Source organism: Sinorhizobium fredii USDA 205 (genome assembly GCF_001461695.1).
Taxonomy (GTDB): domain Bacteria; phylum Pseudomonadota; class Alphaproteobacteria; order Rhizobiales; family Rhizobiaceae; genus Sinorhizobium; species Sinorhizobium fredii.
Genome location: NZ_AUTC01000055.1, coordinates 110,547 through 168,217 on the forward strand (window position 1 = coordinate 110,547; position 57,671 = coordinate 168,217).

At 62.4% G+C, this 57,671-nt stretch carries 47 protein-coding genes, 4 tRNA genes and 1 pseudogene; 43 read left to right on the forward strand and 9 right to left on the reverse strand.

The features are described from left to right. Positions 1 to 317 precede the first annotated feature (317 nt). Positions 318 to 1,154, reverse strand: a complete 837-nt coding sequence (locus N181_RS07575) for a DMT family transporter (protein ID WP_037390999.1) — start codon at positions 1,152 to 1,154, stop codon at positions 318 to 320. Positions 1,155 to 1,367: 213 nt separating this feature from the next. On the opposite strand from N181_RS07575, the gene N181_RS07580 reads away from it, so the two are divergent. From N181_RS07580 to N181_RS07590, 4 genes are all read left to right on the forward strand, one after another. Then, a complete protein-coding gene (locus N181_RS07580; protein ID WP_037436860.1) occupies positions 1,368 to 1,796 on the forward strand; it encodes a CoA-binding protein in 429 nt (142 codons plus the stop codon). A 23-nt stretch (positions 1,797 to 1,819) separates the two neighbouring features. Continuing rightward, the gene (locus N181_RS07585; RefSeq protein WP_014327969.1) at positions 1,820 to 3,103 is read left to right on the forward strand and encodes an O-acetylhomoserine aminocarboxypropyltransferase; all 1,284 of its coding nucleotides are present in this window, start codon (positions 1,820 to 1,822) and stop codon (positions 3,101 to 3,103) included. A gap of 132 nt (positions 3,104 to 3,235) precedes the next feature. After that, positions 3,236 to 3,400 (forward strand): hypothetical protein, encoded by a 165-nt coding sequence (locus tag N181_RS33985; RefSeq protein ID WP_080577192.1) that lies wholly within the window; start codon positions 3,236 to 3,238, stop codon positions 3,398 to 3,400. 111 nt (positions 3,401 to 3,511) lie between these two features. Further along, positions 3,512 to 3,856 (forward strand): cupin domain-containing protein, encoded by a 345-nt coding sequence (locus N181_RS07590; protein ID WP_014327970.1) that lies wholly within the window; start codon positions 3,512 to 3,514, stop codon positions 3,854 to 3,856. A 27-nt stretch (positions 3,857 to 3,883) separates the two neighbouring features. On the opposite strand, the gene N181_RS07595 is transcribed toward N181_RS07590, so the two are convergent. Further along, positions 3,884 to 5,080 carry a right-handed parallel beta-helix repeat-containing protein gene (locus N181_RS07595; protein ID WP_037390995.1) on the reverse strand — a complete coding sequence of 399 codons (1,197 nt, stop codon included), beginning with the start codon at positions 5,078 to 5,080 and terminating at the stop codon, positions 3,884 to 3,886. An 82-nt stretch (positions 5,081 to 5,162) separates the two neighbouring features. After that, complete coding sequence (locus N181_RS07600; RefSeq protein WP_037390994.1) at positions 5,163 to 6,410, reverse strand: cytochrome P450; 1,248 nt, start codon at positions 6,408 to 6,410, stop codon at positions 5,163 to 5,165. A gap of 180 nt (positions 6,411 to 6,590) precedes the next feature. Here N181_RS07600 and N181_RS07605 point away from each other — a divergent pair, with 180 nt between their 5' ends. The 7 genes from N181_RS07605 (at position 6,591) to N181_RS07635 (ending at position 17,474) form a co-directional block, all read left to right on the forward strand. Further along, positions 6,591 to 7,448, forward strand: a complete 858-nt coding sequence (locus N181_RS07605; RefSeq protein ID WP_014327973.1) for an endonuclease/exonuclease/phosphatase family protein — start codon at positions 6,591 to 6,593, stop codon at positions 7,446 to 7,448. A gap of 120 nt (positions 7,449 to 7,568) precedes the next feature. Next, positions 7,569 to 9,128: a phospholipase D family protein gene (locus N181_RS07610; RefSeq protein WP_060563312.1), complete on the forward strand. Its 1,560-nt coding sequence runs from the start codon at positions 7,569 to 7,571 to the stop codon at positions 9,126 to 9,128. Positions 9,129 to 9,410: 282 nt separating this feature from the next. Further along, positions 9,411 to 10,043, forward strand: a complete 633-nt coding sequence (clpP, locus tag N181_RS07615) for an ATP-dependent Clp endopeptidase proteolytic subunit ClpP (RefSeq protein ID WP_014327975.1) — start codon at positions 9,411 to 9,413, stop codon at positions 10,041 to 10,043. A gap of 286 nt (positions 10,044 to 10,329) precedes the next feature. After that, the gene (clpX, locus tag N181_RS07620) at positions 10,330 to 11,607 is read left to right on the forward strand and encodes an ATP-dependent Clp protease ATP-binding subunit ClpX (protein ID WP_014327976.1); all 1,278 of its coding nucleotides are present in this window, start codon (positions 10,330 to 10,332) and stop codon (positions 11,605 to 11,607) included. Positions 11,608 to 12,063: 456 nt separating this feature from the next. After that, positions 12,064 to 14,481 (forward strand): endopeptidase La, encoded by a 2,418-nt coding sequence (gene lon / locus N181_RS07625; protein WP_014327977.1) that lies wholly within the window; start codon positions 12,064 to 12,066, stop codon positions 14,479 to 14,481. 220 nt (positions 14,482 to 14,701) lie between these two features. After that, positions 14,702 to 14,974, forward strand: coding sequence for a DNA-binding protein HupB (gene hupB / locus N181_RS07630; RefSeq protein ID WP_012707611.1), 273 nt, complete (start codon positions 14,702 to 14,704; stop codon positions 14,972 to 14,974). Positions 14,975 to 15,278: 304 nt separating this feature from the next. Beyond that, on the forward strand, positions 15,279 to 17,474 hold the full coding sequence (locus tag N181_RS07635; RefSeq protein ID WP_037390989.1) for an esterase-like activity of phytase family protein: 2,196 nt from the start codon (positions 15,279 to 15,281) through the stop codon (positions 17,472 to 17,474). An 85-nt stretch (positions 17,475 to 17,559) separates the two neighbouring features. On the opposite strand, the gene N181_RS07640 is transcribed toward N181_RS07635, so the two are convergent. Further along, entirely contained in the window at positions 17,560 to 18,033 is a 474-nt protein-coding gene (locus N181_RS07640) for a MarR family winged helix-turn-helix transcriptional regulator (protein ID WP_037390987.1), read from the reverse strand. A 187-nt stretch (positions 18,034 to 18,220) separates the two neighbouring features. Further along, on the reverse strand, positions 18,221 to 20,050 hold the full coding sequence (locus tag N181_RS07645) for a HAMP domain-containing methyl-accepting chemotaxis protein (protein WP_037390984.1): 1,830 nt from the start codon (positions 20,048 to 20,050) through the stop codon (positions 18,221 to 18,223). A 271-nt stretch (positions 20,051 to 20,321) separates the two neighbouring features. Between N181_RS07645 and N181_RS07650 the strand changes: the two are divergent. The 4 genes and pseudogenes from N181_RS07650 to N181_RS07665 all read left to right on the forward strand — a co-directional run bounded on the left by N181_RS07650 (position 20,322) and on the right by N181_RS07665 (position 26,822). After that, positions 20,322 to 21,601: pseudogene (locus N181_RS07650) on the forward strand (metallophosphoesterase family protein). Next, positions 21,601 to 25,062: an ATP-binding protein gene (locus N181_RS07655; protein WP_037390981.1), complete on the forward strand. Its 3,462-nt coding sequence runs from the start codon at positions 21,601 to 21,603 to the stop codon at positions 25,060 to 25,062. The pseudogene N181_RS07650 and the gene N181_RS07655 overlap by 1 nt, the downstream one beginning before the upstream one ends. Positions 25,063 to 25,149: 87 nt before the next feature. Next, positions 25,150 to 25,545, forward strand: a complete 396-nt coding sequence (locus N181_RS07660) for a (R)-mandelonitrile lyase (protein WP_037390979.1) — start codon at positions 25,150 to 25,152, stop codon at positions 25,543 to 25,545. 257 nt (positions 25,546 to 25,802) lie between these two features. Beyond that, positions 25,803 to 26,822, forward strand: coding sequence for a hypothetical protein (locus N181_RS07665; protein WP_037436869.1), 1,020 nt, complete (start codon positions 25,803 to 25,805; stop codon positions 26,820 to 26,822). Between the two features lie 35 nt (positions 26,823 to 26,857). On the opposite strand, the gene N181_RS07670 is transcribed toward N181_RS07665, so the two are convergent. Continuing rightward, positions 26,858 to 26,933 (reverse strand) — tRNA-Val (locus N181_RS07670). A gap of 405 nt (positions 26,934 to 27,338) precedes the next feature. Between N181_RS07670 and N181_RS07675 the strand changes: the two genes are divergently transcribed. The 26 genes from N181_RS07675 (at position 27,339) to N181_RS07805 (ending at position 51,204) form a co-directional block, all read left to right on the forward strand. Beyond that, positions 27,339 to 27,415, forward strand: a tRNA-Asp gene (locus tag N181_RS07675). 69 nt (positions 27,416 to 27,484) lie between these two features. Continuing rightward, positions 27,485 to 27,561: transfer RNA gene (locus N181_RS07680), tRNA-Asp, on the forward strand. Positions 27,562 to 27,630: 69 nt separating this feature from the next. Further along, positions 27,631 to 27,707, forward strand: a tRNA-Asp gene (locus tag N181_RS07685). Positions 27,708 to 28,005: 298 nt separating this feature from the next. Beyond that, a complete protein-coding gene (locus N181_RS07690; RefSeq protein WP_014327985.1) occupies positions 28,006 to 28,371 on the forward strand; it encodes an NADH-quinone oxidoreductase subunit A in 366 nt (121 codons plus the stop codon). Then, positions 28,362 to 28,940: a NuoB/complex I 20 kDa subunit family protein gene (locus N181_RS07695; protein WP_012707619.1), complete on the forward strand. Its 579-nt coding sequence runs from the start codon at positions 28,362 to 28,364 to the stop codon at positions 28,938 to 28,940. Before N181_RS07690 ends, N181_RS07695 begins: the two co-directional genes overlap by 10 nt. A gap of 18 nt (positions 28,941 to 28,958) precedes the next feature. Next, complete coding sequence (locus N181_RS07700; RefSeq protein ID WP_014327986.1) at positions 28,959 to 29,561, forward strand: NADH-quinone oxidoreductase subunit C; 603 nt, start codon at positions 28,959 to 28,961, stop codon at positions 29,559 to 29,561. Positions 29,562 to 29,612: 51 nt separating this feature from the next. Beyond that, positions 29,613 to 30,803, forward strand: a complete 1,191-nt coding sequence (locus tag N181_RS07705; RefSeq protein WP_014327987.1) for an NADH-quinone oxidoreductase subunit D — start codon at positions 29,613 to 29,615, stop codon at positions 30,801 to 30,803. Continuing rightward, on the forward strand, positions 30,803 to 31,057 hold the full coding sequence (locus N181_RS07710; RefSeq protein WP_014327988.1) for a hypothetical protein: 255 nt from the start codon (positions 30,803 to 30,805) through the stop codon (positions 31,055 to 31,057). Before N181_RS07705 ends, N181_RS07710 begins: the two co-directional genes overlap by 1 nt. Before the next feature lie 16 nt (positions 31,058 to 31,073). After that, complete coding sequence (nuoE, locus tag N181_RS07715; RefSeq protein ID WP_014327989.1) at positions 31,074 to 31,904, forward strand: NADH-quinone oxidoreductase subunit NuoE; 831 nt, start codon at positions 31,074 to 31,076, stop codon at positions 31,902 to 31,904. Positions 31,905 to 31,916: 12 nt separating this feature from the next. Next, the gene (gene nuoF / locus N181_RS07720) at positions 31,917 to 33,221 is read left to right on the forward strand and encodes an NADH-quinone oxidoreductase subunit NuoF (RefSeq protein ID WP_014327990.1); all 1,305 of its coding nucleotides are present in this window, start codon (positions 31,917 to 31,919) and stop codon (positions 33,219 to 33,221) included. Positions 33,222 to 33,227: 6 nt separating this feature from the next. Further along, positions 33,228 to 33,896 carry an NADH:ubiquinone oxidoreductase gene (locus N181_RS07725; protein WP_060563314.1) on the forward strand — a complete coding sequence of 223 codons (669 nt, stop codon included), beginning with the start codon at positions 33,228 to 33,230 and terminating at the stop codon, positions 33,894 to 33,896. 99 nt (positions 33,897 to 33,995) lie between these two features. Further along, entirely contained in the window at positions 33,996 to 36,074 is a 2,079-nt protein-coding gene (gene nuoG / locus N181_RS07730) for an NADH-quinone oxidoreductase subunit NuoG (protein WP_014327992.1), read from the forward strand. Between the two features lie 20 nt (positions 36,075 to 36,094). Next, complete coding sequence (gene nuoH, locus N181_RS07735) at positions 36,095 to 37,138, forward strand: NADH-quinone oxidoreductase subunit NuoH (RefSeq protein ID WP_014327993.1); 1,044 nt, start codon at positions 36,095 to 36,097, stop codon at positions 37,136 to 37,138. A gap of 64 nt (positions 37,139 to 37,202) precedes the next feature. Beyond that, positions 37,203 to 37,694, forward strand: a complete 492-nt coding sequence (gene nuoI / locus N181_RS07740) for an NADH-quinone oxidoreductase subunit NuoI (protein WP_012707628.1) — start codon at positions 37,203 to 37,205, stop codon at positions 37,692 to 37,694. A gap of 147 nt (positions 37,695 to 37,841) precedes the next feature. Then, positions 37,842 to 38,456 (forward strand): NADH-quinone oxidoreductase subunit J, encoded by a 615-nt coding sequence (locus N181_RS07745; RefSeq protein ID WP_012707629.1) that lies wholly within the window; start codon positions 37,842 to 37,844, stop codon positions 38,454 to 38,456. 29 nt (positions 38,457 to 38,485) lie between these two features. Continuing rightward, positions 38,486 to 38,794, forward strand: coding sequence for an NADH-quinone oxidoreductase subunit NuoK (gene nuoK, locus N181_RS07750; RefSeq protein WP_003531854.1), 309 nt, complete (start codon positions 38,486 to 38,488; stop codon positions 38,792 to 38,794). 7 nt (positions 38,795 to 38,801) lie between these two features. Next, positions 38,802 to 40,796, forward strand: coding sequence for an NADH-quinone oxidoreductase subunit L (gene nuoL / locus N181_RS07755; protein WP_014327995.1), 1,995 nt, complete (start codon positions 38,802 to 38,804; stop codon positions 40,794 to 40,796). Next, positions 40,796 to 42,307, forward strand: coding sequence for an NADH-quinone oxidoreductase subunit M (locus N181_RS07760; RefSeq protein ID WP_014327996.1), 1,512 nt, complete (start codon positions 40,796 to 40,798; stop codon positions 42,305 to 42,307). The genes nuoL and N181_RS07760 overlap by 1 nt, the downstream gene beginning before the upstream one ends. Positions 42,308 to 42,326: 19 nt before the next feature. After that, positions 42,327 to 43,769, forward strand: coding sequence for an NADH-quinone oxidoreductase subunit NuoN (gene nuoN, locus N181_RS07765; RefSeq protein WP_014327997.1), 1,443 nt, complete (start codon positions 42,327 to 42,329; stop codon positions 43,767 to 43,769). Continuing rightward, positions 43,766 to 44,533 carry a biotin--[acetyl-CoA-carboxylase] ligase gene (locus N181_RS07770; protein WP_037399464.1) on the forward strand — a complete coding sequence of 256 codons (768 nt, stop codon included), beginning with the start codon at positions 43,766 to 43,768 and terminating at the stop codon, positions 44,531 to 44,533. Before nuoN ends, N181_RS07770 begins: the two co-directional genes overlap by 4 nt. A gap of 23 nt (positions 44,534 to 44,556) precedes the next feature. Continuing rightward, complete coding sequence (locus N181_RS07775; RefSeq protein ID WP_060563316.1) at positions 44,557 to 46,224, forward strand: ribonuclease J; 1,668 nt, start codon at positions 44,557 to 44,559, stop codon at positions 46,222 to 46,224. A 64-nt stretch (positions 46,225 to 46,288) separates the two neighbouring features. Further along, positions 46,289 to 46,693 (forward strand): methylmalonyl-CoA epimerase, encoded by a 405-nt coding sequence (gene mce / locus N181_RS07780; protein WP_014328000.1) that lies wholly within the window; start codon positions 46,289 to 46,291, stop codon positions 46,691 to 46,693. Between the two features lie 190 nt (positions 46,694 to 46,883). Next, positions 46,884 to 47,153, forward strand: a complete 270-nt coding sequence (locus N181_RS07785) for a DUF1467 family protein (RefSeq protein WP_014328001.1) — start codon at positions 46,884 to 46,886, stop codon at positions 47,151 to 47,153. 691 nt (positions 47,154 to 47,844) lie between these two features. Beyond that, positions 47,845 to 49,173, forward strand: coding sequence for a proline--tRNA ligase (gene proS, locus N181_RS07795; RefSeq protein ID WP_014328002.1), 1,329 nt, complete (start codon positions 47,845 to 47,847; stop codon positions 49,171 to 49,173). A 16-nt stretch (positions 49,174 to 49,189) separates the two neighbouring features. Next, positions 49,190 to 50,500 carry a lipoprotein-releasing ABC transporter permease subunit gene (locus N181_RS07800; protein WP_014328003.1) on the forward strand — a complete coding sequence of 437 codons (1,311 nt, stop codon included), beginning with the start codon at positions 49,190 to 49,192 and terminating at the stop codon, positions 50,498 to 50,500. 17 nt (positions 50,501 to 50,517) lie between these two features. Further along, positions 50,518 to 51,204, forward strand: coding sequence for an ABC transporter ATP-binding protein (locus N181_RS07805; RefSeq protein ID WP_014328004.1), 687 nt, complete (start codon positions 50,518 to 50,520; stop codon positions 51,202 to 51,204). A gap of 12 nt (positions 51,205 to 51,216) precedes the next feature. Here the strand turns inward: N181_RS07805 and N181_RS07810 are convergent, their stop codons facing one another. Then, positions 51,217 to 51,684: a DUF5680 domain-containing protein gene (locus tag N181_RS07810; protein WP_014328005.1), complete on the reverse strand. Its 468-nt coding sequence runs from the start codon at positions 51,682 to 51,684 to the stop codon at positions 51,217 to 51,219. A gap of 85 nt (positions 51,685 to 51,769) precedes the next feature. After that, positions 51,770 to 52,342, reverse strand: coding sequence for a hypothetical protein (locus N181_RS07815; RefSeq protein WP_014328006.1), 573 nt, complete (start codon positions 52,340 to 52,342; stop codon positions 51,770 to 51,772). Between the two features lie 437 nt (positions 52,343 to 52,779). On the opposite strand from N181_RS07815, the gene N181_RS35495 reads away from it, so the two are divergent. Together N181_RS35495 and dnaE are read left to right on the forward strand one after the other, a co-directional pair. Further along, positions 52,780 to 53,280, forward strand: a complete 501-nt coding sequence (locus N181_RS35495) for a PHP domain-containing protein (RefSeq protein ID WP_425353303.1) — start codon at positions 52,780 to 52,782, stop codon at positions 53,278 to 53,280. A gap of 17 nt (positions 53,281 to 53,297) precedes the next feature. Then, on the forward strand, positions 53,298 to 56,273 hold the full coding sequence (gene dnaE / locus N181_RS07820) for a DNA polymerase III subunit alpha (RefSeq protein WP_425353304.1): 2,976 nt from the start codon (positions 53,298 to 53,300) through the stop codon (positions 56,271 to 56,273). Positions 56,274 to 56,295: 22 nt separating this feature from the next. On the opposite strand, the gene N181_RS07825 is transcribed toward dnaE, so the two are convergent. Continuing rightward, positions 56,296 to 57,525: a L,D-transpeptidase family protein gene (locus tag N181_RS07825; protein ID WP_014328008.1), complete on the reverse strand. Its 1,230-nt coding sequence runs from the start codon at positions 57,523 to 57,525 to the stop codon at positions 56,296 to 56,298. Between the last annotated feature and the right edge of the window lie 146 nt (positions 57,526 to 57,671).

A 57,671-nucleotide genomic window follows, 5' to 3' on the forward strand; every position in this document is an offset into this window, starting at 1 on the left:
GGGAGTATCACGTGCATGCGGGATACACTCCAGATGGGCGTGAAAGACCCCCTCTGGCCTGCCGGCCATCTCCCCCACAAGGAGGGAGATCGGACACCCTCGACGCTTTTCGCCGGTTCGCAACGTCGCAGAACGGATGAGGTATGTGAGCGCCATCCTGAGCGACCGATCTCCAGCAGTGAGATTAATATTGTCGGCAAGATGAAGCGCAGAGCTGCGTCTTGCCGATCTCCCTCCTTGTGGGGGAGATGCCCGGCAGGGCAGAGGGGGTGCTGCTTCGCGCTCGTCAGTTCTCTACGGCATACTGCTCAATCGACCTAAGCCAGCCGCAGCAGCAGGGCTCCGAGCGCGATGACGCAGGCGGCGGCAATGCGCCAGACGCTGACGCGCTCCCTCAGGAAGACGACGGAGATGACGACGGCAAAGAGAATGGCGGTCTCTCGCAAGGCCGCGACGGTCGCCACAGGCGCCTTGGTCATCGCCCAGAGCGCCAGCCCATAGGCGGCGATCGAACCGGCGCCGCCGATCAGCCCGCGCCACCAATGGTGATGGACATGCCGCAATACCGGCTTGACGCCGCGGCTCGCGAAAGCCCAGGTAAAGAGAAGGACGGGCGGCAGCAGCGCCATCCACAGTGTGTAGGAGATCGCATCGCCGGAGACCCGTGCGCCGATGCCGTCAACGAACGTATAGCTCGCAATGACGCAGGCATTTGAGAGCGCCAGCATGATGGCCTGTTTGCCGCCCCTGCGCGACTCGAAGGCGAGCGTCAGCACGCCGGCCGAGATTGTCAGGATACCGGCGAGCGCTCCGCCGCTCAGTTGTTCGCCGACGACGACGCTGCTGGTGGCGGCGACGATGAGCGGTGCGACGCCGCGCATCAGCGGATAGACGAGGCCGATGTCGCCGGCGCGGTAGGAGGCCGCCACGAGCTGGAAATAGGCGAACTGGAGGACTGCCGAAACGAGGATGTAGGGCCAGGCTTCGGCGTTTGGCAGCGGCCGGAAGGGCAGGAAAGGCAGCGCCACGACCGCGGCGCCAAGCGCGATCATGGCGGCATCCAGCGACTTTTCCGATCCCGCTTTGACAAGTGCGTTCCAGATCGCGTGGAGCAGTGCCCCGAAGAGCACGAGCGCAATGACGTCAAGCGGCAAGATGAACCTCAGCGGGCGATTTGGAAGGCGTTCTCCGCGTTTGTCGCTTTGCTCCGCTCAAAATGCAATCGGGTTCGATGGATCTGGGTTGAGATAGTGGCCGCCCGCAACGAAACGGTGCAAATGCCCGGACGCGATCACACGCTCGGTTGACTCGTTGCCATCGGGCGCCAACTATCCGCGCCAACGATAACAATGCCCGGACGTGCAAGCATGAACCACGATGTCTACCCGGATCACTACCTCGCCGACATCCTGCGCGAGACAAAGACCATTGCTCTCGTCGGCGCGTCACCGAAGGCGGAGCGGCCGAGCCACCGCGTCATGGCTTTCCTGCTGCGCAAGGGATACCGCGTCATCCCGGTCAATCCCGGTCATGCGGGCCGGACGATCCTCGACCAGACCGTTGTGGCAAGGCTCGCGGATATCGTCGAGCCGATCGACATGGTCGACGTCTTTCGGGCCGCCCACGCCTTGCCTGCACTGGTCGACGAAATCCTCGCGCTGCCGAACCTGCCGAAGGTGATCTGGGGCCAATTGTCGGTCCGCGACGACAAGGCGGCCTCCAGGGCCGAGGCCGCCGGCATCAATGTGGTCATGGACCGTTGCCCGGCGATCGAATACCCCCGCCTGATCGGTTGATCGACAAAGCCATGGAGGAAAGAATGACGAAGGCCGGCCCCGGTTTCAGCACGCTCGCCGTCCATGCGGGGGCCCAGCCCGATCCGACAACGGGCGCGCGGGCGACGCCGATCTATCAGACGACGAGCTTCGTCTTCAACGATGCGGATCACGCGGCCGCGCTCTTCGGCCTGCAGCAGTTCGGCAACATCTACACCCGCATCATGAATCCGACGCAAGCCGTTCTGGAAGAGCGCATCGCTGCGCTCGAAGGCGGTACCGCGGCGCTGGCGGTCGCTTCCGGGCATGCCGCCCAGCTTCTCGTCTTCCACACCATCATGAGTCCGGGCGACAATTTCGTCGCCGCCAGGCAGCTTTACGGTGGCTCCGTCAACCAGTTCGGCCAGGCCTTCAAATCCTTCGACTGGCAGGTTCGCTGGGCGGATTGCGCCGACCCCGAAAGCTTCGGGACGCAGATTGACGAGCGTACGAAGGCGATCTTCATCGAAAGCCTTGCCAATCCCGGCGGCATCTTCGTCGATATCGCGGCGATCGCCGAAGTCGCTCGGCGGCACGGACTGCCGCTCATCGTCGACAACACGATGGCGACGCCCTACCTCGTGCGGCCGCTGGAACACGGCGCCGATATCGTCGTCCACTCGCTCACCAAGTTCATCGGCGGTCACGGCAACTCGATGGGCGGGATCATTGTCGACGGCGGCACCTTCGATTGGTCGAAATCCGGGAAATATCCGCTCCTCTCCGAACCGCGTGCTGAATATGGCGGCGTCGTGCTGCAACAGGCCTTCGGCAATTTCGCCTTTGCGATCGCCGCGCGCGTGCTCGGTCTTCGCGATTTCGGTCCGTCGATCTCGCCTTTCAACGCCTTCCTGATCCAGACCGGTGTGGAGACACTGCCACTCAGGATGCAGCGCCATTGCGACAATGCGCTCGCCGTCGCGGTGTGGCTGAAGGGACAGGACAAGGTTTCCTGGGTCCGCTACGCCGGGCTCGAGGACGACCCGAACCATGCGCTTCAGAGGCGCTATTCGCCGAAAGGCGCAGGTGCGGTCTTCACCTTCGGTCTTTCGGGCGGATACGAGGCGGGAAAGCGCTTCGTCGAGGGCCTCGAGATGTTTTCGCACCTCGCCAATATCGGTGACACGCGTTCGCTGGTCATTCATCCCGCCTCGACGACACATCGGCAGCTTACGCCCGAGCAGCAGGTCGCGGCGGGGGCTGGGCCTGACGTCGTCCGCCTGTCGATCGGTATCGAGGATGTCGATGACATCATCGCCGACCTGGAGCAGTCGCTCGCAAGAATTTGATGAGGCCCACCGCCGACTACTGCATGTCTCCTTAAATCGACCTCGATTTAAGGACGAAGACATGCAGCAATTCAAAGTGCTACAGCGACCTTTGCGCGCCTGATAAGGCGCGCGGCGCTGTAGGGGGACGACATGAGCGACGACAATATCGTTAAGTTCGAACGACGGAAACCAAAGCAGGAGCAGAGGACTGCCAGCCCACTGCAGCGGAAAGCTCTTAACTGGATCGCGGTCATAGCCGCGTTGGTCCTGGTGTGGGCGTATTACCAGTTCATCTCGCCGCCGAGCCTGCCATGAGAGCAGGTAACAAAGCGTTTTCCTGCTTGTTGAATTAGGATCCGGCCGGCGGTATGCGACGAACTGCAATTTGAACCGGCGACGGACGCGCCGCTCCGACGGAGGTGCCTCATGAGTCACGTGTTGAAATTCGACCTTGCTTCGGTTGAGCTGGAGATCGGTGCGCCGGCCGCCGACCGGCTGATTTCCGGAAGCCCAGAGTTCCGCACCTGGAATTTCGAAGAGGCGTCCGGCGGTCTCTATGCGGGCGTCTGGGAGTCAACACCCGGGAAGTGGCGGATCGCCTATGACGAATGGGAATATTTCCACATCCTCTCCGGGCATTCGATCGTAACCGAAGATGGCGGCGAGGCTGTCCACCTGAAGGCGGGCGACAGCATGGTGCTGCGGCCTGGTTTTGCCGGGACCTGGGAGGTCGTCGAGACGACCCGCAAGGACTACGTCATCCGGCTCTGAGCGCGAGGACTGTACTGGCGGCGCCGATCACCCGCCCGTCGCCATGTTCGCCCCGACTTCGTTGGTCGGATCGTCGTTGCGGATAAGGCTGTCTGATCCGCCATCGAGCTTGTTGTTGCGCACCACATTGTGCTGCGCGAAATCGAGATTGCTGGCGCTGCTGCCGAACGGGTAGGCCGGATCGGTGAAGCAATAGCTGCTGCTGCCGTTGCGCGAATTCAGCCACACGGCCGGGCTCACGAGAAACGAGGACCGGTAGCGGAATGTGTTGCCGACGATCTGATTGTATTGCGGCTTCTGATGGCGGATGACGCCGCCTTCGCCGCAGTTGCGATAGGCGAATATGCCGCCGTTGTCGGAATGCTCGAAGACGTTGTTGGTGATCCTGTTGTTCGCGGATCCGTCGATCGCGATCAGTTCCCGCTTCTCCGTGGAGATCCCGAAGACATTGTTGCTGATCGTGTTGTTGGCGGATTCGGCATCAAGATAGACGGCGACGGCTGTGGATCGGCCGTTGATTTTCGAGTTGACGAGAGCCGCGTTGGTGACGCCAGGCCCGACATAGAAGGGGATGCCGTCCGGTGCGTCGAAGGCAACATTCTCGAGACGCACGTTCTTCGGCGCCGATGCCTGGGCGAATGCCGTGTGGTCGGGATTTCGCGACGACGCCTTCATGACCGCGCCATTGGCGTTCTCGCCGAGGCCATAGATGCGGACGAAGCCCTGGATCCTGCAATTGCGGATCGTCACGCTCGACGGCGCATCCCAGGGGCCCGAGCCGGCTTTTCTGGAGCGGACGGCGACGGCGGTCTTCTCTTTGCGCGATGCGCCTGCGCTGACATCGAGCGTTCCACCGCCGCAGTCGAGCACCGATCCCGAAGCCGCACTTCCCTCGAACACCAGCGGATGGGTGATGACATCGGCCGAGGAGAGGCGAAGGCTGCAGGCGAGCGTGATGGGATTGGTTCCCGGCGCCTTTACCTTGGACTGAACGTCCGCGTCGCAGCCCGGTCTCGCTTCGACATTCTCCACTGGCGGTGTGGTCGGCGGGGGCGACGGATCGGTTGGCGTTGTGGGAGGCGCCGGCCGCCCCTTATCAGGTTGCATGACCGGAAACCCTGGCGGATTCCTGAGAGCCGCGTCGGCGACCGTCGCCAGATCGCTCTGGCAGCCGCTCAAGGCAAGGCTGACGAAAACCAGGCTTGTGAACTTAGTCGGCGGCATCGGCAGGCTCCTGTCGCGGTTCCGTTCTCTCCCGAATAGGGCTCTATGCTTAACCGATTCTGAACGCCGGCCCGGAAGCCGGCTACCAGACGAGATCCAGCCGCTCCAGCCCGTGAAAGTGGAAGCTGTCCTTGACCGGCGGCTCGTGCTTGAGCCGCAGGCCGGGCAGGCGCCGGAACAGGATCGGCAGGGAAAGGTTGAGTTCAAGCCGCGCAAGCGGCGCGCCGATGCAGAAGTGCAGGCCGGCGCCGAACGACATATTGGCGCCCTCGTTGCGGTCCGGCATGAACGTGTCCGGCGCGGTGAATTTGCGCGGATCGACGTTCGCCGCCCCGAGCATAAGACCGATCCTGTCGCCCTTTCTAAGCGCGATGCCGTCCTCGAGTACGATGTCCGACAGGGCATAGCGCTGGAAGATATGGAGCGGCGCGGCGAAGCGCAGGCACTCTTCCACCGTGCGCGCCGTCGCTTCTTCGCCCGCAAAAAGCGTGGCGGGTAAGAGGCCGGATTGCAGGATGGCGCCCACGGCATTGCCGATCTGGTGCACGGTCGCCTCGTGACCGGCGTTCAGAAGCAGGACGGTGGTCGAGATCAATTCGGCCTCCGACAGGCGCTCGCCGTCCTTCTCGGAACCGATCATGTGGGTCAGCAGGTCGTCTGCGGGCTTGGCGCGCTTTTCGGCAATGATGTCTTTCAGATATGCGGCAAATTCCGCGGAAGCCTGGTTGGCGTCGAGTTCCGTCGCGAAGGACGGGTTGAAGACATACATCTTCACCATGCGGTGCGACCAGTCGAGAAGGCGAGGGGCCGCTTCGACCGGAATGCCGAGCATGCGGGCAATGATGGTGACGGGGATCGTCTCGGCATAGGTCTTCAGCAGTTCGACCGCGCCGTCCGCCTCGAAGCTGTCGATGATCGCATGCGAGAGCGCTTCGATGTCCGGCCGGAGCTGTTCGATCTGCCGCGAAACGAAGGCGCGGTTGACGAGCGTGCGCAGCCGCGTATGGGCCGGAGGCTCCAGTTCGAGCAGCGAATGCGCCTCCAGCGCGTCGAAATCCTTGAGATGCGGCTTCGGCTCCGGCAGGCCGAGTTCCTCGCGGGTCGCCACATGCAGGATCTGCCGGCCGAAGCGGCGGTCGCGCAGCAGCGCGTTCACCTGCTCGTAACCCGCGAAAAACCATTGCTGCGGCTCTTCCCAGAAGAAGGCCGGACATTGCGCATGGAGCGCGGCATAGGCCGGCAGCGGATTGCGGAAGAAGTCCGGGTTGCGGACGTCGAGACAAACGCGCCGGGCGGGGCCGTCTATGGTGATGCCGGGGACTGCGGACATGATATCGGCCCTTTGAAGCGGACGGATTGATACTCTCACGCATCTCTATTGCGCCGGGCGCCGCTGCGGCAAGCGCAATCGATAACGGATCGAGCTCAGGGAACAATGTCCGCAATATCGACTTTTTCGGTGGCAATGATCGGCCGCTTTGAGCATGATGCGGCAGCAGCAGGGAGCGGCATGGCAAGAACGCAGGGCAGTTTTTCCGCGGGCATCATGGCCGCGATCCGGAAACGGCGGCCGACCGTGGTCAATCGCGACGCGGCCGTGAGCCGTGGCGATATCGTCATCGCCTCCTACAACATTCACAAATGCGTGGGCACCGACGGCCGGTTCGATCCGGGGCGTATCGCCCAGGTCATCGGCGAGATCGGCGCGGATATCGTCGCCCTGCAGGAGGCCGATCAGCGGTTTGGCGAGCGCGCCGGGCTCCTGGATCTCGAGCATCTGCGACGCGAGGCCCATCTTGTTTCGGTGCCGATTTCTGCTTTCTCGGAAAAGGGGCACGGATGGCACGGCAATGTCCTCTTGCTCAGGGAAGGCGCCGTATCGGACGTTCGGCAGCTCAATCTGCCGGGCGTCGAGCCGCGCGGCGCGCTGGTCGTCGATCTCGACCTGAAGGCCGGGCCGCTCAGGGTGATCGCCGCCCATCTGGGCCTGCTGCGTCACTCCCGGGCGCGTCAGGCCGAGACCATTCTGCGGGTTGCGGCCGATGGCGTCGGCCGGCCGACACTGCTTATCGGCGACCTCAACGAATGGCGCATGGGCAGGCGCTCATCGCTGAGCTTCCTCAGCCCCATTTTCGACCCGACCCATGCGACGGTTGCGAGCTTTCCGTCGCGTTTCCCGCTGTTGCCGCTCGATCGCGTGCTCGGCAATCCGCATCATCTCGTGACGTCGGTGTCGGTGCACGACACGCCGCTGGCGCGGGTCGCCTCGGATCATCTTCCGGTCAAGGCGTCGATCGATCTGAAGGCCGCTCTCAAGGAAGGGGGCGCCGATGACCGCGCCGGCCTGATTGATCTGGAGCGGGCGTGAAGGCCCACCTGACAGCCCCTTAAACCGGAACCGATTTTCAGGTAGAATCGCTCGTCGATTCAACATGTTATAGAATCATCGGCGCGTCCGAGGACGCAGCCGTTGCTATGGACGGCGGGCATGTTCATCTGGATTGCGCTCTTTTTTGCCGTTCTGCTCGCTCTTGCCGCCGCCGCGACCTTATACGTCTACGGCGTCTTCGGGCGCCGTCCGCAGGCGCCGCCCTCCTTTGCCCTGCCCTTCGGCGGGGAACCGACCCGGATCGACGAAAGCGTTGCGTCGCGTCTTGCCACCAACTCCGGCGAGTGCGCGGTCGCCCTGATCTCGGACAATATCGAGGCCTTCGTCGCGCGAGCCCATTCAGCGCGCTCGGCGGGCCGCAGTCTCGACCTGCAATATTACTACTGGAAGGACGAACTGACGGGTTTTCTTCTGACCCGCGAACTCATCCAGGCGGCCGAGCGCGGCGTGCGTGTGCGGCTGCTGCTCGACGACATCAATGCCGGCATCCACGATCGGCTATGCATCGCGCTCGACGCGCATCCCAATATCGACGTGCGCCTCTTCAATCCCAGCCGGGCGCGGACCGACCGTTTCCGTCGCGGCTTTGAAATGGCCGTGCGCGCCTTGAGCGCCACGCGTCGCATGCACAACAAGCTGTGGATTGCCGACGGCCGGATGGCCATTGCCGGCGGGCGCAATATCGGCGACGCCTATTTCGATGCCGCCGAACTGTCGAACTTCCGCGACCTGGATGTCTGGATGACGGGACCAGTGGTCGATCAGGCCACGGCCATGTTCGACCAGTACTGGAACAGCGCATCCGTGTTGCCCATCGCCGCGCTCCGGACACCGCGCAAACACTATCTGCCGGCGCTGCGCGAGACGCTCGAAGCGCTGGCACGAACCGCGGCGGCGCGCTTCTATCTGGAAAGAGTGAGCGACGCGGAGGCCGGGGCGGATCTCTATTGGGGAAGCCGCAGGCTTCACCGCAGCGCCGGTGTCCGCCTGGCCTTCGATCCGCCTGAAAAAGCGCTGTTGCAGAAGCGGCAGAACTGGTTGCTGCGCGAACTTTTTCCGTTGATCAACGGTGCCGAGTGCGATCTGCGCATCATGTCCCCCTATTTCATTCCCGGCGCCGAGGGAACGCGCCAACTGACGGCGCTCGCGAAGAGGGGCGTGCGAGTGGCGGTGCTGACGAACTCGCTTGCGGCAACGGATGTCGCCGCCGTGCACGGCGGCTATATGAAATACCGCAAGGGCCTGCTTCAGGGTGGCGTCGATCTCTATGAATTGAAGGAATACGGCGAATTGATCGACCGCCATCGCATGTCGCTGTTCGGCGCCCGCAACGCCAGCCTGCACACCAAGGCTTTCGTCATCGATGGCCGATACGGCTATGTGGGATCGATGAATTTCGACCCCCGGTCAGCCTCCCTCAACACGGAGATGGGGGTGATTTTTTCCGACGAAGCACTGGCTGCCGAGATCCAGTCCATCTTCGACGAAGAGACGTTGCCGGAGAGGAGTTATCGGTTGACCCTCGAAGGCGGGCGGCTGGTCTGGCGCGACCGGGCGAACGGAGCCACACGGCTGCTCGGACGTGAGCCGGACGCGGGCGCCCACCGCCGGCTGATTGCTGGAGCGATCCGTTTCCTGCCGCTGGAATCCCAGCTCTGACAGCAAGCGCTGCCGGATTCAGGGATCGTTTACCGCGACTTCGCGAATGCCTGTGAGCAACGCTGAAAAGGAGACGCCATCCGGCGGCAGACTTGGAAAAATGTTCTATCGGCAGGTCGCCGCGGTCAATGAAAAACGTTGGTCCGAAACGCCGCGACCATTAAGCTTATCGAATGTTCGCGACTTGAAGTGAAGGGCATTGACACTCTATGTAAGGACTGAGGCTTATCCGATGATTCCCGGTCCGCGAAGGGATTGCGGGCCCGACTATGAAGGTTCGATATGAGAAATCCAGTTGATACGGCCATGGCGCTGGTGCCGATGGTTGTTGAGCAGACCAACCGCGGTGAACGGTCCTACGACATCTATTCGCGGCTGCTCAAGGAGCGCATCATCTTCCTTACGGGCCCCGTCGAAGACCACATGGCGACACTCGTCTGCGCGCAGTTGCTCTTCCTGGAAGCGGAGAACCCGAAGAAGGAAATCGCCCTCTACATCAACTCGCCGGGCGGCGTCGTGACGGCTGGCATGGCGATCTACGACACGATGCAGTTCATCAAGCCGGCGGTCTCGACGCTCTGCATCGGCCAGGCTGCCTCGATGGGCTCGTTGCTGCTGGCCGCCGGCCACAAGGACATGCGCTTCGCGACGCCCAATGCGCGCATCATGGTGCACCAGCCCTCCGGCGGCTTCCAGGGCCAGGCCTCCGACATCGAGCGGCATGCAAGAGACATCCTCAAGATGAAGCGCCGCCTCAACGAGGTCTATGTCAGGCATTGCGGCCGCACCTATGAGGAAGTCGAGCAGACGCTCGACCGCGACCATTTCATGAGTTCCGACGAGGCGCTCGATTGGGGCCTGATCGATAAAGTCATCACCTCGCGGGAAGCAATCGAGGGCGCCGAACAGGGTTGATATCACACGCGTGTGTCTCTGCAGACGCGATTGTGACACATTTGTAACGGCTGAGGGCTTTATCGGAAGGGCAAAGCCGTTAATATGAACCGTTAATGCTATGCTGGTGTTTGGGGTATAGCATTCGGATTTGACGGGAGAGTCGTTGCAACCGAAGTCAGGCATTCGCCCTGACGCGGTGAGTACTCCCAGGAACCCTGCGCGGCGGTATCGAGCGCGCGCAAGGCGAATTGACTAGTCCGCGATATCTTTCCGAAGGTGTCCGGCGTGCTGGAAGGAAGTGAAAATGAGCAAGGTCAGCGGCAGCAACGGCGGTGACTCGAAGAATACCCTCTATTGTTCGTTTTGCGGCAAGAGCCAGCACGAAGTGCGCAAGCTGATTGCCGGCCCCACGGTGTTCATCTGCGATGAATGCGTGGAACTCTGCATGGACATCATCCGCGAAGAGAACAAGACCTCGATGGTCAAGTCCCGCGATGGCGTTCCCACCCCGCAGGAAATCATCAAGGTTCTCGACGAATACGTCATCGGGCAGCAGCAGGCCAAGCGCATCCTGTCCGTCGCCGTGCACAACCACTACAAGCGCCTTGCCCACGCGGCCAAGAGCAGCGACGTGGAACTGGCCAAGTCGAACATCATGCTCGTCGGTCCTACCGGTTGCGGCAAGACCTATCTGGCACAGACGCTCGCCCGTATCATCGACGTGCCGTTCACCATGGCCGACGCGACGACGCTGACGGAAGCGGGCTATGTCGGCGAGGACGTCGAAAACATCATTCTGAAGCTGCTCCAGGCCGCCGACTACAATGTCGAGCGCGCCCAGCGCGGCATCGTCTACATCGACGAGGTCGACAAGATTTCGCGCAAGTCCGACAATCCGTCGATCACGCGCGACGTCTCGGGCGAGGGCGTGCAGCAGGCGCTGCTGAAGATCATGGAGGGCACTGTGGCCTCCGTACCGCCACAGGGCGGCCGCAAGCATCCGCAGCAGGAGTTCCTGCAGGTGGATACGACGAACATCCTCTTCATTTGCGGCGGCGCGTTTGCCGGCCTCGACAAGATCATCTCTGCCCGTGGCGAGAAGACGTCGATCGGCTTCGGCGCGACGGTACGCTCGCCGGAAGATCGCCGGGTCGGCGAGGTTCTGCGCGAGCTTGAGCCGGAAGATCTGGTCAAGTTCGGTCTTATCCCGGAATTCATCGGCCGTCTGCCGGTTCTGGCGACGCTTGAGGACCTCGATGAGGATGCCCTGATCCAGATCCTGTCCGAACCGAAGAACGCGCTGATCAAGCAGTACCAGCGCCTGTTCGAGATGGAAGACGTCGAGTTGACCTTCCACGAAGACGCGTTGCGCGAAATTGCCAAGCGCGCCATCATCCGCAAGACCGGCGCGCGCGGCCTGCGCTCGATCATGGAAAAAATCCTGCTCGACACCATGTTCGAGCTGCCGACGCTCGAGGGCGTTCGCGAGGTGGTGATTTCGGATGAGGTGGTCAAGGGAACCGCCCGGCCGCTCTACATCTACTCGGATCGTTCCGACGAGAAGACCAACGTCTCGGCCTGACGGCGTGCCACAAGGAATTGCAGAAAAGCCCGCCTGCGTGCGGGCTTTTTCGTGCGCAGCCGGCGCATCTTTGATGCTCGCGAAGATGTGAAAGTGGTGAAGGGCGCGAGGCTCGTCCGCCAAGCGCCTCGTCGATCGTGAGAACGGAGCAAGCTTGCGAACATTTTCGCCCCAAAATGATTGGGGTCAATCGAATCGAATATTGCGAAAGCTCTACAACAACGCGATGATACGACGATTCAATGAACGCGCTTGGGCGCCGGCGTCCGGGAAGCCACGTAAGGCCGGCATCAGCCTCTCAGCGTAGGAAACGGGAATTGTCCATGGAGGCGGAGAATGCGCCTGGCCTTGAAAAGGCCCCTGTTGCACTCCACTTTCGTGAAGGAAATTTGACAGCCGGGAGTGCCGCTGAGGCTCCCGGGAACGGGCCCGAAATCGGGACGGAAAGGAAATGACATGACGAACAAAACGTCTCCGGCCGAAAGCGCGACCTATCCGGTTCTGCCGTTGCGCGACATTGTGGTCTTCCCGCACATGATCGTGCCGCTTTTCGTCGGCCGCGAGAAGTCCATCCGCGCCCTTGAAGAGGTCATGGGCACCGACAAGCAGATCATGCTGGCGACCCAGATCAACGCGACGGATGACGATCCGGAAGCTTCCGCGATCTACCGCGTCGGTACAATCGCCAATGTGCTGCAGCTCCTGAAGCTGCCGGATGGCACCGTCAAGGTTCTCGTCGAGGGGCGCGCACGGGCCGAGATCGACCGCTACACCTCCCGCGACGACTTCTACGAAGCGGTCGCCCATGTGCTGCGCGAGCCGGAAGAGGATCCGGTCGAGATCGAGGCACTGAGCCGCTCGGTCGTTTCTGAATTCGAAAGCTACGTGAAGCTCAACAAGAAGATTTCGCCGGAAGTCGTCGGCGTCGCGAGCCAGATCGACGACTATTCCAAGCTCGCCGATACGGTTGCTTCGCACCTGTCGATCAAGATCGTCGAGAAGCAGGAAATGCTCGAGACGACGAGCGTGAAGATGCGCCTGGAAAAGGCGCTCGGCTTCATGGAAGGCGAGATTTCGGTTCTGCAGGTCGAAAAGCGCATCCGTTCGCGCGTCAAGCGCCAGATGGAGAAGACCCAGCGCGAGTACTACCTCAACGAACAGATGAAGGCGATCCAGAAGGAACTCGGCGACAGCGAGGACGGCCGCGACGAGATGGCCGAAATCGAGGAGCGCATCGCCAAGACGAAGCTCTCCAAGGAAGCGCGCGAGAAGGCCGATGCGGAGCTGAAGAAGCTGCGCCAGATGAGCCCGATGTCGGCGGAAGCGACCGTCGTTCGCAACTATCTGGACTGGCTGCTGGGTCTGCCCTGGGGCAAGAAGTCGAAGATCAAGACCGACCTCAACCACGCCGAGAAAGTGCTGGAGGCGGATCACTTCGGCCTGGACAAGGTCAAGGAGCGTATCGTCGAGTATCTGGCCGTACAGGCCCGTTCGGCGAAGATCAAGGGTCCGATCCTGTGCCTCGTCGGCCCTCCGGGCGTCGGCAAGACCTCGCTCGCCAAGTCGATCGCCAAGGCGACAGGCCGCGAATATATCCGCATGGCTCTCGGCGGCGTTCGCGACGAGGCCGAGATCCGTGGCCACCGCCGGACCTATATCGGCTCCATGCCGGGCAAGATCGTGCAGTCGATGAAGAAGGCAAAGAGGGCCAATCCGCTCTTCCTGCTCGATGAAGTCGACAAGATGGGCCAGGACTTCCGCGGCGATCCGTCTTCGGCGCTTCTGGAAGTACTCGATCCGGAACAGAACTCGACCTTCATGGATCACTATCTCGAGGTTGAATACGACCTCTCGAGCGTGATGTTCATCACCACGGCGAACACGCTGAACATTCCGCCCCCGCTGATGGACCGCATGGAAGTCATCCGCATTGCCGGCTACACCGAAGAGGAAAAGCTGGAAATCGCCAAGCGGCACCTGCTGCCGAAGGCGATCCGCGACCATGCGCTGCAGCCGAACGAATTTTCCGTGACGGACGGCGCGCTGATGGCGGTCATCCAGACCTACACGCGCGAGGCGGGCGTTCGCAATTTCGAGCGCGAGCTGATGAAGCTTGCCCGCAAGGCGGTGACCGAGATCCTCAAGGGCAAGACCAAGAAGGTCGACGTGACGGCTGACAACGTCAACGACTATCTCGGCGTGCCGCGCTTCCGCCATGGCGAAGCCGAGCGCGACGACCAGGTGGGCGTGGTCACGGGTCTCGCCTGGACCGAGGTCGGCGGCGAACTGCTGACGATCGAAGGCGTGATGATGCCGGGCAAGGGCCGCATGACGGTCACCGGCAACCTGCGCGACGTCATGAAGGAATCGATTTCGGCCGCGGCATCCTATGTCCGCTCGCGTGCGATCGATTTCGGCATCGAGCCGCCGCTTTTCGACAAGCGCGACATCCACGTGCACGTGCCGGAAGGTGCGACGCCCAAGGATGGTCCGTCCGCCGGTGTTGCGATGGCGACGGCGATCGTTTCGGTGATGACCGGCATTCCGATCCACAAGGATGTGGCGATGACCGGCGAGATCACCCTGCGTGGTCGCGTCCTGCCGATCGGCGGTCTGAAGGAGAAGCTGCTGGCGGCTCTGCGGGGCGGCATCAAGAAGGTGCTGATCCCCGAAGAGAACGCCAAGGATCTTGCCGAGATCCCGGACAATGTGAAGAACAGCCTCGAAATCATCCCGGTTTCGCGGATGGGCGAGGTGCTCGAGCACGCATTGACGCGGCGTCCGGAACCGATCGAATGGGACCCGGCAAGCCACGCCGGCACCATTTCGCCGGTCGATTCGCAGGACGAGGCGGGAGCCTCGATCGCCCACTGATAAGGCCCAAAAAGGGCGGGGACTGTGTCCCGCTTGCGCCCTTTGCCGAGAAAAACGGAGAAGACCGGCCATTTGCCGGTCTTTTCTGTTGTAAAAGCACCCTCCAAGCCTTGCATTTCAAGGGATTCGGCGCAATTGGGAATGGCAAGACGTGGGCGTGCGCAAGCGGCCCCGGCTTAAGACGACAGTCGTTTCGAACCAATATGAAAGGGGTGGAAACATGAACAAAAATGAGCTCGTGTCTGCCGTTGCCGAGAAGGCCGGTCTTTCCAAGGCCGATGCGTCTTCCGCTGTTGATGCAGTGTTTGAGACCATTCAGGGCGAACTGAAGAGCGGTGGCGACATCCGCCTCGTAGGCTTTGGCAACTTCTCCGTGACCCGCCGCGAAGCGAGCAAGGGCCGCAACCCGTCGACGGGTGCGGAAGTTGACATCCCGGCACGCAACGTGCCGAAGTTCACGGCCGGCAAGGGCCTGAAGGACGCCGTCAACTAATCGGACGCGTTTAAGGTCCGCAAGGACTTCGACGATGCCCGTACGGCCTGGTGGCAATGCCATCGAGGCCGCAAACAGGTTCATGTTCCATCTGCCGTGTTGTCTCCGCTTCGGAGAAACGTCGGCAGGTTGATTGGGGCCCGGTCGATCCGGGCCTCTTTTCATTTCAACCGCCGCTGTCATTGGGCTGTTACAGGGCGGTTGCACAAGCCTCCCATCCGGACTGCGCGAACCGCCGATTCCGGATGCCACCGCGGTGTCGGAATGCCTGATCCCCGGGCGCGCGCCGCGACAGGAGGGACAAATGAGGGCTTTTTCCATCACCGCTGCATTGGCGACAGCGCTGGCCGCATCGACGGCGCCCGCCGCTCAGGCCGAACAGGTCTTTAATCGCATCGCTTCCTTTGCCGTCGCCGGCAACCTGCCCGAAGGCGCCGACCGGAACGCGCCGACATCGGCGGAAATCATCACCGCCACCGAAGACGGCAACACGCTCATCTATACCGACAGCCCCGGCAAGCGCATCGGCTTCATCGACGTCAGCGATCCACGAGCGCCGAAGGCCGGCGGCGTCGTCGCGTTCGATGGCGAACCGACGTCGGTCGCCGTCGCCGGAGCGAAGGCGCTCGTCGCCGTCAACACGCGCGAAAGCTTCACCAAGCCCTCCGGCCTGCTTGCCGTTGTCGATGCTGCGACCAAGAAGGTCGACGCCACCTGCGATCTCGGCGGCCAGCCGGATTCCGTCTCGGTCAACAAGGATCGGACGCTCGCGGCGATCGCCATCGAGAACGAGCGCGACGAGAAGGTCAACGACGGGCAAATCCCGCAGATGCCGGCCGGTGATCTGGTGATCCTGTCGCTGAAGGACGGCGCCGCAGATTGCGCGACGATCAAGCATGTGACGCTGACCGGTCTTGCCGAAGTCGCCGGCGAAGACCCGGAGCCGGAATTCGTCGCCTTCAACGGCAAGGACGAAATTGCGCTCACGCTGCAGGAAAACAATCACATCGTCATCATCGACGGCAAAACCGCGACCGTGAAGGCGCATTTCTCCGCCGGTACGGTCGATCTCAAGAGCGTCGACGCGAAACGTGACGGTGCCATCGCCTTCAACGGCGAACAGGCCGGCCGCAAGCGTGAGCCCGATGCGGTGAAGTGGCTCGACGACAACCGCCTGGTGGTCGCCAACGAGGGTGACTACGAGGGCGGCGCCCGAGGCTTCACGATCTTCGACGCGACCGGCAAGGTCCTGTTCGAGTCCGGCCCAAGCTTGGAACATGCCATCGCTGCGATCGGCCACTATCCGGAAAAACGCTCCTCGGCGAAGGGCATCGAGCCGGAAGGCCTGGAAACGGCGCAGTACGGTGACGACAAGCTGTTCTTCGTCCTCTCCGAGCGCGCCTCGATCGTCGGCGTCTACAGGGACACCGGCGCTGACCCGGAATTGCTCCAGCTTCTGCCGTCCGGCATCTCCCCCGAAGGCGCCGTCGCCATTCCCGGTCGGAATCTGTTCGCGACCGCCAATGAGGTCGATCTCGTGGAAGACGGCGGTGCGCGGGCACATGTGATGATTTATGCGCGCGGCGAAGGGGAGGCCGCCTACCCTCAGCTTCGCTCCGCGGAGAAGGACGGGCTGCCGATCGGCTTCGGTGCGCTTTCCGGCCTCGCGGCGGTGAAGGACAAGCCGGGCTTCCTCAGGGCGGTAAATGATTCCGTCCTTTCGTCGCAGCCGACGATCTTCACGATCGACGCGACTGAGAAGCCGGCGCTGATCACCGAGGCGCTGCCGATCACCCGTGATGGCGCGCCTGCGCAAAAGCTCGACATCGAAGGCATCGCGAATGACGGCGAAGGCGGGTTCTGGCTGGCATCCGAGGGCAATTCGGACAAGCTCTACAGCCACGCGCTCTTCCACGTGAACAAGAAGGGCGAAATCAAGCAGGAGATTGCTCTCCCGAAGGAACTCAGCGCCAACGAGATCCGCTACGGCTTCGAAGGCATAACGACCGTGGGCGAGGGGGATGACCAGGTCCTCTGGATGGCGGTCCAGCGCGAATGGAAGGACGATGCGAAGGGCTTCGTCAAGCTCGTCTCCTACAAGCCGGCGACGGAAGAGTGGGGCGCGGTGCGCTATCCGCTCGACAAGTCCAAAGCCGGCTGGGTCGGTCTTTCGGAGATCTCCGTCCATGGCGACTACGTCTATCTCATCGAGCGCGACAATCTGATCGGCGAGGCGGCGAAGCTCAAGAAGCTCTACCGTGTCGCGCTCGCCGATCTGAAGCCCGCCAAGCTCGGGGCCGAACTGCCGGTCGTCAAGAAGGAAGAGGTGCGCGACCTCATTCCCGAGCTGAAATCGCTGAACGGCTATGTGGTCGACAAGGTGGAAGGCTTCACGGTCGACGCGGCTGGAAACGGCTACGTCGTCACGGACAATGACGGCGTCGACGACTCGTCCGGCGAGACCCTGTTCTTCTCCATTGGCGCAATCGACGCGATGTAAGCGCCGGCCAGGAGAAAACGGAGAGGCCGGGACATGACGTCCCGGCCTCTCTTGTTTCTTGTCTATGCTCGGCCAGCCTGCACAATTAGCGCGCGGCAGCGATGTCGGCGTCGTCCTCCGCTTCCTTGCGTTTGCGGATTTCATCGGTCTTGTCGACGAGCTTGCCGACGATGCCGTAGAGCTGATCGAGTTGCTCGTCGTCGAGTGCCGAGAAGATTTCCTCGAGAAGTTGCTTGCGCGGATGTTCCGCCGCCATCAGGACGGCCCGGCCGGTCTCGGTAATGGAGACGATCTTGGCGCGACGGTCGTCTGGATCGGGCTTGCGCATCACCAGGCGGTCACGCTCCAGCCCGTCGATCGCCTCCGTTACGGTTCTCGGGGCGAAGTTCAGCGCGCAGGCGATGTCGGTGGAGCGGCAGGGGCCGAGCTTGCTCAGGAAGAACAGGAACTTGCTTCGGGCAAGCGACACACCTTCCTCGGTCATCGACTCGTTTACCAGGCGATGGACGCGATGATAGAGTTCGAACAGTTTGTCGGAGACTTCGAATGTCGTCTTCATGAACACCGTTGAGTAATGGTGAGGTGCCATGTCAAATGGCAGTCGACCTATATTTAGTTATGATCACGGTGTTTGTCGACAAGAACCTCCTAATTCATACTGAAAAGGCCTTCCTAGAAAAGAAACGGCCCCCGGATTCGAGGGCCGTTGAACTTGCGAGGCGAAGAATTGGTCCTGGCCAGTACGACTAGGCGGCGCAGCGCCGTCCCGTGGCCCAGCCATGCCCGGTAGTTTCAGCCAGCGTGAACCGGCCGATCAATTCACGCAGGCGGCCGGCCTCCTGTGCCAGGGTCGCGCTGGCGGCATTGGCTTCCTCGACCATCGCGGCGTTCTGCTGCGTCACCTGATCCATCTGGTTGACCGCCATGTTGACTTCGGAAAGGCCGGCGGACTGCTCCTGGGCCGAAACGGCAATCGCGTCCATATGTTCGTTGATGGTGACGATGAGGCTCTCGATCGTGCGCAACGCCTCGCCCGTTTCGCGCACGAGCCGAACGCCGCTTTCGACCTCGTTCGCCGAGTTGCGGATAAGCTCCTTGATCTCCTTGGCCGCGTTGGCCGAGCGCTGGGCGAGCTCGCGCACCTCCTGGGCAACGACGGCAAAGCCCTTGCCGGCATCGCCGGCGCGTGCCGCTTCGACCCCTGCATTGAGCGCCAGGAGGTTCGTCTGGAAGGCGATCTCGTCGATGACACCGATGATGTTCGAAATCTGGCTGGAGGAATGCTCGATCCGTCCCATCGCGTCGATCGCGCCGGAGACGATTGCGCCGGACTTGCGGGCACTGTCGTTTGCCTGGCCCGCCACGACGCGCGCTTCATTGGTGCGCTTCGAGGAGTTGGAGACGTTGACGGTGATCTGATCGAGCGCGGCGGCGGTTTCTTCGAGCGAGGCCGCCTGCTGTTCGGTCCGCCGCGACAGATCGTCGGCACTGTGGCTCACTTCGCGGGCGCCGCCGTCGATGCTGTTCGAACTCGCCGCGACGGCAGAGAGCGTGCCGGCGAGCTCGGCGACCGCCTGGTTCAAGTCGTGCCGCAGCGGCTCGAAGTCCGGCGCGAAAGCGTCGTCGAGTTGGAAGGCAAGGTCGCCGCTCGCCAGCCGCCGAAGCCCGCTTGCAAGCCCGGCCGTCGCATCCTCGAGGCGCCGCTGCGCCGCCGCTTCGGCTTCCTCGGTCACCCTCTGCCGTTCGGTTTCGGATGCGGCCCGCTGGAGGCGGGTTTCCTCCTCGAGCTTGTGATTGGTGATCGCTGCCTGACGGAAGACTTCGACGGCACGCGCCATCTCGCCGATCTCATCCTTGCGGCTGCCATAGGGAATGCTGCTTTCCGTATCGCCTCCGGCAAGCTTCGCCATCGAGGCGGTGATGATCCGGATCGGGCGGGCGACGCCGCGCACGGCATAGGCGATTGCGCCTAGAACGACGAAGGCGGCAAAACCGATGACCACGATTTCGATCGTGATAGCCTGCTCGTGCGTCGCGGCGCTTGCGGCAACGGCGGCGTCCGCACCGGCAAGGTTCGAGGCAAGCACCGTGTCGATCGCTGCATCGACGGTCTTTTCGGCTGCCGCCATCTCGACCTTGAAGACACTCTGGGCCTTCATGTTCTCGAGATTGTTGGAATATTTCAGCATGCTGTCCGCTTGCGACAGATAGGCCTGATAGGCCGTATGCACCTTGTCGAGCGCTGCCTTGTCGGTATCCGATGTCGCGAGGGCCGCGTAGTCTTGCGAAAGCTTGTGGAAACCGGCGACCGTCTCGGCGATGACCTTTTCCGCCCGTTTCTTCTCGAACGGCGTCAGCGAGATCAGGTGGCGCGCGAAAGCCATCCGCGTGTCCGAGAGCTGGGTTTCGAGGGCGCGCGCCAGCGAGACGCGCGGCAACCAGCTGGCGGCGAGCTCGTTGTTCCGATCGTTCAACATGCGAATGCCGTTCATCGAGGAAAGGGCAAGTGCTGCGACGATGGCGACGACCAGAACGAAAAGGCCGATCAGCGTGTGCGAGATTTTCAGGCGGGACATGGCAACTCCGGAATAGCGTCCGCGATTCTTGGTGAACTGTTCCGGCTCTTGATCATCATGACCGAGCGGATGCCGAAGCAGGAATCATTCCGGTGCTGAAATGCCCAAGGGCGTTTCCACCGGGAAAACTACCGAGCGAGGTATTACAAATCCGCTAATCGGCGGGCAGATATGTCGCGCCTGGACAAGCATGTGGCTTTACCCACAGCTGAGATTTGGCCGTAGCCGCGAGCGCCATTGACGAGCCTGGTAGGTCCGACCATGGTCGGTCATGCCCTTCCGATTTGTTCATACCGCAGATCTCCATCTCGATTCGCCCTTGCGCAGCCTGGCACTGCGAAACGAGGAGCTTGCCGGGATCGTCCGGGGCGCCACCCGCAATGCGCTGGTGCGCATCGTCGATCTCTGCATTGCCGAAGGGGTCGATGCGCTGCTGATCGCGGCGATCTCTATGACGGCAATCAGACCTCGATGAACACGGCGCTGTTCCTCGCGGGCGAGCTTCGCCGTCTCGACGAGGCGGGCATCCGGACTTTCATCATCCGCGGCAACCATGACGCCCAGTCGCAGGTGACGCGCGAATTGACGCTGCCGCCATCGGTCCATGTTTTTCCGGGGCGCGGCAAGCCGGTTCTCGCCAAGACGCTGGAGAACGGTAGAACCGTTCATGTCCACGGCATGAGCTTTGCCGACCCGCACGCGCCGGAAAGCCTGCTGCCGCATTTCCATCCCCCCGTCGCCGATGCCATCAACATCGGCATGCTGCACACGAGCCTCGCCGGCTCCGCGGGCCATGATCCCTACGCGCCCTGTAGCGTTGCCGATCTAGAGCGCCATGGCTACGACTACTGGGCCCTCGGCCACGTTCACCAGCGGCAGGTCCACAGCGTCAAACCATCTATCGTCATGCCAGGCATGCCGCAGGGCCGCGATATCAACGAATCGGGGGTGAAAGGCATCACGCTCGTCACGATCGATGACGACGGCGCGGTGGCACTGGAAGAGCGGCCGGTCGGCGCGGCGGTGTTCGAGCGGGTCTCGATCGACCTGACGGCGACCGCGGACTGGCGAGACATGCTCGATGTCGTTGGCCGGCATCTCGCCCTGCTTCGAAGGGGCCTGCCGGAAGCCGATCTCATCCTGCGGATCACGCTGACGGGGACGACGCCGCTTTCCTGGCGCCTGCGGCGGGATTTCGATCTTCTGCAGGGGGAACTGGCGAATATCGCAGCCGGGTTCGGCCGATGCTGGGTGGAGAAGGTCGAGACCCTGTTTGCAGGCTGCAGCCAGCATGCAAACCGCATCGCTGTCGATCCGATCGGCGAACTGACGGCGCTCGTCGAGAACGAGGTGTTGTCGGCCTTTGCCTTCCGCGCCGACATGCGCGCCGTTGCCGAGGAACTGCTGCCGCATCTGCCGGCCGAGCTGCGGCGCCTGCTCGCCGCCGACGAGGGGATGCTCGATGATCTCGTGGAAAACGCAGCGCTCTCGGGAAGCGCCGATGTCCTGTCGCATCTTCATGGCCGCGGCGCCGTCGAGGGCATCGACTGATGCGGCTGCAACAGCTGGATCTCGTCCGCTTCGGCAAGTTCACCGGAAGGAGCCTCGATTTCGGCGCCGCAAAGCCGGAAGAGCCTGATTTTCACCTGATCTACGGCCCGAACGAGGCGGGCAAATCGACACTGTTCGCGGGGTTCCTCGACCTGCTCTTCGGCATCGAGCGTCTCAGCCCCTATGGCTTCCTGCATCCCTATCAGACGATGCGGATCGGCGGCATCGTCGAAGCCGGCGGCAAGAGACATCACGCCTATCGGATCAAACGCAACGCGAACAGCCTGGTCGGTCCCGACGAGCAGCCGTTGCCGGACAACCTCTTCTCCTCGGCCCTCGGAGCGATCGATCGGGATACGTACCGAATGATGTTCTCGCTCGACGACGAGAGCATCGAGGAAGGCGGCGAGGCTATCCTGAAAAGCGAGGGGGAACTTGGTTCGCTTTTGTTTTCGGCAAGCTCCGGCCTGCCGGACAGCAGCGCGGTGCTCGCCAACCTGCGTGCCGAAGCGGATGCTTTCTTTCGCCCGCAGGCGCGCAAGCATCGGCTTGCGGAACTGAAGGCGGAACTGGACGCCCTCAAGTCGGAGCGCAAGACGGTCGACATCAATGCGCGTGAATATGCCGATCTTCGCAAGACGCTGACGAAAGCCCGCGAACGCCATGATGCGGCATCACAGCAGCGCGCCGAACTGCGTGTCCGGCGGGATCGGCTGCGCGCCGAGCTCGAGGCCCTGCCGCTCCTGGCGAGGCTGCGCAATGCGCGGGAACAGCTTGCCGGATCGCAGGAGTTGCCTATTCCGCCGCAGGAGTGGTGGAACGATCTTCCGGCGCTGCGACGGCAGGAGGTCGAAATCGCCACCCGGCTTCGGCAATTGGACGAGGAACTGGCCCGGCGCCGGATGGAGCTCGAAGGACTGCCGCGGGACGAGCAGGCGCTTGTGCTCACGGGGCGGTTCGAGGCGCTGCGGGAGTCGGCCCTCGATGCCCGCTACCAGACGGCCGCCCGCGATATGCCGTCGCGGCTTGACGAACTGGCAAGGATCACGGCGGAGATGCGTGCCTGCCTCATTCGTCTCGGCGAGGCGGACAACCCCGATCCCGTTTTGCTGGTGCTGCCGACCGCGCGTGCCGCCCGGCTCCAGGAATTGGTCCGCCAGCATGCCGGCCTCTCGGAAAAGCTGGCATCGGCGCGCGAGGAGCTCGAGAGTGCAAGACGCGATCGCGCCCAGTGGGAGCGCGAGCTGGATCGGCTGAAAGGCGGCGTCGCCGATACAGGCCGCCTGGTCGAGCGGCTGCATGTGCTGCGCCAGAGCGACTGCCTGTTGCGCCAGCAGGCCGCGTCCAGGGAGGTCGACCGGCTGGAGGCGGCGATTGCCGATGCAATGGACAGCCTGCGGCCTTTCGCCGGCGATGTGGATGAACTGGCGAGGCTTCCTGTTCCCGCCGCCGGCGTCGTCGCCACGTGGAGAGCGGAGGAGGCGGCTCTTTCCGAGCGCCGCATGCGGCTCGACGATCGGATCGGCGACGAGCGCGAGCGCCAGGCGGGAGATGAGGCGCGACTCGCCGCATTCGCTGCCGACGGCGCGGCTGTGGACGACGCGACGGCGGGCGTGCTGCGCCGCCGGCGGGACCAAGCCTGGCAACTGCATCGCGCCAGTCTCGACGAGGGGACGGCAAGTGCTTTCGAGGCGGCATCGCGGGAGGACGATGCCGCCGTGGCACTTCGTCTGGCCTATGCCGAGCGGGTCGCCGAGATGCGCGGCCTCGCTCTCGCCATTTCCGAAAGGCGCGCACGTCTTCAGGCGCTGGAGACACAGCGCACGGCGCTGTCCGAAGAGAGCCAACGGCTGGAGGCGACGGTTGCCGCTGCCGCAAGCGCAGGTGGCTTACCCCACGTGAAGCTGGTGCCGCAACTGGAAGCTTGGCTTGCCATCCGAGCCGCAGCGCTGGTGTTGCGCGCCGATTTGCGTGCAGCGCGCCAGACGCGCGACGGAGCGTTTGCGGAGGAACAGGCGGCGGCATTCGCGCTGCGGGACGAATTGGTGCGGCTCGGCGTGACGGATGATTTGCCTGATCGTCTCGATGAACTCCTCGCGATCGCAGAACGGATCGCCTCCCATGCGCAAAGCGCCTCGGCGGCCCATAGCGCGGCTGCCGCGCAGCTTCGCCGCGCCTCCGAAGCCCTGGAAAGCCGGGAGACGGTTCTCACCGCCGCCGAGGCCGCCATCGCCCGCTGGGAAGAGGAATGGGCCAAGGCACTCGCCGCGACCTGGCTTACCGGCCGCGCGGAGCGGCCGCAGCCGCACGAAATCGGCCCGGTGCTCGCCGTGCTGCAGGATTTCGACAAGCTGATGCAGAAGAAGAGCGAGCTCGACCATCGCATCGCCGGCATGCGCAAGGATCAGAAAGGTTTTGCCGAGGCGATCGCAGATCTCGCCCGCGAACTGGCGGAGCAGAGAGACGGCGATCCGCTTGCGCACTACGCCTCGCTGCGCGACCGCATTGCCGCCGCGCATCACCAGGAAGAGCGCCGCCTTGAGGGCTCGGCCAGCATCGCGCGCCTGGAGGACGACCTTCGGTCGCTGCTGAACGAAGAGCGGCAGCACCTGGCGATGAAGCAGGTGATTTTCGACTTCTTCGGATGTGGGACGGTTGACGAGGCCGGGCACTGCCTGGAGGCGGTGCGCGAGCAGGAGAGGCAACGGCAGAGATCCGCTGAACTCGAGCATGACCTATTGACCAGGCTCGGCGCCGCCACCAGCGGAGAAGCCGAATCCCTGCTCGCCGGCGTGGACGAGCCGGAGCTCAGGCTCGAACTCGCCCGGCTGGAGGAAGCGATCGATGCCACCGATCGTGACGTCAGCGAGTTGCATTCGGAAGTCAGAAACAAGGAAGGGGCGCTCGCGGAGATCGAGGGCGGCGATCGGGTCGCTGAACTCGAGCAGAGGCAGCGAACCATCCTGCTCGACATCGAGCACAAGGCGGTCGGCTATCTGAGGCTCAAGGCTGGCGTCGTTGCCGCCGAACATGCGCTGCGGCTGTTTCGCGAGCGGCATCGCAGCGCCATGATGCAGCGCGCCTCGCGGACATTCTCGCATATCAGCGGCGGCGAGTATGCCGGCCTCTCGACGCAGGCGGACAAGGGGCAGGAATTCCTGATCGCCAACATTGCCGCGGGCGGCTCGAAGCTCGCCGGCGACCTCTCGAAAGGCACGCGCTTCCAGCTCTATCTCGCCTTGCGGATGGCCGGCTACCACGAGGTCGCGGCGGCCCGCGAGACGCTGCCCTTCATCGCCGACGACATCATGGAAACATTCGACGACAACCGAGCCGGTAGGGCCTTCGCTCTGATGGCCGAGATGGCGCGCGTCGGCCAGGTGATCTATCTCACCCACCACGAGCACCTTTGCGACATCGCCCGCAGCGCCTGTCCCGGGGTTAAGCTTCACAAGCTATAGCGACCTCGCGGAAAAGCGATAAGGTGCCCATGCTGTTGCCCGCATCGCAGGCTACGCTTCGACGCGATTTGCCAAGAGGAGGTTCAGATGGAAATCTTTGAGTGTGGATCGAGACCCTCGTCCCGCGGGCCGGCCGAATATTTTGAGGGCGCCGTGCGTCTCGACCCTGCCTTCGAGGCGCCCGCGCCGGCGCGGGTGCGCGGAGCGACGGTCACCTTCGAACCCGGCGCACGTACCGCCTGGCACACCCACCCGCTCGGCCAGACCCTCATCGTCACCTCCGGCCGCGGCCTCGCGCAAAGCTGGGGCGGCGAACTCCGCGAGATCCGCGCCGGCGATGTCGTCTGGTTCCCGCCGGGTGAAAAGCATTGGCACGGCGCTGCCGCGGATACCGGAATGACGCATATCGCCATTCAGGAGGCGTTCGACGGCAAGGTCGTCGATTGGTTGGAGCATGTGACGGACGAGCAGTATCGCGGGTGAAGAGGACGCAGGGCGCGTCGCAACGATCGTTGCCGCTTGCGATCAATTTCGAGCTTTCGGAGTAAATGGTGGGTGATGAGAGAGTCGAAACTCAAAAGTGATCCGTGAATAGCGATAACGCAGTATATATAAATGAAAAATGTATAGTGGTAACGTTCTTTTTGGCGGGTGGGAAAATATTACGTTGCTCGCGAGTTTCCAGCTAAGCTAGCGTAAACTGCAGCGTTGTTTCATGAGAAAGGGGTCGTCTAAAGAACATGCAAGACCAGAATGGTGGCAAAAGCAAGATTGACCGTATTCGTGAGTCTGCCGGCATCATGACGGTTGGAGATGACAGCGACGGCGCTATGGTGTCCATGGTGACGATTGATGGCAGGCTTTTTGCGATCAAAGAGGGCGCGGTTTATGCCATCTCATTGGCAGATGATATCGATCCTCAACGGACGCGGGAGGATATTCCGAACACAGTGCAGAAGATTTTCAATGTGGGTTCAAAGTCGGAACTGGTTCAGCGATTGCTGCTGACTGCCGCCGAACTGTTCAGGAAAGACCGTCTGCAGGAACACGTCAACTACGAGGCTGCTCTTAGTGTCGTGCTTGAAATTATGCGCGATGTAGTGGCAGCAACTGAAATTTTCGAAGAGTTCGAAGCGGCATTGAAGCAGGTTCGTGCAAAGACCCTCACCGCGAAACAGAGGGGACTATCTCTCCCGTCTGTTCCTGGCTTGCCCTCCCAAGTCAAAAGCTTCGTTCAAAAAATGGATCACGCAATCCAAAGCGTGTTTAATCTCGCTTGTGTCTTTTATGGTGAAGCCACCCTGAGAAAATCGGGAAAATGGCTGGATGGCCTTACAAACCACTTAGAGGCATCACAGGACGCGAAAGGCGAATTCTTGCCCTTCTCAAAAGAGCTGGCAGATTTGGGGAAGCTTATCAGGAATGTGCGACACTGCATCGAACATCCCAAGCCGAAGCAACAGCTTCGGATCACAGACTTCAGCTTGAACGTGAACGCTCAATTAGTTGAGCCTACCATAGCGGTTATTCATGATACGACGCCATTGGACACAGCGCCGATTCAAGAGTTCATGCGCTTTTTTCTTGAACAGGTTGTCGTCGGAGCGGAGATGCTGATGGTGTTTCTGGCTAGCCATCACATTGCTCCCGTCGGAGGGTTCCCGGTTGGTGTTGGGGAAATTCCCTTAACGCAGCGCCGGCTTGGTGTCCGATATGGCTATCTCATCAACATGGGAGGTCAGATTGCGCGTCTCGGATAAGCGTTCCGGCTTCGCGCAATTTCAAATGGAAAAAATGGTGGGCGATGAGAGACTCGAACTCCCGACATCCTCGGTGTAAACGAGGCGCTCTACCAACTGAGCTAATCGCCCTTTCGCGTGTCGAACCGGTGTCCGCCGCGTCGGTGGGCGTGATCTATGCGCTACCGGCGAAAACCGCAAGAGGATTTGCGCGATTTTTTTGATTTTTTTGCGGGCGCTCGCCAAGCGCCGGGGACGGCGCACCGCTGGCACTGTGGACAAATCTCCGGAGGGGAGGGGCGCGCCGGAGGTGGCGGCCTTGACGGCGTCGGGCGACGGAGAGGGGTCCCGCGATCGTCCCGCCTTGTGCAGATTTTTCTCTTAAGAATGGCCTGTGGATCAAAATTCCGTCCGTCACGGTTTTGTCTTCAAACACGCTTGACACCCCAAGGCGAACCGCTTAGTTAGCCGCTCATCGAAACGGCAGGGCCGCTTTGATGAACGGGGGGCGCGAGTGCCCCGGCCAGTTCGAGAGATGCGGGTGTAGCTCAGTCGGTTAGAGTGCCGGCCTGTCACGCCGGAGGTCGCGGGTTCGAGCCCCGTCACTCGCGCCACTCTTCTGGTGCATTGGCATTCTCAAAGAGTGTCGATGGTGAGATAATGGCCAGCCATGGCCACGATGCGCGGGTGTAGCTCAGTCGGTTAGAGTGCCGGCCTGTCACGCCGGAGGTCGCGGGTTCGAGCCCCGTCACTCGCGCCATTCTTCTGGTGCATTGGCATTCTCAAAGAGTGTCGATGGTGAGATAATGGCCAGCCATGGCCACGATGCGCGGGTGTAGCTCAGTCGGTTAGAGTGCCGGCCTGTCACGCCGGAGGTCGCGGGTTCGAGCCCCGTCACTCGCGCCATTTCTCTTACCTTCCATCCATCGAAGCATGCGGTCATTTTTTGCGTTGCGGCAATGTGTCTCGGGCCAGTTGTCGTGAGCGGGATGAGTCCGTTCCCACGATTCCCTACTTCGGTGTGTCAACGGTGCGAAAGTGCCGTTCAAACCTGCGCCTCGAACCGGTTTAAATGCCGCGTCGAGGCTTGCACATGGGCGCGGGCTGCGCTAACCACTCTGGCGTTGCAACATGATTTTCGGCCTGCGGCATTCGTTGTTCAAGCGCCTCTCCCGGTGCGCTTCGCAGGCAGGGACGGATAACAATGACAGAACTTCTCGGTTCCTACGTTCCGATCGCGATTTTCATTGGAATCGCTCTTGTGATCGGCCTAGCACTCCTGATCGCTCCCTTCGCAGTTGCCTTCAAGGCGCCCGATTCGGAAAAGCTGTCGGCCTACGAGTGCGGCTTCAATGCGTTCGACGACGCCCGCATGAAGTTCGACATCCGCTTCTACCTCGTGTCGATCCTCTTCATCATCTTCGACCTGGAAGTCGCCTTCCTCTTCCCCTGGGCGGTTTCGTTCAAGGAGCTGGGCTGGTTCGGCTTCTGGTCGATGATGGTCTTCCTCCTGGTGCTGACGGTCGGCTTTATCTATGAATGGAAAAAGGGAGCGCTGGAATGGAACTAGCATCCGGCACCACGCTCGTTGCGCCGCAGCCGAAGGGCATCATCGATCCCGCCACCGGCAAGCCGATCGGCAGCAATGACGCATTCTTCGGCGAGATCAACAACGAGCTCGCCGACAAGGGCTTCCTCGTCACCTCGACCGATGAGCTGATCAACTGGGCGCGCACCGGCTCGCTGATGTGGATGACCTTCGGTCTCGCCTGCTGCGCCGTCGAGATGATGCAGATGTCCATGCCGCGTTACGACGCCGAGCGTTTCGGTTTTGCGCCGCGCGCCTCGCCGCGCCAGTCCGACGTCATGATCGTTGCCGGGACGCTGACCAACAAGATGGCGCCGGCGCTGCGCAAGGTCTACGACCAGATGCCCGAGCCGCGCTACGTCATCTCGATGGGCTCCTGCGCCAATGGCGGCGGCTACTATCACTATTCCTATTCGGTGGTGCGCGGCTGCGACCGCGTCGTACCCGTCGATATCTATGTGCCAGGCTGTCCTCCCACGGCAGAAGCGCTGCTCTATGGCGTGCTTCTGCTGCAGAAGAAGATTCGCCGGACCGGCACGATCGAGCGCTAAGGCAGGGGGTTCTTTTCAATGAGTGAAGCCCTGAACGAGCTTGCGACCTACCTTCGCGAAGCGCGCGGATCGCTGATCGCCGATGCTGCGATCAAGTATGGCGAGCTGACGCTGACGGCGACGGCCGAGAAGGTCATCGAGTTGCTGACATTCCTGCGCGACGACGCGCGGTGTGGGTTCATCAGCTTTATCGATGTCTGCGGCGTCGACTATCCGCAGCGGCCGGATCGCTTCGACGTCGTCTACCACCTGCTGTCGCCGCGCCAGAACCTGCGCGTCCGCGTCAAGGTGGCGACCGCTGACGGCGAGCCCGTGCCGTCGGCAACCTCCGTCTACCCGGGCGCCGATTGGTTCGAGCGTGAAGCCTACGACATGTACGGCATTCTCTTCACCGGCCATCCGGACCTGCGCCGCATCCTCACCGACTACGGTTTCGAGGGCTATCCGCTGCGCAAGGACTTCCCGATGACCGGCTTCGTCGAGGTTCGCTACGACGATGAAGTCAAGCGCGTGGTCTATGAGCCCGTCGAGTTGAGGCAGGAATTTCGCAATTTCGATTTTCTCTCGCCCTGGGAAGGCACGGACTACGTCCTGCCCGGCGACGAAAAGGCGAAGAGATAAGTCGGTCCGTGGCGATCCGTTGAGGACGCCATCCGGCCTGGAGCAATCGGTATGACCGAACACAACGTCCGCAACTTCAACATCAACTTCGGCCCGCAGCACCCGGCGGCGCACGGCGTTCTCCGGCTCGTGCTGGAGCTCGACGGCGAGATCGTCGAGCGCGTCGATCCGCATATCGGCCTGCTGCACCGCGGCACCGAGAAGCTGATCGAGGCGAAGACCTACCTGCAGGCGATACCTTATTTCGACCGGCTCGACTACGTCGCGCCGATGAACCAGGAGCACGCCTTCGCGCTTGCCGTTGAAAGATTGACCGGTACGGAAGTGCCGATCCGCGGCCAGCTCATCCGCGTCCTCTATTCGGAAATCGGCCGTATCCTGTCGCACCTCTTGAACGTCACCACCCAGGCGATGGACGTCGGCGCGCTGACGCCGCCGCTCTGGGGCTTCGAGGAGCGCGAGAAGCTCATGGTGTTCTATGAGCGGGCCTGTGGCGCGCGCATGCATTCGGCCTATATTCGTCCGGGCGGCGTGCATCAGGATCTGCCGCATGAGCTGGTCGAGGATATCGGCAAGTGGATCGATCCGTTCCTGAAGACCGTCGACGACATCGACGAGCTCCTGACCGGCAACCGGATATTCAAGCAGCGCAACGTCGATATCGGCGTCGTCAAGCTGGAGGACGCCTGGGCCTGGGGCTTCTCGGGCGTCATGGTGCGCGGCTCGGGCGCTGCCTGGGATCTGCGCCGTGCGCAGCCTTATGAATGCTATTCCGACCTGCAGTTCGACATTCCGATCGGCAAGAACGGCGACTGCTACGACCGCTATCTGATCCGCATGATCGAGATGCGGCAGTCTGCCTTGATCATGCGCCAATGCGTCGACCGCCTGCTGGGCGATGCGAAAGTCGGGCCGGTTTCCTCGCTCGACGGCAAGATCGTGCCGCCGAAGCGCGGTGAGATGAAGCGGTCGATGGAAGCGCTGATCCATCACTTCAAGCTCTATACCGAGGGCTATCACGTGCCGGCCGGCGAGGTCTATGCCGCGGTCGAGGCGCCGAAGGGCGAATTCGGCGTGTTTCTGGTCTCCGACGGCACCAACAAGCCTTACCGCTGCAAGATCCGCGCGCCGGGCTATGCGCATCTGCAGGCCATGGATTTCCTCTGTCGCGGACACCAGCTTGCCGACGTCTCGGCCGTGCTGGGCTCCCTCGATATCGTGTTCGGCGAGGTGGATCGCTGATGCGTCTGGCGCCGCTTGCCGTTCTCGGTTTTCTCGCGCTCAGCCCGGCTGCCGTCGCCCAGGAGGATGTCGGCAGCACATCCTCGTCGGGACTGCATGGCGGTTCGATGGCCACGCTCCTGTCGAAGGGATACGAGATCAAGGCAGCCGTCGCCAACGGCACGCGTTACATCGTGTTTATGCAGAAAGACCAGTCAGCCTATGCCTGCGAATTCGTCACGCTGACGAAATCGCGGTGCGGTTCGATTAATTGATAAGGTGTCCACTAGAATGTCCGTTCGTCGACTAGCCGAAGACACTGTCCAGCCAGCGGCCTTTGCTTTCAGCAAGGAGAACGCCGCCTGGGCTGAGGCAACGATCAACAAGTATCCGAAAGGCCGCGAGCAATCGGCGGTCATTCCGCTGCTGATGCGCGCCCAGGAACAGGACGGCTGGGTGACGAGGGCCGCCATCGAGTCGATCGCCGACATGCTCGGCATGGCCTATATCCGCGCCCTCGAAGTGGCGACCTTCTACACGCAGTTCCAGCTGAAGCCGGTCGGATCGCGCGCCCATGTGCAGGTCTGCGGCACGACGCCCTGCATGCTGCGCGGCGCCGAAGACCTGATCAAGGTCTGCAAGAAGAAGATTGCCGCCGATCCCTTCACGCTGAACGAGAGCGGGACGCTCTCCTGGGAAGAGGTCGAATGTCAGGGCGCCTGCGTCAACGCGCCGATGGTGATGATCTTCAAGGACTCTTATGAGGACCTGACGCCCGAGCGGCTCGAAGAGATCATCGACGGCTTCGACGCAGGCAAGGGCGCTGAAGTCGAGCCGGGCCCCCAGATCGACCGCATCTATTCCGCGCCGGCCGGTGGGCTGACGACGCTGCAGCTCGTGGAAGCGCCGCAAAAGACGAAGGCGCCGGCCCGCGCCAGCAAGGCCAAGGATGAACAGGCTGTGAGCGTGCCGCCGTCGAACGCCGCCAAGCCGAAGACCGACGCAGACGTCACCAACCCGGCGCTGAAGACTCCGGCGACGGCCAGGAAGGCGGCGGCGAAGAACGCCAAGATCGAAGGCGAGACGGCCGACAAGTCCAAGCCGGCGAAGAAGCCGCGGTAAAGAGGTGATACCATGCTGAGAGATGAAGATCGCATCTTTACCAATATCTACGGCCTCAAGGACAAGTCGCTCAAGGGCGCGATGGCGCGCGGCCACTGGGACGGCACCAAGGAGCTGCTCGAGAAGGGCCGCGACTGGATCATCAACGAGGTGAAGGCTTCGGGCCTTCGCGGTCGCGGCGGTGCCGGCTTCCCGACCGGCCTCAAGTGGTCCTTCATGCCGAAGGAAAGCGACGGCCGCCCGCACTACCTCGTCGTCAATGCCGACGAGTCGGAGCCCGGCACCTGCAAGGACCGCGACATCATGCGCCACGATCCGCATACGCTGATCGAGGGCTGCGTAATTGCAAGCTTCGCCATGGCCGCGCACACCGCCTATATCTATGTGCGCGGCGAGTTCATCCGCGAGCGCGAAGCGCTGCAGGCGGCGATCGACGAGTGCTACGAATACGGCCTGCTCGGCAAGAACAACAAGCTCGGCTACGACATCGACGTCTTCGTCCATCACGGCGCCGGCGCCTACATCTGCGGCGAGGAAACCGCTCTGCTCGAAAGCCTCGAGGGCAAGAAGGGCCAGCCGCGCCTGAAGCCGCCGTTCCCGGCGAACATGGGCCTCTACGGCTGCCCGACGACGGTCAACAACGTCGAATCGATCGCCGTCACGCCGACCATTCTGCGGCGCGGCGCCGGCTGGTACAGCAGCTTCGGCCGCCCCAACAATCACGGCACCAAGCTTTATTCGGTTTCCGGCCATGTCAATCGGCCGTGCACGGTCGAGGACGCGATGTCGATCCCGTTCCATGAACTGATCGACAAGCATTGCGGCGGCATCCGCGGCGGCTGGGACAACCTGCTCGCGGTCATTCCCGGCGGTTCGTCGGTTCCCTGCGTGCCCGGCGCGCAGATGAAGGACGCCATCATGGACTATGACGGCCTGCGCGAGCTCGGCTCGGGCCTCGGAACGGCCGCCGTCATCGTCATGGACAAGTCGACCGACATCATCAAGGCGATCTGGCGGCTTTCCGCCTTCTACAAGCACGAAAGCTGCGGCCAGTGCACGCCGTGCCGCGAAGGCACCGGCTGGATGATGCGCGTCATGGAGCGCATGGTGCAGGGCCGCGCCCAGAAGCGTGAGATCGACATGCTCTTCGACGTGACGAAGCAGGTCGAAGGCCACACGATCTGTGCGCTCGGCGATGCGGCCGCCTGGCCGATCCAGGGTCTCATCAAGCATTTCCGTCCGGAGATGGAACAGCGGATCGACGAATACACCCGCAATGCCACGCCGCACGGCGCGGTGTTGGAAGCAGCGGAGTAACGAGCAATGGCCGGGACGCGCAACGAAGAACAGGGCATGAACGCGGGCGCAGTCATTCCTTTCGCGCGGCCCCTGGGTGCCGGCTCTGCCGATCCATTCGGCATGGCCGAATGGATGAAGGGCATGCCGGCTGTTCCGCTGATGGCCAATCCCATGGCTGCCGTAGCGGCGGCGACGGCGATCGGCTTCGGCCTGTCGAGCCACTTCGCAGGCGTCATGTTCGGCGCCATGCAGGGGGCTGCGAGTGCCCTGCAGAAAGGCGTCGCCGGGCTCGAACCGGAGGCGCTTGTCGAGCCGGCCCCGGTCGTCGAAAAGCCCGAGCCTGTAAGCCCGGAGGCTTCGCCAACGCCGGCAGCCCGCGAAGCGAGGCCCGAACCGACGGCCCAAGAGGCTCGGCCCGCGCCGGCCGCCGTCGCGAAGCCGAAGGCGCGCGTCGCCGGGAAGCCCGTCGCAGCGAAGTCGAAAGGCCGCGCCAGTGACGATCTGAAGCGGATTTCCGGCATCGGCCCGAAGCTCGTGCAGGTGCTGAATGACCGTGGCCTTCGCCGCTTCGCCGACATCGCCGGCCTGAGCGAGGCGGATGTTGCGCGGATCGACGCCGAGTTGGCTCTCAGTGGTCGCATCCTGCGGGACGATTGGATCGGACAGGCAAAGGCGCTGATGCGCGACAAATGACGTGACGGCTGCCCGGTCGTCACGAGAGCGGAAGAGCCGTGAAGGAATTGGCCGGCGCCACGGAAGGCAGCCGGACGGAAGACAGGATTGAGTACGAAGATGGCAAAGCTGAAAGTCGACGGAAAAGAGATCGAGGTCCCGGATCATTTCACGCTGCTTCAGGCCTGCGAAGAGGCTGGCGCCGAGGTTCCGCGCTTCTGTTTCCACGAGCGGCTTTCGGTTGCCGGCAATTGCCGTATGTGTCTGATCGAGGTGAAGGGTGGCCCACCCAAGCCGGCCGCCTCCTGCGCCATGGGCGTGCGCGACCTGCGTCCCGGCCCGAATGGCGAAGCGCCGGAAGTCTTCACGACGACGCCGATGGTCAAGAAGGCCCGCGAAGGCGTCATGGAATTCCTGCTGATCAACCATCCGCTCGATTGCCCGATCTGCGACCAGGGCGGCGAATGCGACCTGCAGGACCAGGCGATGGCCTTCGGCATCGACAGCTCGCGCTACCAGGAGAACAAGCGCGCCGTCGAGGACAAGTATATCGGCCCGCTCGTCAAGACGGTGATGAACCGCTGCATCCACTGCACGCGCTGCGTCCGCTTCACGACGGAAGTGGCGGGCATTGCCGAGCTCGGCTTGATCGGCCGCGGCGAAGATGCGGAAATCACCACCTATCTCGAACAGGCGATGACCTCGGAGCTGCAAGGCAACGTCGTGGACCTTTGCCCGGTCGGCGCGCTGACCTCGAAGCCCTTCGCCTTCACCGCCCGTCCGTGGGAGCTCAACAAGACCGAATCGATCGACGTCATGGATGCGGTCGGCTCGGCGATCCGCGTCGACACGCGTGGTCGCGAGGTGATGCGCGTCATGCCGCGCGTCAACGAGGAGATCAACGAAGAGTGGATCTCCGACAAGAGCCGCTTCATCTGGGACGGGCTGAAGACGCAGCGTCTCGACCGGCCCTATGTCAGGAAGGATGGACGCCTGCGGTCGGCCACCTGGAGCGAGGCCTTCCAGGCGATCAAGGCTGCTGTCGCCAAGACCTCGGCCGACAAGATCGGTGCGATCGCCGGCGACCTCGCATCCGTCGAGGAAATGTACGCCCTGAAGGAACTGATCGCCTCGCTCGGCTCCGAGAACGTCGACTGCCGCCAGGATGGCGCAGCGCTCGATCCGTCGCTCGGCCGCGCCAGCTACCTCTTCAATCCGACGATCCAGGGGATCGAGAGCGCCGACGCGCTGCTCATCATCGGTTCCAACCCGCGCTTCGAGGCTTCGGTCCTCAATGCACGCATCCGCAAGCGCTATCGCATGGGCATATTCCCGATTGCCGTTATCGGCGAGCGCGGCGAACTGCGCTACGAGTATGAATATCTCGGTGCCGGTACGGAGACGCTTGCAGAGCTCGTTGCCGGCAAAGGCAAGTTCTTCGAGACGCTCAAGAAGGCCGAGCGGCCGCTGATCATCGTCGGCCAGGGCGCCATCGCAGGGGAGGGCGGTTCCGCCGTTCTCGCCAATGCCGCCAAGCTCGCCGTCGCCGTTGGCGCGGCCGGCGCGGAGTGGAACGGCTTCGCCGTTCTTCATACCGCGGCGTCACGCGTGGGCGGCCTTGATCTCGGCTTCGTGCCCGGCACGGGCGGCAAATCCGCCGCCGGCATGATCGACGGCACGGACGTGCTCTTCCTGCTCGGCGCCGACGAGATCGACCTTTCTGCAAGGAAGGGCTTCACCGTCTATATCGGCTCGCACGGTGACAACGGCGCGCATGCGGCGGACGTCATCCTCCCCGGCGCGGCCTATACGGAAAAGTCCGGCACCTGGGTCAATACCGAAGGCCGCGTCCAGTTCGGCAACCGCGCCGGCTTCGCGCCGGGCGACGCGCGCGAGGATTGGGCGATCATCCGGGCGCTTTCCGATGTGCTCGGCCGCAAGCTGCCATTTGATTCGCTTGGCGAATTGCGCGCGAAGCTCTGTGCCGCCCATCCGCATTTCGCAGAGGTCGACGGCATTGCCGCTGGAAGCAGCGACGAAATTGCCGCACTGGCCCAAAAAGCCGGTGAGATGGCCAAATCCGTGTTTGCGTCTCCGGTCAAAGACTTCTATTTGACGAACCCGATAGCGCGCGCATCCGCCGTCATGGCCGAATGCTCGGCCTTGGCGCGCAACAATTTCAAAGCTGCCGCGGAATGAGCGCGAGGGAATAGAGCATCATGGACGCTTTCATTTCGAGCTACGTCTGGCCCACAGCCATCATGATCGGCCAGTCGCTGCTGCTTCTGGTCGCGCTGCTGGTCTTCATCGCCTACATCCTGCTCGCCGACCGCAAGATCTGGGCCGCCGTGCAGCTTCGCCGCGGCCCGAACGTCGTCGGCCCGTGGGGGCTGTTCCAGTCCTTTGCCGACCTCCTGAAATTCGTCTTCAAGGAGCCGGTCATTCCGGCCGGCGCCAACAAGACGATCTTCCTCCTCGCGCCGCTCGTCTCGGTGACGCTGGCGCTTGCCGCCTGGGCGGTCATTCCGCTCAACGCGAACTGGGTGATCGCGAACATCAACGTCGGCATCCTCTTCGTCTTCGCCATATCTTCTCTCGAGGTTTATGGCATCATCATGGGCGGCTGGGCCTCGAACTCGAAATATCCCTTCCTCGGCGCGCTGCGCTCCGCCGCGCAGATGGTCTCCTATGAAGTCTCGATCGGCTTCGTCATCGTCACCGTGCTGCTCTGCGTCGGTTCGCTCAACCTGACGGACATCGTCAATGCGCAGTCGGATGGCCTCGGAACGATGATCGGCCTGCCGGCCTCCTTCCTCGACTGGCATTGGCTGTCGCTGTTCCCGATGTTCATCGTGTTCTTCATCTCGGCGCTCGCCGAGACGAACCGCCCGCCCTTCGACCTGCCCGAAGCCGAATCCGAACTCGTCGCCGGCTTCATGGTCGAATACGGCTCGACCCCGTACATGATGTTCATGCTCGGCGAGTATGCGGCCATCTGCCTGATGTGCGCGCTGACGACGATCCTGTTCCTCGGTGGCTGGCTGCCGCCCGTCGATATCTGGATCCTCAACTGGGTGCCGGGCATCATCTGGTTCGTGCTGAAGGCCTCGTTCGTGTTCTTCATGTTCGCGATGGTGAAGGCCTTCGTGCCGCGCTATCGCTACGACCAGCTGATGCGTCTCGGCTGGAAGGTCTTCCTGCCGCTTTCGCTGGCGATGGTCGTCATCGTCGCATTCGTTCTGAAGCTGATGGGGTGGGCATGATGGCCGCCCAAGCTTCGCTGCATACCGCCGGCTTCTCCCAGGCCGGCAAGTTTGGAGGTTAATGATGGCCGGTCTTTCGCAAGCCGTCAGCTCGCTGTTCCTCAAGGAGTTCGTCGGCGCATTCTTTCTGTCGATGCGCTATTTCTTCCGGCCGAAGGCGACCTTGAACTATCCCTTCGAAAAAGGCCCGGTCAGCCCGCGTTTCCGCGGCGAGCATGCGCTGCGCCGTTATCCGAACGGTGAAGAGCGCTGCATCGCCTGCAAGCTCTGCGAGGCGATCTGTCCTGCCCAGGCCATTACCATCGAGGCCGGCCCGCGCCGCAACGACGGCACCCGCCGCACGGTGCGCTACGACATCGACATGGTGAAGTGCATCTATTGCGGTTTCTGTCAGGAAGCCTGTCCGGTCGATGCCATCGTCGAGGGGCCGAACTTCGAATTCGCCACCGAGACGCGCGAGGAGCTCTACTACGACAAGGAAAAGCTGCTCGCCAACGGCGACCGGTGGGAGCGGGAGATCGCGCGCAACATTGCAATGGACTCGCCCTATCGCTGAGGCCATCTGCGTAAACGCAGCATCGCGCCGCTCGTAGGAGGGCGCATGCGGCACGGGTTTGGGCACTGGCCGGACGGACTGTCCGGCTTTGCCTCATGGAGTGAGGGCCGCGCCTTCACGCCGAGCAAGACGAAAAAGGCACCGATCATGGGTCTGCAGGTTCTTTTTTTCTATCTCTTCGCCTTCATCGCCGTGGCGTCGGCATTCATGGTCATCGCGGCAAAGAACCCGGTCTATTCGGTTCTGTTCCTGATCCTGACCTTCTTCAACGCGGCAGGGCTCTTCCTGCTGACGGGCGCCGAGTTCCTGGCGATGATTCTGCTGGTCGTCTACGTCGGCGCCGTCGCGGTTCTCTTCCTTTTCGTGGTCATGATGCTCGACATCGACTTCGCCGAACTGCGCGCAGGCGTGCTTGAATACGCGCCGGTCGGGGCGCTGATCGGTCTGATCCTCGCCGCCGAGCTCATCATCGTCGTCGGCGGTTCGACCTTCTCGCCGGAGATCGCCAAGGGCATCGCCATGCCGATCCCGGCCGTCACGGAGCGGACCAACACCGCCGCGCTCGGCGACGTCCTCTACACCCACTACATCTATTTCTTCCAGATCGCCGGGTTGGTGCTGCTCGTCGCCATGATCGGCGCCATCGTGCTCACCCTGCGTCACCGTGAAAACATCAAGCGCCAGAGCATTCCGCGCCAGGTTGCCCGCTCGCCCGAGACTGCCGTCGAGGTGGTCACGGTCAAGCCGGGCCAGGGCCTTTAATCGGGACGCGAGGTCGAGGGATCAGACTTATGGAAATCGGAATCTCCCACTATCTCACCGTCAGCGCCATCCTCTTCACGCTCGGCGTCTTCGGCATCTTCCTCAACCGGAAGAACGTCATCATCATCCTGATGTCGGTGGAGCTCATCCTGCTCGCCGTCAACATCAACATGGTGGCCTTCTCGGCGTTCCTGAACGACATCACCGGACAGGTCTTTGCGCTGTTCATCCTGACCGTCGCGGCCGCCGAAGCGGCCATCGGACTTGCAATTCTCGTCGTCTTCTACCGCAACCGCGGCTCCATCGCCGTCGAAGACGTCAACATGATGAAGGGCTGACAGGGCAATGGACACCATTATCAAGGCTATCGTCTTTCTGCCTCTGATCGGCTTTCTGATTGCCGGCCTCCTCGGCACGCAGATCGGTGCCAAGGCATCCGAATACGTGACCAGCGGCTTCATGCTGATCGCGCTCGCGCTCTCCTGGTTCGTCTTCTTCGACGTCGCACTCGGGCACGAGGAGATGATCAAGGTCTCGGTGCTGCGCTGGATCCAGTCGGGCAGCCTCGACGTCGAATGGGCGTTCCGCGTCGACACGCTGACCGCTGTCATGTTCGTGGTCGTCAACACGGTCTCGACGCTGGTGCATATCTATTCGATCGGCTACATGCACCACGATCCGCACCGTCCGCGCTTCTTCGGCTATCTGTCGCTCTTCACCTTCGCGATGCTGATGCTGATCACTTCGGACAACCTGCTGCAGATGTTCTTCGGCTGGGAAGGCGTGGGCCTGGCGTCGTACCTGCTGATCGGCTTCTGGTACAAGAAGCCCTCGGCCAATGCCGCGGCGATCAAGGCCTTCATCGTCAACCGCGTCGGCGACTTCGGCTTCTCGCTCGGCATCTTCTGCGTCTTCGTGCTCTTCGGCTCGATCAATCTCGAAACGGTCTTCGCCGCAGCCCAGAACTACCTGCCGGCTGAAGGTGCAGAGGCAGGGGAGGCCGTGATCACGCTCTTCGGCATGCACCTCGACAAGGCGGATGCGCTGACGGCGACCTGCCTGCTGCTCTTCATGGGTGCGATGGGCAAGTCGGCTCAGTTTCTGCTGCACACCTGGCTGCCGGACGCGATGGAAGGCCCGACCCCGGTTTCGGCCCTCATCCATGCCGCGACCATGGTGACCGCCGGCGTCTTTCTCGTCGCCCGCATGTCGCCGCTCTTCGAGCTGTCGCCGGATGCGCTGACCGTCGTCACCCTCATCGGTGCGATCACCGCCTTCTTCGCCGCGACCGTCGGTCTCGTTCAGAACGACATCAAGCGCGTCATCGCCTATTCGACCTGTTCGCAGCTCGGCTACATGTTCGTGGCGCTCGGCGTCGGCGCTTACGGCGCTGCCATTTTCCACCTGTTCACGCACGCCTTCTTCAAGGCGCTGCTGTTCCTTGGTGCCGGTTCCGTCATACACGCCGTCGATGGCGAGCAGGACATGCGCTACATGGGCGGCCTGCGCACCCACATTCCCGTCACCTACTGGATGATGTTCATCGGCACGATCGCACTGACCGGCGTCGGCATTCCGGGAACGCTTTTCGGAACGGCGGGCTTCTTCTCGAAGGATGCGATCATCGAATCCACCTTCGCGTCGCACAGCATTGTTTCGGGCATTGCCTTCACGCTGCTGGTGATCGCCGCACTGTTCACCAGCTTCTATTCCTGGCGCCTGACCTTCATGACTTTCCACGGCACGCCGCGCGCCTCCCACGAAGTCATGCACCATGTTCACGAGTCGCCCCAGGTCATGCTGGTGCCGCTTTATATGCTCGCCCTCGGAGCGCTCGTCGCAGGCTTCCTGTTCCACGACTATTTCTTCGGCCATCACTATGCCGAGTTCTGGAAGGGTGCGCTGTTCACCTCGGCCGAGAACGAGATCCTCGAGGAATACCACCACGTGCCGCTGTGGGTGAAGTGGAGCCCGTTCTGCGCCATGGCGCTCGGCCTCTTCACGGCCTGGTACATGTATATCAGCCGGCCGGAGCTGCCGAAGTACCTGGCAAACCAGCATCGTGGTCTCTACCAGTTCCTGCTCAACAAGTGGTATTTCGACGAGCTCTACGATTTCCTCTTCGTCCGTACCGCCAAGCGCCTCGGCACCTTCCTCTGGAAGGAGGGTGACGGCCGCGTCATCGACGGCTTCGGACCGAACGGGGTGGCGGCGCGCGTTCTCGACGTGACCGATCGCGTCGTCCGGCTGCAGACCGGATACCTCTATCACTACGCGTTCGTCATGCTGATCGGCATCGCGGCGCTCGTTACCTGGATGATGCTCGGGAGTTCCTTCTGATGACCGATTGGCCCGTACTTTCCGCGGTCACCTTCCTGCCGCTGGTCGGCGCCCTGCTTCTCTTGCTGATGCGGGAAGACAGCGCCAACGGCCGCCGCAACATCCTGAACATCTCGCTGCTGACGACCATCGTCGTGTTCGGCCTGTCGCTCTATGTCTGGTACCAGTTCGACAGTTCGAACCCCGGCTTCCAGATGATCGAGAAGCACGAGTGGCTCGGCACCGGCATCTCCTACCATCTCGGCATCGACGGCATTTCGGTGCTGTTCCTGCCGCTGACGGCCTTCCTGATGCCGTTCTGCGTGTTGGCGAGCTGGGTGACGATCGAGAAGCGCCTGAAGGAATACATGATCGCGTTTCTGCTTCTGGAAACGCTGATGCTCGGCGTCTTCGTCTCGCTCGACATCGTGCTCTTCTACGTCTTCTTCGAGGCGGGCCTCATCCCGATGTTCATCATCATCGGCGTCTGGGGCGGCAAGGACCGCGTCTATGCGAGCTACAAGTTCTTCCTCTACACGCTGCTCGGCTCGGTGCTGATGCTGCTCGCCATCATGGCGATGTACTGGCAGGCCGGCACCACCGACATCACCGAACTGCTGAAGTACAATTTCCCCCGCCAGATGCAGACCTGGCTCTGGCTTGCATTCTTCGCGTCCTTTGCGGTGAAGATGCCGATGTGGCCGGTCCACACCTGGCTTCCCGACGCACACGTTCAGGCGCCGACGGCGGGCTCGGTCATCCTGGCCGGCATTCTCCTGAAGCTCGGCGGCTACGGCTTCCTGCGCTTCTCGCTGCCGATGTTCCCGCTGGCTTCCGACTATTTCGCGCCGTTTGTCTATACGCTGTCGATCATCGCGATCATCTACACCTCGCTGGTGGCGATGATGCAGAGCGACATCAAGAAGCTGATTGCCTACTCCTCCGTGGCGCACATGGGCTATGTGACGATGGGCACCTTTGCCGCCAATATCCAGGGCGTTCAGGGTGCGATCTTCCAGATGCTCTCGCACGGCATTGTCTCGGGCGCGCTCTTCCTTTGCGTCGGCGTCGTCTATGACCGGCTGCACACGCGCGAAATCGCCGCCTATGGCGGTCTCGTGAACAACATGCCGAAATATGCGGTGGCCTTCATGGTGTTCACCATGGCCAATGTCGGACTTCCGGGTACCTCGGGCTTCGTCGGCGAAGTTCTGACCCTGGTCGGCGCATTCCGCGCCAACACCTGGGTTGCGCTCTTTGCGACCAGCGGCGTCATCCTGTCGGCGGCCTATGCCCTCTGGCTCTATCGCCGGGTAATTTTCGGCGCATTGGAGAAGGACAGCCTGAAGACGATGCTCGACCTTTCGACGCGCGAGAAGGTGATCCTCTATCCGCTGGTGATCCTGACGATCTTCTTCGGTGTCTATCCGGCGCCGGTCTTCGACGCCACGGCGGCTTCCGTGGATCTGCTCGTCAACAACTACGCCGCAGCCCTGCAGGCAGCGCAAGACGTTGCGCTTTCGGTGCGCTGACCACAGGAAGTGATTGGACATGACTGCTGAAACCCTTTTTGCAAGCCTGCAACTCTCAGTCCCCGAGCTGATCCTGGCTGTCGGCGCGCTGGTGCTGCTGATGGTCGGTGTCTATTCGAGCGAGCGTGCGGCGCCGGTCGTGACCGGGCTCTCCGTGGCGGTGCTCATCGTCGCTGGACTGTGGCTCGTCCTCAACACCGGCGACGGCGAAGCCTATGCCGGTGCCTTCCTGTCGGATCCCTTCGCGAAGTTCATGAAGGTTCTGGCGCTGATCGGCTCGGTCACCGTCATGATCATGACAATCGGCCAGGCCCGAGCTGCGCAGATCGACCGCTTCGAGTTCCCCGTGCTTCTGCTGCTGGCGACGCTTGGCATGCTGCTGATGATCTCGGCCAACGATCTGATATCGCTCTATCTGTCGCTGGAGCTGCAGTCGCTGGCGCTCTATGTCGTGGCGGCGATCAATCGCGACAGCGTTCGCTCGACCGAAGCGGGCCTTAAATATTTCGTTCTCGGCGCCCTGTCCTCCGGCATGCTGCTCTACGGCATGTCGCTCGTCTATGGTTTCACCGGCCATACCGGTTTCGACGAGATCGCCGCGGCGCTCACCGCGGAAGGCCGCTCGCTTGGCCTGGTCTTCGGCCTGGTCTTCATCCTCGCCGGCCTCGCTTTCAAGATCTCCGCCGTGCCGTTCCATATGTGGACCCCGGACGTCTACGAAGGTGCACCGACGCCGGTGACGGCCTTCTTCGCCGCAGCACCGAAGGTGGCGGCGATGTCGATCCTCGTCCGCATCGTCATTGAAGCCTTCGAGCCGGTCGTCGCCGACTGGCAGCAGATCGTCGTGTTCATTTCGATCGCCTCCATGCTGCTCGGCGCCTTCGCCGCAATTGGCCAGCGCAACATCAAGCGACTGATGGCCTATTCGTCGATCGGTCACATGGGCTATGCGCTCGTCGGTCTCGCCGCCGGGTCGATGGCCGGCGTGCGTGGCGTCATCCTCTACATGCTGATCTACATGGTGATGACGCTCGGCACCTTCGCCTGCATTCTTGCGATGCGTCGCAAGGATGGCGAGCATGTCGAGGGCATCGATGACCTCGCCGGCCTGTCGCAGACCAATCCGTTCATGGCGACGGTGCTGACGATCTTGATGTTCTCGCTGGCCGGCATCCCGCCGCTCGCCGGCTTCTTCGCGAAGTATTTCGTGTTCGTTGCAGCGATTGAGGCTCAGCTCTACGGGCTGGCGATCATCGGCGTGCTCGCATCCGTCGTCGGCGCTTACTATTATCTGCGCGTCATCAAGCTCATGTGGTTCGACGAGGCGAAGGGCGAGTTTGCCCGCGCGGCGAGCGAATTGCGGCTGGTCTACGGACTTTCCGGCCTGTTCGTCCTCGGTTACGTGCTGATCGGCGGGCCGCTCGGAAACGCAGCCGAGGCCGCGGCGCGGACATTCTTTTGAGCGGCGGAGAGGGCAGCGGCCGGATCTCCCCCGACGATTTCCGGCACATAGCGCTTGCCGAAACCGTCTCGACGAACAGCGAGTGCCTGGCAAGGGCGCGCTCTGGTGATTCCGGCAATCTCTGGGTCACCGCGGCGCGCCAGACGGGTGGCCGAGGCCGACGCGGCCGCGAGTGGTTCTCCGAGCCCGGCAATCTCTATGCGTCGCTGCTGCTCATCGATCCCGCGCCGGTCGAGCACCTGCATTCATTGCCGCTTGCGGCGGCTGTTGCGGTGCATCGGGCGATCCGCAGGGTCATGCCTCCGGGTTCACCGGAGGTGGCGATCAAGTGGCCGAACGATATCCTCATCGATGGCCGGAAAACCTGCGGCATCCTGCTCGAAGCCGAAGGTCTCCCGGATGGCCGTTATGCGCTGGTGATCGGCTGCGGCGTGAATGTCGCGGTGATGCCGGAAACGGGGCTATACCCGGTCACCTCGCTTCGGCACGAAGGCGCAACGATCTCGGCCGAAGAACTGTTCGCCCACCTGTTCGTGACGATGGCGGAGGCGCTTTCCGTTTGGAATCGCGGCGCCGGCATCGCCGCGATCATCGATCAATGGCGGGCTGCCGCGAAAGGCATCGGCGAGGCAATTACCGTCAACTTGCCGGACCGGTCGCTTTCGGGCCGTTTTATCGGTATCGATGCAGACGGTCGGCTGCTGCTCGACACGGGTTCCGGCGCGCCGATTGCAATTGCGGCGGGCGACGTATTTCTCGGATAAACAAGAATTGAGGCGCAGCGCAAATGGCGCAAGAAGAAGAATTGGTGTTCTTGCCGCTCGGCGGCGTTGGCGAAATCGGCATGAACCTTGGCCTTTATGGCTACGGCAGGCCTGGCAGCCGTCAATGGATCATGGTCGATTGCGGCGTGACCTTTCCCGGTCCGGAACTGCCCGGCGTGGAACTCGTCCTGCCAGATATCTCCTTCCTTGCCGAGGAGCGCCGCAATCTCAAGGCGATCATCATCACGCATGCCCACGAGGATCACTATGGCGCGCTGAACGATCTGTGGCCGGGACTGAACGTTCCGGTCTATGCCTCGCCGTTCACCGCCGGCATGCTCGAGGCAAAGCGCGACTTCGAAAAGAGCCGCGGCGAAATTCCGATCACCGTCTTCAAGGCGGGCGACCGCATCAATGTCGGGCCCTTCAGCATCGAAGCGATCGGCGTCAACCATTCCATTCCCGAGCCGATGTCGCTGGTGATCCGTACGCCGCTCGGCACTGTCGTGCATACGGGTGACTGGAAGATCGACCTCGAACCCTCGCTCGGCCCGATCACCAATGAAGCGCGTTTTCGTCAGGTGGGGGAAGAGGGCGTGCTGGCGCTCGTCTGCGACTCGACCAATGCGCTGCGCGACGGCGTTTCGCCGTCCGAGCGGGAAGTCTCGGAAAGCCTGGCGAAGATCATCGCGGACGCCGAGGGGCGCGTCGGCATCACGACCTTTTCGTCGAATGTCGGCCGCATCCGCTCGGTTGCGGAGGCTGCGGAAGCGGCCGGCCGCGAAGTGCTCCTGCTCGGCAGTTCGATGAAGCGGGTCGTCAACGTTGCAAAGGATCTCGGCATCATGGAGGGGCTGAAGCCGTTCCTGGCGGAGGACGAATTCGGCTATATCCCGCGCGACAAGGTCGTCGTCATCCTGACGGGGAGCCAGGGAGAGCCGCGCGCCGCACTCGCCAAGATCGCCCGGGATGAAATGCGCAATGTGGCGTTCTCGGCCGGCGACACCATCGTCTTCTCGTCGCGCACCATCCCCGGCAACGAGAAGGCGATCAACGATATCAAGAACGGCCTCATCGAACAGGGGATCCATATCGTCACCGACAGCGAAGCGCTGGTGCACGTGTCCGGCCATCCGCGCCGCAACGAGTTGCAGCAGATGTATCAATGGCTGAAGCCTGAGATCGTCGTGCCGGTGCATGGCGAGGCGGCGCATCTGACGGCGCATGCTGAGCTTGCGCTGCATTCGGGCATCGCGAGCGTACCGCGGCTGCGCAACGGCGCGATCCTGCGCCTTGCGCCCGGTCCGGCCGGAGTAATCGACGAGGCACGGCACGGTCGCATCTACAAGGATGGGACGCTGATCGGCGATTTCGACGAGATGGGCATTGGCGAACGCCGCAAGCTCTCCTTTGCCGGCCACGTCTCCGTCAACGTCGTGCTCGACAACCGCTACGACTTCATCGGCGATCCCGACGTCGTGCCGATCGGGCTCCCGCAATTCGACGACGAGGGCGACGACATGGACGACGTGCTCTACGACGCCGTGCTCGGCGCGGTGGAAAGCATTCCGCGCGTCAAGCGCAAGGATCTGTCGATGCTGCAGGAAGCGGTCCGGCGCGCCGTGCGCAGCACGGCCAACCAGATCTGGGGCAAGAAGCCGATCGTCACGGTCTTTGTCACCAAAGTCTGATTTGTCCGGCCGGCGATCCGGTGTAGACCGGCCGGAGCATTTTAGTTGAGGGGGAGGACGTTCGATGCTCGGAAGAGTGAACCACGTGGCGATCGCCGTGCCGGACCTCGCCTCCGCGGCCGAGAGCTATCGCGCCACCCTCGGCGCTACGGTCACGGAGCCGCAGGCGCTCCCGGAACATGGGGTGACCGTGGTCTTCGTCACGCTTCCCAACACCAAGGTCGAATTGCTGGAGCCGCTCGGCGATCAGTCGCCGATCGCCGCCTTTCTCGAGAAGAATCCGGCAGGTGGCATGCACCACATCTGCTACGAGGTGGAGGACATCATAGCGGCGCGCGACCGGCTGCAACAGGCAGGGGCGCGTGTCCTCGGCGACGGCAATCCGAAGACGGGCGCCCACGGCAAGCCGGTGCTCTTCCTGCATCCCAAAGACTTTCAAGGCACGCTGATCGAACTCGAAGAGGTGTGACAGTCGGGCGCGGCGCAGCGATTTGCGCGAGCGCCTGCAATAGCGCTATAAGGCGGCTGCCTACAGCGCCGCGCGTCTTATCAGACGCGCAAAGGTCGCTGTTGCACTCTATTCGCTGCACGTCTCCTTAAATCGAGGTCGATTTAAGGAGACATGCATTAGCGACCGAGCCTTGCATCAGAGAACCTGGATGTCCGCCTTTTCGACCTTTGCCGTCTATTTCATCATCTGGTGGCTCACGCTTTTCACCGTACTGCCGTTCGGCGTGCGGACACAGGCCGAGGAGAACGATGTCGTGCCCGGCAGCGTCGAGAGTGCCCCGGCGCGTTTTCATGGGCTGCGCGTCGTCCTGATGACGACGGTCATCGCCGCCTTGATCCATCTCGGCTGGTATGTCTTGTCCGTGAAGCTCGGATATGACCTCGATACGATATTCGGCTTTATCGGTCCCAAAAGCTGATCGCGGCTCCCGCGTCTATAGGAACTGGCAAAAAGCAAGAAATGTGCCGCGCGGGGACGATGGTTGATCCGGCCGTACCGCAGGCCTTCTTGACGGCCCACAAATCGACACATTTGCCACTGGTTCGCGTCGATTCCCTTGGCCAAAAAGCAAAAAAAAACAAGGCCAAAGCCTTGTTTTTCAAGTTTCGCGTGATCTTTCAACCGTTACCGGCGGCAGCGAACGAGCGCGCCTAAGATCTTATCCTCCCAAGACTTGACCGCGAAATTCGGCAAGAATTTGGTCTTCTTGCCTGTTTTGTGAGCCGAAACTAGCTCAAACATTGGGCGATGTCATCAGGTTTTTTTGCATTTTTGCTACAGTTTGGCAAAAAATTCCGTTGACAGAAGCGGCCCTCGTCCTGTTACTACCGTGCTCTTTTGACGCAGGGCCCGAAGCGTATTTCCGCTGGGGCATCACGTTCGGCGCGGCTCTCTTCCCGATTCTTGCAGGGTTTTCTTCCGCGCGCGAAGCAGCTATGAACGCTGAACTCGAAAGTTCCCCTTGGTCCCGCCGCTGGGAAATCAAGAGCTCGATTTCAAACGGCAGTCGCCACCTTCGCCTGGCCGAAGGCGAGGGCGGTTGCCGCAGCACAACGTCATTTCGCCCGAATCCACCGATAGTGCGAGAGTCACCAGTTCCGGAACCCGTCATGCGCCTGTCCCGCTTTTTCATGCCCATCTTGAAGGAAAACCCGAAGGAAGCGGAAATCGTTTCCCATCGGCTGATGCTGAGGACCGGCATGATCCGCCAGCAGTCGGCCGGCATCTATAGCTGGCTGCCGCTCGGCAAGCGCGTGCTCGACAAGGTCAATGCGATCATCCGCGAGGAACAGAACCGGTCGGGCGCGATCGAGCTCTTGATGCCGACCTTGCAATCGGCGGAGCTCTGGCAGGAGAGCGGCCGCTATGATGCCTATGGCAAGGAAATGCTGCGCATCAAGGATCGGCAGGATCGGCCGATGCTGTACGGTCCGACCAACGAGGAGATGATTACCGACATCTTCCGCTCCTACGTGAAGTCCTATCGCAACCTGCCGCTCAATCTCTACCACATCCAGCTGAAGTTCCGCGACGAGATCCGTCCGCGCTTCGGCACCATGCGCTCGCGAGAGTTCCTGATGAAGGATGCCTATTCCTTCGACCTCGATCGCGAAGGCGCAGAGCATGCCTATAACAAGATGTTCGCCGCCTATCTGCGGACCTTCGATCGCATGGGCCTGCGCGCCATTCCGATGCGTGCGGACACCGGCCCGATCGGCGGCAACCTCAGTCACGAATTCATCATCCTCGCCGATACTGGCGAGTCGGAAGTGTTCTGCCACAAGGATTTCCTCGGCTTCGACATTCCGGGCGAGGATACGAATTTCGACGATGTCGCCGGTCTGAAGGCGATCTTCGACAAGTGGACATCGCGTTACGCCGCCACGTCGGAAATGCACGACGAGGCCGCCTTCGACGCGATTTCCGAGGGCGAGAAGCTCTCGGCGCGCGGCATCGAGGTCGGCCACATCTTCTATTTCGGCACGAAATACTCGGAGGCAATGGGCGCCAAGGTGCTTGGGCCCGACGGCAAGGAGCACATCGTTCATATGGGCTCCTATGGCATCGGCCCCACACGTCTGGTGCCGGCGATCATCGAAGCTTCGCATGACGAGAACGGCATCATCTGGCCGAAGTCGGTGGCCCCGTTCGACGCGGTCGTCATCAACATGAAAGCGGGCGACGCCGCTTGCGATGCGGCCTGCGGCACGCTCTACTCCGACCTTGGCAAGGCGGGATTCGACGTCCTTCTGGACGACACGGACGATCGCGCCGGCGCCAAGTTCGCCACCGCCGATCTCATCGGTGTCCCGGTGCAGATCATCGTCGGGCCGCGCTCGATCGCCAATGGCGAAGTCGAGGTGAAGGACCGCAAGACCGGCGCGCGCGAGACGATGACGGTGGAAGCCGCGATCAACAAACTGGTTGCGACAAGATAAGAGGCAAGGGACGACAATGACCGCGGCGACGGAAGAGCAAGTGCAGGTTGCCGCGCCACCCGGCAGATCGTCGAGCCGTCCTTTCTCCGCCTTCGAGCGCATGGTTGCCTGGCGCTACCTGCGCTCGCGGCGGAAGGAAGCCTTCATCTCCGTCATCGCAGGCTTCTCCTTCATCGGCATCATGCTCGGCGTGGCGACGCTGATCATCGTTATGGCGGTGATGAACGGTTTCCGCACCGAGCTCATATCGCGCATTCTTGGCATGAACGGCCACGTGATCGTCCAGCCGCTCGATGGACCGCTCACCAACTATGCTGAACTGGCCACCAAGTTCTCCGCCGTGCCGGGCGTGACAATGGCGATCCCGATGGTCGAAGGACAGGTCCTGGCTCAAGGCGTTGGCGACGCCTCGACCGGTGCGCTGGTTCGCGGCCTCCGGGCCGAAGATCTCATGAAGCTCAAATCGATCTCGGAGCATATTCAATCCGGAGATCTCGTAGGTTTCGCCTCCGGTGCGGGCGTCGCCATCGGTTCGCGCATGGCCGAACAGCTGGGGATTCGTGTCGGTGGCACGATCACGCTCACCTCTCCGAACGGAGACGTCACGCCGCTCGGCATGAATCCGCGCGTCAAGGCCTATACGGTTTCGGCGATCTTCGAGATGGGCATGTCGGAATATGATGCGACGATCATCTTCATGCCGCTCGAAGAAGCGCAGCTCTATTTCAATGCCGAGGGCCTCGTCCAGTCGATCGAGCTCTTCGTCGAGCAGCCGGACGCCGTCGATGACCTGCGCAAGCCGATCGAGGACGCCGCCGGCCGGCAGGTCTACCTGACCGACTGGCGCGACCGCAACAGAACCTTCTTCTCGGCGCTCGAGGTGGAGCGCAACGTGATGTTCATGATCCTGACGCTGATCGTGCTTGTCGCCGCGCTCAATATCGTCTCCGGCCTGATCATGCTCGTGAAGGACAAGGGCAGCGACATCGCCATCCTGCGGACGATGGGTGCGACCTCCGGGTCCGTGATGCGCATCTTCTTCATGACGGGCGCGGCCATCGGTGTCGCAGGAACGATTGCCGGCGTCATCCTCGGTGTCGTCGTCTGCCTCAATATCGAGTCGATCCGCCAGTTCTTCTCCTGGGTGTCCGGGACCACGCTCTTCAATCCGGAGCTCTACTTCCTGAGCCAGCTGCCGGCCGACATGAATGTCGACGAAACCGTCTCCGTCGTCGTCATGGCACTCGCGCTTTCTTTCCTGGCGACGATCTTTCCGGCCTGGCGCGCCTCACGCCTCGATCCGGTGCAGGCCCTGCGGTACGAATAACAAGGATAAGAACGTAGATGAATGCGCGCGTGGCACTGCAGCTCTCCGGCGTCGAGCGACACTATGGCGAGGGGGACACCTACCTGCCGATCCTCAAGGGTGTCGATCTGACTTTGCGGAGCGGTGAGACGATTGCGCTCGTAGCGCCGTCGGGCACCGGGAAGTCGACCCTGCTTCATCTCGCCGGGCTGCTCGAACATCCGGACGAAGGTGACGTGATCGTCAATGGCATCCCCTGCAACGGTCTCAGCGACGACCGGCGCACGGCCATCCGCCGCAACGAGATCGGCTTCGTCTACCAGTTTCACCATCTGCTGCCGGAATTCTCCGCGCTCGAGAACATCATGATGCCGCAGTTGATCGCAGGCCTTTCAAAGGCGGAAGCGGCCGAGAGGGCGGGGGCTCTCCTGGACTACATGCGTATCGGGCACCGTGCCACGCACCGTCCGGCCGAGCTTTCCGGCGGCGAGCAGCAGCGGGTGGCGATCGCCCGGGCGGTGGCCAACGCGCCGCTCATCCTGCTGGCCGACGAGCCTACCGGCAACCTCGATCCGGAAACGGCCGGCTATGTCTTCGAGGCGATGGAAGCCCTTGCGCGTCAGTCCGGGCTCGCGGCGCTGATTGCCACCCACAATCACCAGCTCGCTGCGCTGATGGATCGTTGCGTGACGATCGAGGACGGCAAGGTCGTCGAATTGAGATAGGCCGGAGGAAGCTCACGGCACGATCAGCCCGCCGCGGTAATCGAGCTCATAGGCCTCTTCGCCATCGACGAAGATGGTCTCGCGGCCGGAAAAGTGGTCGGTCGCGCCGCGGCTGCTGTCGATATAGCAGCCATAGGCGTGTTGATATTCCATGCCGCCGAGGAAGTGGCGCTTTTCACGATACATCGTCTGCAGCGCGGCCTTGATGACGGCGCCCGCCCGGCGCGCATCGATCAGTTCCGGGCGAATGATCCGGCCGAAGTAGTTCATGGCCCAGCATGGCTTGTCGTCGTGCCAGACCGCTTCCTGGCCGGCAAAGTCGGTCCCGCCGAAATAGCTGTCGAGATAGCGCCAAGAGCCGCGCTGGTGGCCGATGTCATGCGAGCCCGGCCGGCAGGCCGGAAGCTTTGCACCATCGCCGACATAGGTGCTCGCCTTCGCCTCGACGATGAAATCCGTCAGTTCCGCGATGCCGACCATGAGCGCTCCCTCCGATTGCAGGCGGAGAATGGCTTAACAGGGCTCGGTTGTAAAGAACGAAAAGGGAACATACGGCGGAAAAGGACTATTCAGTGCCGCAGGCCTTCTGGCCGATCGCGTCGCTCCAGTCTTTGAGCAGAACGGTGGCGCCCTTTGCTCGAATCGGCTTCGCGTTCGCCGTGCCTTTGCCGCTCAGAACGTTGAAGTCGCACTGCACAGTGTTCTCCAGGTCGAGCGTGTCGTAGGACGAATAGGTATAGCCGGCGACGACAAAATCGGAGCTGCGATAGGCAATCGTCAGCGTCTGCTCCCAGCGGTGGCGGCCGATCGTGTCGTTGTGCGAGGTGATCTGTATCGAGCCGTTCGGCAGAGCGTTGACGAATGGTGCCTGGCCGTAGAGATCGAATTGTCCCCAAACCTTGTTCGGGGCCCGCGACTTCAGCACCAACCTGCCGACGTCATTGGTGAGGTAGAGATAGACGGCGTTCTCCTCGTCGCTGCCTTCGGCCGGTGAGACGAGCAGAGCGAGATCGCTTGCGTCGTCCTTGTTCCAGTCGCCGGTCGCGGCCGAAACGATTCGAGCCGGATCGATAGAATCGGCGGCAAGGGCGAAGGTCGGTGAAAATAACAGGCAGGCTGCAAGCAGAACCGTTCTCATGGGCGTTCCTTGAAGAGGAGAGGTGGCGCACTGCCCCTGCTGTGGACGCCCACGATCTTAATCGATTCGACCGGTCGCGGTGTCTGCCAATGAAGCGAGGGGGCTGATCGCCGTGGTTGCATTAACCATAGCCTGTGAATAGCGGGCGTTTCATGCGCGCTTGCTTGACTATTGAACAAAAATAGAACAAAAAAAGAACAATAGCCGAAAGGAGCCATGTTATGACTGATTTCGTCCGTGATCTTGCTGCCTTCGCCTCGATGACCCTTTTCATCGCAAGCATTTCGGTGATCGCGCTCGGTATGTGATCGCTGCCCGGCTCGGCTCCGTCCTTCGAAGCGCGGCCGGGTAAAAAGATACCTGGTTTGCGGTAAGGCTGGACAGTCGAGGCCGGAAACAGGATATCCTCCGCACCGGACAAGAATCGGAGTGCGGCAATGGCAGGCAACGAAAGCATTGGGCAGGGCGCGGCGGGCGTGGATCCGCAATTCGTTCACCTGCGCGTGCATTCGGCATTCTCGCTGCTGGAAGGCGCGCTGCCGCTGAAGAAGATCATCGCCAAGGCGGTGGCCGACGAGCAGCCGGCCATCGGCATTGCCGATACCAACAACCTGTTCGCGGCGCTGGAGTTCTCCCAGAAGGCGGCGGACGACGGACTGCAGCCGATCATCGGCTGCCAACTCGCCATCGACATGGAGGACGAGGCGGAGGGGGAGCGGCGCAGCCATGCGCAGCAACTCGCCAAGCTGCCTTCGATCGTCCTGATTGCTGCGACCGACGCGGGCTATACACGCCTTGTCGACCTGGTCAGCCGGGCCTATCTCGAAGGCGAAGGTCATCAGGCGGTGCGGATAACGCGCTCCTGGCTTGTGGCTGGCGGCACCGATGGTCTGATTGCCTTGACCGGGCCGGCAGTGGCCCCGTCGACCTGGCGCTGAAAGCCGGCTCGGCCGCCCTGGCCGAGGCGCGCCTCAAGGCGCTGGTCGAGCTGTTCGGCAATCGTCTCTATGTCGAACTGCAGCGGCACGGCAGTTACGATCGACGCCAAGAAAATCGCCTGGTCGACCTTGCCTATCGCTACGACATACCGCTCGTTGCGACGAATGAGGCCTTCTTCCCGTCTCCGGCCGACTATGATGCGCATGATGCGCTGATGGCCGTTGCCCACAACGCCGTCGTCTCCGATGATCGCCGATTCCGGTTGACGTCGGATCACTATTTGAAGAGCCGCAAGGAGATGGCGGCGCTCTTTGCCGATCTGCCGGAGGCGCTGGAAAATACCGTCGAGATCGCCCGCCGCTGCTCCTTCATGCTGAAGACCCGCGGGCCGATCCTGCCGCGCTTCACCGGCGCCTCCGACGATCCGGTGGAGGCCGAGCGCGCCGAGTCCGCGGAGCTTCGCCGGCAGGCGGACGAGGGGCTGGAGCAGCGCCTGTCCAGGCTTGGCATGGCGCCCGGCTACAAGGAAGAGGACTATCGCGAGCGCCTGGCCTTCGAACTCGGCGTCATCGAGCGGATGAAGTTCCCCGGCTACTTCCTGATCGTTGCGGACTTCATCAAATGGGCGAAGCAGCATGACATCCCGGTCGGCCCGGGCCGCGGCTCGGGGGCCGGCTCGCTGGTCGCCTATGCGCTGACGATCACCGACGTCGATCCGATGCGCTTCTCGCTGCTCTTCGAGCGCTTCCTCAATCCGGAGCGCGTGTCGATGCCAGACTTCGACATCGACTTCTGCCAGGACCGCCGTGAAGAGGTGATCCGCTACGTCCAGCAAAAATACGGCCGCGAGCAGGTGGCGCAGATCATCACCTTCGGATCGCTGCAGGCGCGCGCCGCGCTGCGTGACGTCGGACGCGTGCTGGAAATGCCCTATGGCCAGGTCGACAAGATCTGCAAGCTGGTGCCGAACAATCCGGCCAACCCGACGCCGCTGTCTAAGGCGATCGAGGAGGAGCCGCGCCTTCAGGAAGAGGCGGAAAAGGAGCCGGTCGTCGGCCGGCTGCTCGACATCGCACAGAAGATCGAGGGCCTCTACCGCCACGCCTCGACGCACGCGGCGGGCATCGTCATCGGCGACCGGCCGCTGTCGCAACTGGTGCCGATGTATCGCGACCCGCGCTCCGACATGCCGGTCACCCAGTTCAACATGAAATGGGTGGAGCAGGCCGGCCTCGTCAAGTTCGACTTCCTTGGTCTGAAGACCCTGACGGTGCTGAAGACGGCAGTCGACTTCGTCGCAAAGCGCGGCATTGCGGTCGATCTTGCCAGTATCCCGCTCGACGATCCGAAGACCTACGAGATTCTCTCCCGCGGCGAGACGGTCGGGGTGTTCCAAGTGGAAAGCGCCGGCATGCGCAAGGCGCTGATCGGCATGCGGCCCGACTGCATCGAGGACATCATCGCGCTGGTCGCGCTGTACCGGCCGGGTCCGATGGAGAATATCCCGGTCTACAACGCCCGCAAGCATGGCGAAGAGGAAATCGAATCGATCCATCCGAAAATCGACCATCTGCTCAAGGAGACTCAAGGGGTTATCGTCTATCAGGAACAGGTGATGCAGATCGCCCAGGTGTTGTCGGGCTATTCGCTCGGCGAGGCCGACCTGCTGCGCCGCGCCATGGGCAAGAAGATCAAGGAGGAGATGGACAAGCAGCGTGCCCGCTTCGTCGAAGGCGCGGTCGGCAATGGCGTGGTAAAGCCGCAGGCGGACCTGATCTTCGATCTGCTCGCCAAGTTCGCCAACTACGGCTTCAACAAGTCGCACGCGGCCGCCTACGCCATCGTCTCCTACCAGACCGCCTATATGAAGGCGCACTATCCGGTCGAGTTCCTGGCGGCGTCGATGACGCTCGACATGTCGAACACCGACAAGATCAACGATTTCCGCCAGGACGCGATGCGGCTCGGCATCCAGGTCATTGCACCCTCGGTGCAAACCTCGTTCCGTCCTTTCGAGACCGGCGACAACCGCATCTATTACTCGCTTGCCGCCATCAAGGGTGTCGGCGAATCCGCCGTCGACCATATCGTCGCCGTTCGCGGCGACCGTCCCTTCGCAAGCCTCGAGGACTTTTGCCTGCGGATCGACCCGAAGCTCCTGAACCGGCGTGTCTTCGAAAGCCTGATCGCCGCCGGCGCCTTCGACTGCTTCGGCTACGACCGGGCCGAACTGATCGGCGGGCTCGACCGCGTCCTCGGCTTCGCGCAGCGGGCCCAGGAAAACAAGCTGAGCGGCCAGAGCGACATGTTCGGCGCCGGAGCGGCGACAGGGCCGGAGAAGATTGCGCTGCCGACCTATACGCCCTGGCTTGCCTCGGAGAAGCTGCACCGGGAGTTCCAGGTGCTCGGCTTCTACCTTTCCGCCCATCCGCTCGACACCTACAACAAGCTCCTGGCGAAGATGCGCGTGCAGACCTTCACGGATTTCTCGGCGGCGGTTAAGCAAGGGGCGAGTGCGGGCCGGCTTGCCGGCACCGTGACATCGAAGCAGGAGCGCAAGACGCGCACCGGCAACAAGATGGGCATCGTTGCCTTCTCTGACGCGTCAGGCCAGTTCGAGGCGGTGCTCTTCTCGGAAATGCTGAACCAGTATCGCGATCTGCTGGAGGCCGGCAAATCGCTGGTGATGACCGTGGATGCGGAGGAGCGGCCAGAAGGGATCGGCCTACGCATCCGCACGCTTCGGTCGCTCGAAGAAGAATCGCTGCAGATGCAGAAGGCGCTGCGCGTCTATGTGCGCGATTGCGGCCCCTTGCGTTCGATCGCCTCGCACCTTAACGCCAAGGGAGACGGCCTCGTCTCGTTCATCGTCATCAAGGACAACGGGCAGCGGGAGATCGAGGTCGAGCTCAGCGAGAAATATCGCATCTCGCCGGAGATCGCCGCCGCCCTTCGATCCGCGCCAGGCGTTGTGGACGTCGAGCTCGTATAGAGAACGAACCAGCCAGGGACTGTCAGCGGCCGCTTACCGAACGCGTCATGGTGATGAAGTCGGTGCCTTCGCCGGTCTCCAGTCCCGTGTCGGTGTCGGAGATCGAAAACGACGACCCATCCGCAAGAAGGGCCGCGATGCGCCGGCGCACCTCGTCAGGCACCGTCAGGCGGTTCAAGGTCCGCTGAAGGGTGTTGAATTCCGTGGGATCGGCCTCGATCGTGATTCCCAGTCGATCTTTGGCGGCCTTCGAAAGCGCGTTGTCCAGCGACATGCCGAACCATTTGCCTTGGCCGGTTGCTGCGTCGGTATCCTGGAACTGCAGAAAATGTGTGCCGAGCGCCAGTTCGGGTTTGTCGATCGCGATCTCCGCCTCGAAAAGCGGGTGAAACGCGCGGCGGATACGAAGGACGCCGTTCGGCGGCATGTCCCGGCCAGCCTTGCGATAGACCGCCTCGATCAGTTGCGGGGTCGCTATGCCGTCTATCGGCAAGCCTTCTGCCGTTTGAAAGGAGCGGATCGCAGCAAGCGTCATGGGGCCGCTGTGTCCGTCCGGCTCGCCGGCGTCGTGGCCGAGGGTGGTCAGGAGCATCTGGAGATCGCGCATCGTCTCCTGCCTGCCACGCCGAGTGACGAGGATTCGAATGGGCGGCTGGTCGTGAACAAGCAGCGCCGGCGCGGGACGTCTGTCCGTCATGGCGACCTCGACGGGCCCTCCGTCGAAATGGCTGATGGCAGGCCGGAGGGGTACGTCGGACATCGGCGGCGCCGGTGGGCGCGCCTGGTTCGGCTGAAACAGCATCGTGCTCACGATTTCGACGGGCGTTACCTGACGATCGGAGATCACCACATGCATGCCGCGTTGGGTCATCTTGAACAGGCCGGCGGCGAACTTGCCCGGAAGGCGCACGCAGCCGTGCGATGCCGGGTAGTCCGGCACATGGTTCGAGCCATGCAACGCGATGCCGGACCAGGTGAGCCGTTGCATGAACGGCATCGGCGCATTGGAATAGATGTTGGATTTGTGATGGCGGCGCTTCTCGAGAATCGAAAAAATGCCCGTCGGTGTCGTATGACCGCGCTTACCCGTCGAGATATTTGACGTGGCGACCACGGTGTCGCCGTCATAGACGACGAGCGATTGATGCTGCCTCGATACGACGATCTGCAGCGGCGCCTTCGTGCCGGCCGCCAAGGCGGAAGGTGCCGACACGATGAGGACGGCCAGTCCTATCCTGAGAGTGATACGCAATACAAACCCTCAACCCGACCATGAAGCGCAACCATACCCTGCCGCGCTTCGATCTGTCGTCTTGCCGTGCGCGTCGAGGTTGAGCTGGCGCGCCGGACCTATCGAGCGAGGATACAGTTCAATATTTAACGAATTGAAACGAGATC

What these genes read in the sequence shown, in the direction of transcription:
- N181_RS07580 (WP_037436860.1), top strand. Translation starts at nt 1,368, where the DNA reads ATGAACCACGATGTCTACCCGGATCACTACCTCGCCGACATCCTGCGC.
- N181_RS07585 (WP_014327969.1), top strand. Translation starts at nt 1,820, where the DNA reads ATGACGAAGGCCGGCCCCGGTTTCAGCACGCTCGCCGTCCATGCGGGG.
- N181_RS33985 (WP_080577192.1), top strand. Translation starts at nt 3,236, where the DNA reads ATGAGCGACGACAATATCGTTAAGTTCGAACGACGGAAACCAAAGCAG.
- N181_RS07590 (WP_014327970.1), top strand. Translation starts at nt 3,512, where the DNA reads ATGAGTCACGTGTTGAAATTCGACCTTGCTTCGGTTGAGCTGGAGATC.
- N181_RS07595 (WP_037390995.1), bottom strand. Translation starts at nt 5,080, where the DNA reads ATGCCGCCGACTAAGTTCACAAGCCTGGTTTTCGTCAGCCTTGCCTTG.
- N181_RS07600 (WP_037390994.1), bottom strand. Translation starts at nt 6,410, where the DNA reads ATGTCCGCAGTCCCCGGCATCACCATAGACGGCCCCGCCCGGCGCGTT.
- N181_RS07605 (WP_014327973.1), top strand. Translation starts at nt 6,591, where the DNA reads ATGGCAAGAACGCAGGGCAGTTTTTCCGCGGGCATCATGGCCGCGATC.
- N181_RS07610 (WP_060563312.1), top strand. Translation starts at nt 7,569, where the DNA reads ATGTTCATCTGGATTGCGCTCTTTTTTGCCGTTCTGCTCGCTCTTGCC.
- clpP (WP_014327975.1), top strand. Translation starts at nt 9,411, where the DNA reads ATGAGAAATCCAGTTGATACGGCCATGGCGCTGGTGCCGATGGTTGTT.
- clpX (WP_014327976.1), top strand. Translation starts at nt 10,330, where the DNA reads ATGAGCAAGGTCAGCGGCAGCAACGGCGGTGACTCGAAGAATACCCTC.
- lon (WP_014327977.1), top strand. Translation starts at nt 12,064, where the DNA reads ATGACGAACAAAACGTCTCCGGCCGAAAGCGCGACCTATCCGGTTCTG.
- hupB (WP_012707611.1), top strand. Translation starts at nt 14,702, where the DNA reads ATGAACAAAAATGAGCTCGTGTCTGCCGTTGCCGAGAAGGCCGGTCTT.
- N181_RS07635 (WP_037390989.1), top strand. Translation starts at nt 15,279, where the DNA reads ATGAGGGCTTTTTCCATCACCGCTGCATTGGCGACAGCGCTGGCCGCA.
- N181_RS07640 (WP_037390987.1), bottom strand. Translation starts at nt 18,033, where the DNA reads ATGAAGACGACATTCGAAGTCTCCGACAAACTGTTCGAACTCTATCAT.
- N181_RS07645 (WP_037390984.1), bottom strand. Translation starts at nt 20,050, where the DNA reads ATGTCCCGCCTGAAAATCTCGCACACGCTGATCGGCCTTTTCGTTCTG.
- N181_RS07655 (WP_037390981.1), top strand. Translation starts at nt 21,601, where the DNA reads ATGCGGCTGCAACAGCTGGATCTCGTCCGCTTCGGCAAGTTCACCGGA.
- N181_RS07660 (WP_037390979.1), top strand. Translation starts at nt 25,150, where the DNA reads ATGGAAATCTTTGAGTGTGGATCGAGACCCTCGTCCCGCGGGCCGGCC.
- N181_RS07665 (WP_037436869.1), top strand. Translation starts at nt 25,803, where the DNA reads ATGCAAGACCAGAATGGTGGCAAAAGCAAGATTGACCGTATTCGTGAG.
- N181_RS07690 (WP_014327985.1), top strand. Translation starts at nt 28,006, where the DNA reads ATGACAGAACTTCTCGGTTCCTACGTTCCGATCGCGATTTTCATTGGA.
- N181_RS07695 (WP_012707619.1), top strand. Translation starts at nt 28,362, where the DNA reads ATGGAACTAGCATCCGGCACCACGCTCGTTGCGCCGCAGCCGAAGGGC.
- N181_RS07700 (WP_014327986.1), top strand. Translation starts at nt 28,959, where the DNA reads ATGAGTGAAGCCCTGAACGAGCTTGCGACCTACCTTCGCGAAGCGCGC.
- N181_RS07705 (WP_014327987.1), top strand. Translation starts at nt 29,613, where the DNA reads ATGACCGAACACAACGTCCGCAACTTCAACATCAACTTCGGCCCGCAG.
- N181_RS07710 (WP_014327988.1), top strand. Translation starts at nt 30,803, where the DNA reads ATGCGTCTGGCGCCGCTTGCCGTTCTCGGTTTTCTCGCGCTCAGCCCG.
- nuoE (WP_014327989.1), top strand. Translation starts at nt 31,074, where the DNA reads ATGTCCGTTCGTCGACTAGCCGAAGACACTGTCCAGCCAGCGGCCTTT.
- nuoF (WP_014327990.1), top strand. Translation starts at nt 31,917, where the DNA reads ATGCTGAGAGATGAAGATCGCATCTTTACCAATATCTACGGCCTCAAG.
- N181_RS07725 (WP_060563314.1), top strand. Translation starts at nt 33,228, where the DNA reads ATGGCCGGGACGCGCAACGAAGAACAGGGCATGAACGCGGGCGCAGTC.
- nuoG (WP_014327992.1), top strand. Translation starts at nt 33,996, where the DNA reads ATGGCAAAGCTGAAAGTCGACGGAAAAGAGATCGAGGTCCCGGATCAT.
- nuoH (WP_014327993.1), top strand. Translation starts at nt 36,095, where the DNA reads ATGGACGCTTTCATTTCGAGCTACGTCTGGCCCACAGCCATCATGATC.
- nuoI (WP_012707628.1), top strand. Translation starts at nt 37,203, where the DNA reads ATGGCCGGTCTTTCGCAAGCCGTCAGCTCGCTGTTCCTCAAGGAGTTC.
- N181_RS07745 (WP_012707629.1), top strand. Translation starts at nt 37,842, where the DNA reads ATGGGTCTGCAGGTTCTTTTTTTCTATCTCTTCGCCTTCATCGCCGTG.
- nuoK (WP_003531854.1), top strand. Translation starts at nt 38,486, where the DNA reads ATGGAAATCGGAATCTCCCACTATCTCACCGTCAGCGCCATCCTCTTC.
- nuoL (WP_014327995.1), top strand. Translation starts at nt 38,802, where the DNA reads ATGGACACCATTATCAAGGCTATCGTCTTTCTGCCTCTGATCGGCTTT.
- N181_RS07760 (WP_014327996.1), top strand. Translation starts at nt 40,796, where the DNA reads ATGACCGATTGGCCCGTACTTTCCGCGGTCACCTTCCTGCCGCTGGTC.
- nuoN (WP_014327997.1), top strand. Translation starts at nt 42,327, where the DNA reads ATGACTGCTGAAACCCTTTTTGCAAGCCTGCAACTCTCAGTCCCCGAG.
- N181_RS07775 (WP_060563316.1), top strand. Translation starts at nt 44,557, where the DNA reads ATGGCGCAAGAAGAAGAATTGGTGTTCTTGCCGCTCGGCGGCGTTGGC.
- mce (WP_014328000.1), top strand. Translation starts at nt 46,289, where the DNA reads ATGCTCGGAAGAGTGAACCACGTGGCGATCGCCGTGCCGGACCTCGCC.
- N181_RS07785 (WP_014328001.1), top strand. Translation starts at nt 46,884, where the DNA reads ATGTCCGCCTTTTCGACCTTTGCCGTCTATTTCATCATCTGGTGGCTC.
- proS (WP_014328002.1), top strand. Translation starts at nt 47,845, where the DNA reads ATGCGCCTGTCCCGCTTTTTCATGCCCATCTTGAAGGAAAACCCGAAG.
- N181_RS07800 (WP_014328003.1), top strand. Translation starts at nt 49,190, where the DNA reads ATGACCGCGGCGACGGAAGAGCAAGTGCAGGTTGCCGCGCCACCCGGC.
- N181_RS07805 (WP_014328004.1), top strand. Translation starts at nt 50,518, where the DNA reads ATGAATGCGCGCGTGGCACTGCAGCTCTCCGGCGTCGAGCGACACTAT.
- N181_RS07810 (WP_014328005.1), bottom strand. Translation starts at nt 51,684, where the DNA reads ATGGTCGGCATCGCGGAACTGACGGATTTCATCGTCGAGGCGAAGGCG.
- N181_RS07815 (WP_014328006.1), bottom strand. Translation starts at nt 52,342, where the DNA reads ATGAGAACGGTTCTGCTTGCAGCCTGCCTGTTATTTTCACCGACCTTC.
- N181_RS35495 (WP_425353303.1), top strand. Translation starts at nt 52,780, where the DNA reads ATGGCAGGCAACGAAAGCATTGGGCAGGGCGCGGCGGGCGTGGATCCG.